This is a genomic window from Candidatus Polarisedimenticolia bacterium, assembly GCA_036001465.1.
In the GTDB taxonomy this organism is placed as follows: Bacteria; Acidobacteriota; Polarisedimenticolia; order Gp22-AA2; family Gp22-AA2; genus Gp22-AA3.
In genome coordinates, this window is the sequence record DASYUH010000084.1 from 1 (window position 1) to 57,671 (window position 57,671).

At 69.6% G+C, this 57,671-nt stretch carries 52 protein-coding genes (1 of these 52 running past the window's edge); 42 read left to right on the forward strand and 10 right to left on the reverse strand.

Features of this window, described 5'->3' with window-relative positions; all coding sequences use genetic code 11:
* Positions 1–1,016: zf-HC2 domain-containing protein (locus tag VGV60_14985; protein HEV8702576.1), on the reverse strand; the 1,016-nt coding region annotated here is incomplete at its 3' end.
* Positions 1,013–1,624: a sigma-70 family RNA polymerase sigma factor gene (locus tag VGV60_14990; GenBank protein ID HEV8702577.1), complete on the reverse strand. Its 612-nt coding sequence runs from the start codon at positions 1,622–1,624 to the stop codon at positions 1,013–1,015. The genes VGV60_14985 and VGV60_14990, both read right to left, overlap by 4 nt.
* Before the next feature lie 180 nt (positions 1,625–1,804).
* Between VGV60_14990 and VGV60_14995 the strand changes: the two genes are divergently transcribed.
* Both VGV60_14995 and VGV60_15000 read left to right on the forward strand, forming a co-directional pair.
* Positions 1,805–2,362: a DUF447 domain-containing protein gene (locus VGV60_14995; GenBank protein ID HEV8702578.1), complete on the forward strand. Its 558-nt coding sequence runs from the start codon at positions 1,805–1,807 to the stop codon at positions 2,360–2,362.
* Positions 2,352–3,299: a beta-ribofuranosylaminobenzene 5'-phosphate synthase family protein gene (locus VGV60_15000; protein ID HEV8702579.1), complete on the forward strand. Its 948-nt coding sequence runs from the start codon at positions 2,352–2,354 to the stop codon at positions 3,297–3,299. The genes VGV60_14995 and VGV60_15000 overlap by 11 nt, the downstream gene beginning before the upstream one ends.
* Here VGV60_15000 and VGV60_15005 read toward each other — a convergent pair.
* Genes VGV60_15005 through VGV60_15020 form a run of 4 tightly spaced genes read right to left on the reverse strand, consistent with a single transcriptional unit; the run spans position 3,253 to position 7,509 of the window.
* The gene (locus VGV60_15005) at positions 3,253–4,221 is read right to left on the reverse strand and encodes a triphosphoribosyl-dephospho-CoA synthase (GenBank protein HEV8702580.1); all 969 of its coding nucleotides are present in this window, start codon (positions 4,219–4,221) and stop codon (positions 3,253–3,255) included. The two genes, VGV60_15000 and VGV60_15005, sit on opposite strands and share 47 nt — an antisense overlap.
* On the reverse strand, positions 4,218–5,168 hold the full coding sequence (locus VGV60_15010) for a RimK family alpha-L-glutamate ligase (protein HEV8702581.1): 951 nt from the start codon (positions 5,166–5,168) through the stop codon (positions 4,218–4,220). The genes VGV60_15005 and VGV60_15010 overlap by 4 nt, the downstream gene beginning before the upstream one ends.
* Positions 5,165–6,142 carry a methenyltetrahydromethanopterin cyclohydrolase gene (gene mch / locus VGV60_15015; GenBank protein HEV8702582.1) on the reverse strand — a complete coding sequence of 326 codons (978 nt, stop codon included), beginning with the start codon at positions 6,140–6,142 and terminating at the stop codon, positions 5,165–5,167. The genes VGV60_15010 and mch overlap by 4 nt, the downstream gene beginning before the upstream one ends.
* Positions 6,139–7,509, reverse strand: a complete 1,371-nt coding sequence (locus VGV60_15020; protein HEV8702583.1) for an aspartate aminotransferase family protein — start codon at positions 7,507–7,509, stop codon at positions 6,139–6,141. Before VGV60_15020 ends, mch begins: the two co-directional genes overlap by 4 nt.
* Positions 7,510–7,654: 145 nt before the next feature.
* On the opposite strand from VGV60_15020, the gene VGV60_15025 reads away from it, so the two are divergent.
* The 3 genes from VGV60_15025 to VGV60_15035 are packed head-to-tail and all read left to right on the forward strand — an operon-like array spanning position 7,655 to position 10,014.
* Positions 7,655–8,407 carry a glucose 1-dehydrogenase gene (locus VGV60_15025; protein HEV8702584.1) on the forward strand — a complete coding sequence of 251 codons (753 nt, stop codon included), beginning with the start codon at positions 7,655–7,657 and terminating at the stop codon, positions 8,405–8,407.
* Between the two features lie 13 nt (positions 8,408–8,420).
* Complete coding sequence (locus tag VGV60_15030; protein HEV8702585.1) at positions 8,421–9,194, forward strand: glucose 1-dehydrogenase; 774 nt, start codon at positions 8,421–8,423, stop codon at positions 9,192–9,194.
* 58 nt (positions 9,195–9,252) lie between these two features.
* Positions 9,253–10,014 (forward strand): glucose 1-dehydrogenase, encoded by a 762-nt coding sequence (locus VGV60_15035; GenBank protein HEV8702586.1) that lies wholly within the window; start codon positions 9,253–9,255, stop codon positions 10,012–10,014.
* On the opposite strand, the gene VGV60_15040 is transcribed toward VGV60_15035, so the two are convergent.
* From VGV60_15040 to VGV60_15055, 4 genes are all read right to left on the reverse strand, one after another.
* Entirely contained in the window at positions 10,011–11,423 is a 1,413-nt protein-coding gene (locus tag VGV60_15040; GenBank protein HEV8702587.1) for an aminotransferase class V-fold PLP-dependent enzyme, read from the reverse strand. The two genes, VGV60_15035 and VGV60_15040, sit on opposite strands and share 4 nt — an antisense overlap.
* Positions 11,420–12,190: an SDR family oxidoreductase gene (locus VGV60_15045; GenBank protein HEV8702588.1), complete on the reverse strand. Its 771-nt coding sequence runs from the start codon at positions 12,188–12,190 to the stop codon at positions 11,420–11,422. The genes VGV60_15040 and VGV60_15045 overlap by 4 nt, the downstream gene beginning before the upstream one ends.
* 196 nt (positions 12,191–12,386) lie before the next feature.
* A complete protein-coding gene (locus VGV60_15050; protein HEV8702589.1) occupies positions 12,387–13,643 on the reverse strand; it encodes a thrombospondin type 3 repeat-containing protein in 1,257 nt (418 codons plus the stop codon).
* On the reverse strand, positions 13,589–14,107 hold the full coding sequence (locus tag VGV60_15055) for a hypothetical protein (GenBank protein HEV8702590.1): 519 nt from the start codon (positions 14,105–14,107) through the stop codon (positions 13,589–13,591). The genes VGV60_15050 and VGV60_15055 overlap by 55 nt, the downstream gene beginning before the upstream one ends.
* A 137-nt stretch (positions 14,108–14,244) precedes the next feature.
* On the opposite strand from VGV60_15055, the gene VGV60_15060 reads away from it, so the two are divergent.
* The 37 genes from VGV60_15060 to VGV60_15240 form a co-directional block, all read left to right on the forward strand.
* The gene (locus VGV60_15060) at positions 14,245–15,000 is read left to right on the forward strand and encodes a glutathione S-transferase family protein (GenBank protein HEV8702591.1); all 756 of its coding nucleotides are present in this window, start codon (positions 14,245–14,247) and stop codon (positions 14,998–15,000) included.
* Between the two features lie 140 nt (positions 15,001–15,140).
* Positions 15,141–17,381 carry a methyl-accepting chemotaxis protein gene (locus VGV60_15065; GenBank protein HEV8702592.1) on the forward strand — a complete coding sequence of 747 codons (2,241 nt, stop codon included), beginning with the start codon at positions 15,141–15,143 and terminating at the stop codon, positions 17,379–17,381.
* A gap of 270 nt (positions 17,382–17,651) precedes the next feature.
* Positions 17,652–18,695, forward strand: coding sequence for a lysylphosphatidylglycerol synthase transmembrane domain-containing protein (locus VGV60_15070; protein ID HEV8702593.1), 1,044 nt, complete (start codon positions 17,652–17,654; stop codon positions 18,693–18,695).
* Positions 18,696–18,698: 3 nt separating this feature from the next.
* Complete coding sequence (gene nrdR, locus VGV60_15075) at positions 18,699–19,157, forward strand: transcriptional regulator NrdR (protein ID HEV8702594.1); 459 nt, start codon at positions 18,699–18,701, stop codon at positions 19,155–19,157.
* Between the two features lie 62 nt (positions 19,158–19,219).
* Complete coding sequence (locus tag VGV60_15080; protein HEV8702595.1) at positions 19,220–19,672, forward strand: Hsp20/alpha crystallin family protein; 453 nt, start codon at positions 19,220–19,222, stop codon at positions 19,670–19,672.
* On the forward strand, positions 19,669–22,071 hold the full coding sequence (gene lon / locus VGV60_15085) for an endopeptidase La (GenBank protein ID HEV8702596.1): 2,403 nt from the start codon (positions 19,669–19,671) through the stop codon (positions 22,069–22,071). Before VGV60_15080 ends, lon begins: the two co-directional genes overlap by 4 nt.
* Positions 22,072–22,081: 10 nt before the next feature.
* Complete coding sequence (thiL, locus tag VGV60_15090; GenBank protein ID HEV8702597.1) at positions 22,082–23,125, forward strand: thiamine-phosphate kinase; 1,044 nt, start codon at positions 22,082–22,084, stop codon at positions 23,123–23,125.
* A 5-nt stretch (positions 23,126–23,130) separates the two neighbouring features.
* Positions 23,131–23,739 (forward strand): DUF2062 domain-containing protein, encoded by a 609-nt coding sequence (locus tag VGV60_15095; protein HEV8702598.1) that lies wholly within the window; start codon positions 23,131–23,133, stop codon positions 23,737–23,739.
* A gap of 34 nt (positions 23,740–23,773) precedes the next feature.
* Positions 23,774–24,367 carry a sigma-70 family RNA polymerase sigma factor gene (locus tag VGV60_15100; protein ID HEV8702599.1) on the forward strand — a complete coding sequence of 198 codons (594 nt, stop codon included), beginning with the start codon at positions 23,774–23,776 and terminating at the stop codon, positions 24,365–24,367.
* Positions 24,368–24,423: 56 nt separating this feature from the next.
* Entirely contained in the window at positions 24,424–24,981 is a 558-nt protein-coding gene (locus VGV60_15105) for a zf-HC2 domain-containing protein (GenBank protein ID HEV8702600.1), read from the forward strand.
* A 29-nt stretch (positions 24,982–25,010) separates the two neighbouring features.
* Positions 25,011–25,811, forward strand: a complete 801-nt coding sequence (locus VGV60_15110) for a hypothetical protein (protein HEV8702601.1) — start codon at positions 25,011–25,013, stop codon at positions 25,809–25,811.
* Positions 25,812–25,832: 21 nt separating this feature from the next.
* The gene (locus VGV60_15115) at positions 25,833–27,047 is read left to right on the forward strand and encodes a type II secretion system F family protein (protein ID HEV8702602.1); all 1,215 of its coding nucleotides are present in this window, start codon (positions 25,833–25,835) and stop codon (positions 27,045–27,047) included.
* Between the two features lie 10 nt (positions 27,048–27,057).
* Positions 27,058–28,701: a GspE/PulE family protein gene (locus VGV60_15120; GenBank protein ID HEV8702603.1), complete on the forward strand. Its 1,644-nt coding sequence runs from the start codon at positions 27,058–27,060 to the stop codon at positions 28,699–28,701.
* Positions 28,702–28,707: 6 nt separating this feature from the next.
* Positions 28,708–29,730 carry a pilus assembly protein PilM gene (gene pilM / locus VGV60_15125; protein HEV8702604.1) on the forward strand — a complete coding sequence of 341 codons (1,023 nt, stop codon included), beginning with the start codon at positions 28,708–28,710 and terminating at the stop codon, positions 29,728–29,730.
* On the forward strand, positions 29,727–31,169 hold the full coding sequence (locus tag VGV60_15130; GenBank protein ID HEV8702605.1) for a hypothetical protein: 1,443 nt from the start codon (positions 29,727–29,729) through the stop codon (positions 31,167–31,169). Before pilM ends, VGV60_15130 begins: the two co-directional genes overlap by 4 nt.
* Positions 31,166–31,771, forward strand: coding sequence for a hypothetical protein (locus tag VGV60_15135; protein HEV8702606.1), 606 nt, complete (start codon positions 31,166–31,168; stop codon positions 31,769–31,771). The genes VGV60_15130 and VGV60_15135 overlap by 4 nt, the downstream gene beginning before the upstream one ends.
* A 7-nt stretch (positions 31,772–31,778) precedes the next feature.
* Entirely contained in the window at positions 31,779–32,447 is a 669-nt protein-coding gene (locus VGV60_15140) for a hypothetical protein (protein HEV8702607.1), read from the forward strand.
* Between the two features lie 49 nt (positions 32,448–32,496).
* The gene (locus VGV60_15145) at positions 32,497–35,013 is read left to right on the forward strand and encodes a secretin N-terminal domain-containing protein (GenBank protein ID HEV8702608.1); all 2,517 of its coding nucleotides are present in this window, start codon (positions 32,497–32,499) and stop codon (positions 35,011–35,013) included.
* 19 nt (positions 35,014–35,032) lie between these two features.
* Positions 35,033–35,515: a type II secretion system protein gene (locus tag VGV60_15150; protein HEV8702609.1), complete on the forward strand. Its 483-nt coding sequence runs from the start codon at positions 35,033–35,035 to the stop codon at positions 35,513–35,515.
* A 19-nt stretch (positions 35,516–35,534) separates the two neighbouring features.
* Positions 35,535–35,936, forward strand: coding sequence for a prepilin-type N-terminal cleavage/methylation domain-containing protein (locus tag VGV60_15155; GenBank protein ID HEV8702610.1), 402 nt, complete (start codon positions 35,535–35,537; stop codon positions 35,934–35,936).
* A 67-nt stretch (positions 35,937–36,003) separates the two neighbouring features.
* On the forward strand, positions 36,004–36,747 hold the full coding sequence (locus tag VGV60_15160; protein ID HEV8702611.1) for a hypothetical protein: 744 nt from the start codon (positions 36,004–36,006) through the stop codon (positions 36,745–36,747).
* A 21-nt stretch (positions 36,748–36,768) separates the two neighbouring features.
* Positions 36,769–37,815, forward strand: coding sequence for a hypothetical protein (locus VGV60_15165; protein HEV8702612.1), 1,047 nt, complete (start codon positions 36,769–36,771; stop codon positions 37,813–37,815).
* A gap of 204 nt (positions 37,816–38,019) precedes the next feature.
* The gene (locus VGV60_15170; GenBank protein HEV8702613.1) at positions 38,020–39,477 is read left to right on the forward strand and encodes an aspartate kinase; all 1,458 of its coding nucleotides are present in this window, start codon (positions 38,020–38,022) and stop codon (positions 39,475–39,477) included.
* A complete protein-coding gene (locus VGV60_15175; protein ID HEV8702614.1) occupies positions 39,477–40,556 on the forward strand; it encodes a hypothetical protein in 1,080 nt (359 codons plus the stop codon). The genes VGV60_15170 and VGV60_15175 overlap by 1 nt, the downstream gene beginning before the upstream one ends.
* Before the next feature lie 31 nt (positions 40,557–40,587).
* Positions 40,588–41,631, forward strand: coding sequence for an aspartate-semialdehyde dehydrogenase (gene asd / locus VGV60_15180; GenBank protein ID HEV8702615.1), 1,044 nt, complete (start codon positions 40,588–40,590; stop codon positions 41,629–41,631).
* Complete coding sequence (locus VGV60_15185) at positions 41,628–42,584, forward strand: homoserine kinase (GenBank protein HEV8702616.1); 957 nt, start codon at positions 41,628–41,630, stop codon at positions 42,582–42,584. The genes asd and VGV60_15185 overlap by 4 nt, the downstream gene beginning before the upstream one ends.
* Before the next feature lie 3 nt (positions 42,585–42,587).
* Positions 42,588–43,916, forward strand: coding sequence for a threonine synthase (thrC, locus tag VGV60_15190; GenBank protein HEV8702617.1), 1,329 nt, complete (start codon positions 42,588–42,590; stop codon positions 43,914–43,916).
* Positions 43,913–44,572: a CBS domain-containing protein gene (locus VGV60_15195; GenBank protein HEV8702618.1), complete on the forward strand. Its 660-nt coding sequence runs from the start codon at positions 43,913–43,915 to the stop codon at positions 44,570–44,572. The genes thrC and VGV60_15195 overlap by 4 nt, the downstream gene beginning before the upstream one ends.
* Positions 44,573–44,602: 30 nt before the next feature.
* Positions 44,603–45,226 (forward strand): hypothetical protein, encoded by a 624-nt coding sequence (locus VGV60_15200; protein ID HEV8702619.1) that lies wholly within the window; start codon positions 44,603–44,605, stop codon positions 45,224–45,226.
* A gap of 31 nt (positions 45,227–45,257) precedes the next feature.
* A complete protein-coding gene (locus VGV60_15205) occupies positions 45,258–46,523 on the forward strand; it encodes a pitrilysin family protein (GenBank protein ID HEV8702620.1) in 1,266 nt (421 codons plus the stop codon).
* 8 nt (positions 46,524–46,531) lie between these two features.
* Complete coding sequence (locus VGV60_15210) at positions 46,532–47,389, forward strand: energy transducer TonB (GenBank protein HEV8702621.1); 858 nt, start codon at positions 46,532–46,534, stop codon at positions 47,387–47,389.
* Positions 47,386–47,850, forward strand: a complete 465-nt coding sequence (dut, locus tag VGV60_15215) for a dUTP diphosphatase (protein HEV8702622.1) — start codon at positions 47,386–47,388, stop codon at positions 47,848–47,850. The genes VGV60_15210 and dut overlap by 4 nt, the downstream gene beginning before the upstream one ends.
* A gap of 94 nt (positions 47,851–47,944) precedes the next feature.
* The gene (locus tag VGV60_15220) at positions 47,945–48,733 is read left to right on the forward strand and encodes an MBL fold metallo-hydrolase (GenBank protein ID HEV8702623.1); all 789 of its coding nucleotides are present in this window, start codon (positions 47,945–47,947) and stop codon (positions 48,731–48,733) included.
* Between the two features lies 1 nt (position 48,734).
* Complete coding sequence (gene purB / locus VGV60_15225) at positions 48,735–50,033, forward strand: adenylosuccinate lyase (protein ID HEV8702624.1); 1,299 nt, start codon at positions 48,735–48,737, stop codon at positions 50,031–50,033.
* Positions 50,034–50,044: 11 nt separating this feature from the next.
* On the forward strand, positions 50,045–50,749 hold the full coding sequence (locus tag VGV60_15230) for a hypothetical protein (protein HEV8702625.1): 705 nt from the start codon (positions 50,045–50,047) through the stop codon (positions 50,747–50,749).
* Positions 50,750–51,136: 387 nt separating this feature from the next.
* Positions 51,137–55,762 carry a hypothetical protein gene (locus tag VGV60_15235; protein HEV8702626.1) on the forward strand — a complete coding sequence of 1,542 codons (4,626 nt, stop codon included), beginning with the start codon at positions 51,137–51,139 and terminating at the stop codon, positions 55,760–55,762.
* Between the two features lie 871 nt (positions 55,763–56,633).
* Positions 56,634–57,671, forward strand: partial view of a hypothetical protein gene (locus VGV60_15240; GenBank protein ID HEV8702627.1) — the 5' portion only. Its footprint extends 69 nt past the window's final position; the window shows 1,038 of its 1,107 coding nt (coding positions 1–1,038); its start codon is at positions 56,634–56,636; its stop codon lies off the right edge, out of view.

A 57,671-nucleotide genomic window follows, 5' to 3' on the forward strand; every position in this document is an offset into this window, starting at 1 on the left:
TCCGCGCCGGCGCCGGTGCGACGTCTCTGCGCAGCGGCATAGGCGCGAAGCTCCGCGAGCGCCCGGACCTCTTCCTGCCCGCCGGGGGCCAGCGGGCAGATGTAGTCCCCCGAGGTCAGGACGACCCCGAGATCGGCGAGGACCGACACGCGTGCCTCGGGCAGGATGAAAACCAGGGTCGTGCCCGTGAGGTCCGACGGCTTCGCCGTGCCGGCCGCCATCGCCGCTGGGGCCGGGCCCTCGGCGCCTGTCGCCCCCAGCAATCCTTCCGTCGCTGCGTTGAGCCGATCGAGATTCTCCTCCGGGGCCGGAACCGCCTCGCGGGAGCGCGCCGCGCTCATCTTGTTGTCATTCTCCTGCTCCTGTCGTTCCGCAATCGCTCCGCCCAGGGCCGATCCGTCCTTCTTGATCTGGGGCCTGCCCGAGTCGGCGGGTTTAGGTGGCGGCGGAGAGGGAGCGAAGGCGGTCGTCTGACCGAAAAGGCCGGAGGCGTCGGGACGCCCCGCGATGCCGGGCTGGACAGGCCGGGGCGCGGTCTCTTTGGGGCTGGCTGGAGGCGCTGAGGCGGACTCCGGCTGAGACGACGGAGGCTGCTCTGTCGAGGGTCCCGAGGCCTGCGGTGTCGTGTCGGATCGCGATTCGGCCAGGCGTTCCCCGGGAATGCGGCCGCGCAAGACGACCCAGAGGGACGCCACGACCAGGACCGCGGCGGCGGTGGCGAGCGGCAGTCGGGCGCGGGGGAAGAAGCGCAACCGAGTGGCCGGACGAGGGGCCTCCGACTCCGTGTCGATCCTCCGGCCGATCTTCTCCAGGAGGTAGGTCGGAATCGGGGGCGCCGCCTCGCGCCGCGCGGCGACCGCGAGGGCCCGGAAGTCCGCCAGGATCGCCTGGCAGGCGGCGCAGCCGCTCAGGTGCTCGTGGACGGTCGCCCGATCCGCGGCCTCCAGCCTGCCGTCCATGTAGGCCGAGATCAACTCGAGTGGGTGCTCCACGGCTGCCGGTCGGTTCGGGCTCATGCGGTCCCTCCATTCAGGCACTGGCGCAGCGCCAGTCGCGCGCGGGCCAGGCGCGAGCGCACCGTGCCTAGGGCGATTCCGAGCGTGGCGGCGATCCCCTCGTACGGCGCGTCGTCGACGTCGCGCAGCGCCAGGATCGTCCGGAAGGCCGACGGCATCCGGCCCAGGCAGTCGGCCAGGCGGCGCTGCAGCTCGCCGGCCTGCAGCGCCTGAAGCGGCGAGTCACGGGACTCGGCCGCCGCCGGCAGCGTGTCGAGGACATCGTCCAGCTCGACCCGCGCCCGACTGGCCCGCTCTTCGGCACGCTGCAGATGATTGAGCGCCCGGCTGACCGCGATGCGGTGCAGCCAGGTCGACAGGCGCGCCTCCCCCCGGAAACCCGACAGCCCCCGGTAGGCCGTAAGGAACACCTCCTGGACGACGTCTTCCGTGTCCTCACGCTGCCGCAGCATCCGCCAGACGACCCCCCAGACGCGGGGAAGGTGGAGCCGCACCAGCCCGTCGAACGCGTCGCGATCCCCCCGGCGCGCCCGCGCGAGAAGATTGGCCTCGGCCGCCTCGGGGACGGTCTCCTCGCCTGCCGAAGTCGCGGCGTCGTTGCGCCTCATGCGTGACAGCATGCCACGCCGGGCGGCGAAAGTCTCATCGGCACACCTGATTGGACAGGAGCGGCGGGGGAAAGTTCCCGACCGGCCGCCGCACGCCGCCGCGCCGCCCAGGAGGGTGCTAGAATCCCCCCATAAACCGGAGGCGACCATGGCCGTGGCGCTCGCGCGCGAGCCCGTCCTGTGATCCTGGAGACGATCGTCTCGACGGTCGACTCGGAGGGGCGGCCGAACTTCGCCCCGATGGGGATCGAGCTCGAAGGTCCGGGCATCCTCCTGCGGCCCTTCAAGACGGCGATCACCTGGAAGAACCTCCAGGAGGTGCCGGAGGGCGTGGTCCACTTCACCGACAACGTCCTGCTGTTCGCGCGCTGCGTCGTCTCGGCGCACCTGCCGCCGCACCGGGACTCCGGCCGCGTGCGCGCGAAGGTGCTCGAGGACACCTGTCACTGGAAGGAGTTCGTCGTCGAGTCGCAGGACCTGAGCGAGGACCGCGGCCGATTCAGGGGCCGGGTGATCGCGGAGGGACGCGCGCGCGATTTTGCCGGTCTCAACCGGGCGAAGCATGCGGTGATCGAGGGGACGATCCTGGCGACCCGCCTGCACCTCCTCGGGCGCGACCGGGTCCTGGAAGAGATCTCGAGGCTGCGGCCGCTGGTCGACAAGACGGCCGGCCCCGAGGAGCGCGAGGCGTTCGAGCTTCTCGTGGACTACGCGCGGGGGTGGCACGATGCGCATTGAGATCAGGGCCCAGGCCAGGCTCCACTTCGGCTTTCTCGATCTGTCCGGGGAGCAGGGGCGCCGCTTCGGCGGCATGGGGGTGTCGGTCGACACGCCGCGTCTCCTGCTGCGGATGGAGCCGGCGAAAAAGCTCCTGGTGGAAGGGGAGCAGGCGGAGCGGGTGGAGATTCTCGTGACCCGCTTCTGCGACGCCGTCGAGATCCGGCCCGAGGCGCGTATCCGGCTCGTGGAGACAATCCCCGAGCACGTCGGCCTGGGATCGGGGACGCAGCTGGCGCTGGCCGTCGCGGCGGGGCTCACGCGCCTCAAGAACCTCGACCTCGGCCCTGAGGAGCAGTGCGCCCTGATGAACCGCGCGCGCCGGTCGGGCGTCGGCTACCACCTGTTCCAGGCCGGCGGCTTCGTGGTGGAGGGGGGACACACGGTCGAGGGGCAGAAGCTGGGGGAGGCGCCGCCCCTCCTGATGCGGCACGAGTTCCCGGAGGCCTGGCGGATCGTGGTGGCGGTCCCCGTCCCCTCCGAGACGATCAGCGGCGAGACGGAGGAGGCGGCGTTCGCGCGGCTCGGTCCGGCCTCCGACCAGATGGTCGATCAGATCGCGCGCATCGTTCTCATGCGCCTCGTGCCCGCGCTCGTCAAGCGGAACCTCGACACCTTCGGCGCGGCCCTCACCGAGGCGCAGGAGCTGGTCGGCTCCTGCTTCGCGGCCGTGCAGAACGGGCTGTTCCACGCCGACGCGGCGGCCCTCATCGCCCGGCTCAAGGAGGCCGGCGCGCGCGGAGTCGGCCAGTCCTCCTGGGGGCCGGCGGTGTACGCCTTCGCAGGCGACGAGGGGGAGGAACGCCGCCTCCAGGACGTGGCGCGGCGGGCCTGCCCCGGCGGATCGGTCTTCACCGCACGTGGCTGGAACCGCGGCGCCGTCGTCGAGGCGCTGTAGACATCGCTGTCCCCATCCGCCCCAGAAGCCCCTGGTCATCGAGCAGCCACAGGAACAGGGAGGCGACTGTCAGATCGGCGGTCGCCCCGGGGTTTCGGGGCGGCCGGGCGGCGCGCAGGTCGCGATCGAGCCTGGCCGCCAGGGCCCCGCCGCGCTCCGTCCGGACCCCCCCCGCCTCGACGACGCGGCGCGCCCCCTGCCGCAAGGCGCGGGCCTTCTCGACCCCGTGGCGCCGGACGACGAGCGTGTCGGGGGCCGCCGCCAGCAGGACGAGGTAGGTCTGGGCGATGGCGACCGGCAAGGGGACGTGGCGATCGCCGAGCCGCCTGAGCATCGGCAATCCGACCGTGAGGGACGTTTGGAAGCCGGTCGCGTACTCGCGCGCCACGGCGTCCCGTCCGGCCGCGAGGCGCATGCATTCGAGAAGGGAACGGGTCGGCGCCGCCCCGATGTCCTGCTCCTCGACCCTGCCGAGGCCGCCGGCCTCCGCCAGCCGGATGGCGCGGTAGGCGTCGCGCGCGTCCCGAAGGTCGAGCGAGAGCAGGACGCGCCGCAGGCGGTCCCGGAACGCCCCGCGCGATTCCAGGGAGGCGCGGGCGAGCGGAGCCAGCAGCAGGATGATTCCGAGGTTGGTGTTGGTGCGCACCTGGCGGCGCGTCCTTCGCACCGCCTCCAGGATCAGCCGGCCGACCCGCCCCCCCAGGTGCTCGCGGAAGGCCGGTCCGATGGCGTAGGCGCTGATGACGAAATCGCGATAGGTCAGCCCCGGCAGGTCGCGCCCGCGTCCGACGTTTCCCGGCTTCGGTGCCATCACCTCGAGAAGGCAGGCGGCCTGGGCGGCCGCGGCGATGAGGCCTGCCCGCCCGGAGGCCCCGCGGACCGCATCGCGCTTCGCGTCGGTGACGCGGCGCCGGGTCGTCACGCCATGGAGGCGGCCGCACGCCGGGCGGCGAGGCGCGACCTCGCCAGGGCCGCCACCTCCTGCGCCAGGTCGATCGAGGTCGTGCGCTGCAGGGCGCTCCAGCCGGGGATGCCGTTCACCTCGAGGACCAGGAGCCTCCCGTCCTCGGCTTCGATCAGGTCGACCCCGGCGTAGTCGGCGCCAACCGCGCGGGCCGATCGCAGCGCCAGGTCCTCCTGCAGCGGATCGGGCCGGTGCGGCTCCATCCCCGCCCCCGCCGCCACGTTCGTCTTCCAGCCGTTCCCGGTCCGACGCGCGGCGGCCACCACGCGGCCGCCGGCGACGAAGAAGCGCAGGTCGGAGCGCCCGTGCGGCACGAACTCCTGGATATAGAAGACGGCGCGCTGCATTTCGAGGGCCCGGAAGGTCCTGTACGCCAGGTCGGGATCGCTGAGGCGCACGATCCCGCGGCCCCCCGAGCCGAACAGGGGCTTCACGAGGACGTCCCCCAGCTCCTCGAACGCCGCCATGGCGTCCCCGAACGACTCGGAGGCGACCGTGCGCGGCGTCGGGATGCCGGCATCCTGGAGCAGCCGCGAGGTCCAGTGCTTGTCGACGGTCCGCTCGATCGCCCGGGGGGGATTCATCACCGGGAGGCCGGAATCGTGCAGGACGTGCAGAAGATCCATCCGGAAGATGATCTGATCGAGCGATCCGGGCGGTATGTATCGGACGAGCAGCGCGTCGAGCGATTCGAGCGCGCACGCGCCGGCGCGGATCGACGAACCGGAGGTCGCCCCGCGCCCGGCTGCTCCAGCGCCGAGGCCGCCCGTTCCCGCGCCGATCAGGCCGGACAGGCGCGTGGCCGGAAGCGGGACCGCCTCGCAGCCGAGCCGCTCCAGCGCCGCCCCGAGACTCTGCACGTGCCAGGTGTCCCCCTGGGCCAGGATACCGATTCGCTCCCTCATCCGTCGATACCGAACGACTTCCTGAGCAGCCCCTCGTCGGTCGCGCCGGCGCTCCACACCCGGCCGGTCGCCGCGTTCACCAGCGTGACCTGGGCCGGGCTGAACAGCATCGGATCGATCGCGTAGAAGTCGCCGTGCTCCTTGAAGAGGTCGTAGAACAGTCGCCCGTGCTCCTTCGAGGCCGACGAGGGGAGCCTTCCGATGACCGCCTCGATGGCGCGGTCGTCGGCGCGCACCCAGAGAGAGACGGCGGCGCCGTACAGGACGGCGTCGTTGGTCCGGCCGATGGCGCGGAGCGGATCGGGGATGCCCGGGGCGATCGGGCAGGTGCCGGCCCCCGCGACGATGGTGCCGAGGTCGAAGCCGAGCTCCATCAGCTTGTGCAGGGCGGTCTCGACGCTGCGCGCCGCGATCTGCGTGCAGCCGGCGAGGCTTCCGGTGGAGGCGGCGACCAGTGTCAGGCGGGCGGGCTCGATCCCGCAACGGCTCGCGACGTGGTCGGCGACCTCGGCGCCCGGCAGGACCGAGGTCTCGAGGAGCAGCACCGTGCGGTCCGATCGCGATCGAAGCGGATGACTCTGAAAGAGCGGCTCGACCGCCGCGAGGCTCCGCGCCGGCCCCGACCCCATGGCGAAGAACTTTCCGACCTGGATCTTCCAGCCGGCGTACTGCGATCCCATGCAGGCATCGAGCGGCGCGTCGACGGTGACCCGCGCCTCGGACAGAGTCGCGGCCCCGAGGCGCCGCACACCGACGGCGACCTGCCCGAGCCCTCCCAGGCACGCCTCGGCATAGAGCCGACCGGCCTCGTGCGACCCGGCCGCGGCGACCCCTGCGTCGATGAGCCGCGTGCCGTTCGGGAGCGCCTGGATCGCGACGCCAATCTCCCCGGCGCGCCGCGCCATCTCGTCGGCGAGGCGCAGGGCGGCGGCGTGCATCCCGTCCCCCACGGCGGAGCCGGGCGGGGGGCTCATCGGACCGCGTCCTCCCGTCCCAGCAGGTCGGCGATGCTCTCCTCGAACACGCGCGTGTGCAGGTCGATGTCCTCGGTCGTGGTGTCGGGGGCGACGAGCGCCATGTTGTGGAACGGAGTCATCAGGATGCCGCGGTTCATGGCGTGCAGGTGCAGGAAGGCGTCGAGATCGTAGTTCATGGCCGCCTCCGCCTCGGCGCCGTTTCGGGGCGGCGTGGCGCGAAACTGGTACTCGACCCGGTTCCCCAGCTGCACGACGTGCCACGGCAGGCCGGTCTTTCCGATGACGCCCCGGGCCCCCTCGGCGAACCGCGTGGCCAGAGGGATCATCCGCGCGTACGCCTCGGGGGTCATGACGCTCCTGAGCGTCGCCCGCATGGCCGCCATGGCCAGGGCGTTCCCCGAGAGGGTGCCGCCGATGCCGCTGACGTCCGAGTCCTGCACGTTGGTCTTGGCGTGGATCAAGTCCGCGACCCCCTGGCTGATGCCGTAGGCCGCCGCCGGCAGGCCGCTGGCGATCGGCTTCCCGATCGTGAGCATGTCCGGCTCGAGCCCGAAGGCGCCCGTGTACCCTCGGGGGCCGGTGCAGATGGTGTGCGTCTCGTCGATGACTAGCAGGGTGCCGGTGCGCCGTGTGAGGGCGCGCAGGGCCTCGTGGTAGCCGGGATCGGGCAGGATGATTCCGACGTTGGTCAGAGCCGGCTCGGCCAGGACGCAGGCGACATCCCGGGGCGCGAGCGCCGCCTCGAGCGCCGCGAGGTCGTTGAACTCGACGAGGCGCGTCGTCAAGGCCGGATCGACCGGCGGCCCGAGGCTGCTGCGCTTGGCCTGGGTCCGGCCGTCCACGAGCGTGACCATCGTCTCGTCGACGCTGCCGTGGTAGCAGCCGTTGAACGCCAGGATGAGCGGACGGCCGGTGACGGCGCGGCACAGGCGGATGGCGAACCGGTTGGCGTCGGTCGCGGTCATGGCGAACTGCCAGAAGGGGAGGCCGAAGCGGCGGGCCAGCTCCTCGCCGACGCCGATCGAGTCCTCGGTCGGCAGCATGAAGGTGATGCCGCGGCGCACCTGGCGGGCGATGGCGTCCGCCACGGGGGCGGGGGAATGCCCGAGCATCGAGCCGGTGTCCCCCAGGCAGAAGTCGACGTAGCGGTGGCCGTCCACGTCGACGAAATGCGCCCCCTGGGCCTCCTCGACGAAGATCGGAAAGGGGCCGGCCCACTTGACCATCCAGTTCATCGGCACGCCTTCGAGCAGGGACGATCGGGCGCGCTCGAAGAGGGCCTTCGACTTCGGGCGCTCGGCGGCGAAGCGCCGGCGCTCGCGGTCCATCAGGTCGGCGAGGCGTGTGGCGGAAACGGTGACCATGAAGCGGCTCCTGTCCGGCCTGAGATGCGCCCGGTGAAACGCGCCCCGGAGCGGCCGGGGCCGCCATGCTGCCACACTTGAAGAGAGGGCGGAAGCCGTCTCCGCGCTATCATACGGCCGAAGGCGACGACGGCGGAGCGGTGGAATGCGCGGACTGAAGGGGAAGGGGGTACTCGTCACCGGCGGCGCAAGCGGCATCGGCGCCGCCACGGCCGCCCGCTTTCTCGACGAGGCGGCGCAGGTCACGGTCCTCGACCTGGACTCGCGGGCCTGCGGGGCGATCAAGAAGACCCTGCCGGCCCTGTCGGGAACCCTCCAGGCTGACGTCACGAAGCTCGACCAGGTGCACAAGGCGTTCGCCGAGGCGGTGCGTCTCATGGGACGCGTGGACATCCTGGTCAACAACGCCGGCATCAGCATCAGGCACGCCTTCCTGGACATCACGCCCGAGGAGTGGGACCGGGTCCTGGCGGTCGACCTGACCGGCGTGTTCTACGTGGCCCAGACGGCCGCGCGCCACATGGTCGAGAAGGGGAGCGGAGTGATCCTGCAGACCGCCTCGACCAACGGCCTCATCGGGCACCGACTGTACGCCGACTACAACGCCGCCAAGGCCGGCGTGATCGAGCTGACCCGCTCGATGGCCCTGGAGCTGGCCCCCGCCGTGCGCGTGAACGCCGTGGCCCCCGGCTACGTCCTGACGCCGATGCAGCGCGCCGAGTACACCGACGCCATGCTCCAGGAGGTCAACCGAAAGATTCCCCTGGGGCGCCACGCCACGCCCGAGGAGATCGCGGGGCTCTTCGCCTACCTCGCCTCCGACGACGGGGCGTACCTGACCGGCCAGGTCTACATCATCGACGGCGGCGAGACCGCCGGCGGCCTGGCGAGCCGGTAGGGGCCCGGCGGCGATGGGGACCGGTGGAATCCTGCGCGGCAAGGCCGCCCTGGTCACCGGCGGGGCCTCGGGGATCGGCCGGGCGACGGCCACTCTGTTCGCGGCCGAAGGGGCGGCGGTGGCCGTCTTCGACCGCGACGAGGCAGCGGGCCGGGACGTCGTCCGGGCCGTCACGCAGAGCGGGGGCCGGGCCCACCTGGTCGCGGGGGACGTCACGCGGGACGCCGACTGCCGGCGCTCCGTCGACGAGACGCTCCGCGCCTTCGGCCGGCTGGACATCCTGTTCAACAACGCCGGCATCATCCGGCGCGCGGCGATCACCGGCACCAGCGAGGAGGACTGGGACCGCACGATGGCGGTGAACGTCAAGTCGATCTTCCTCCTGTCCCGTTGCGCCATCCCGGAGATGGAGAAGGCGGGGGGCGGCGTGATCATCAACACCGCTTCGAACTGGGGCCTGGTCGGCGGCCCGAGGGCGGCCGCCTACTGCGCCTCGAAAGGGGCGGTGGTCCTTCTCACCAAGGCGATGGCCATCGACCACGGGCCGCGGAACATCCGGGTCAACTGCATCTGTCCGGGGGACACCGACACGGCGATGCTGCGCGGCGAGGCGCGGCAGCTCGGCGAGCCGGTCGAAACGTTCCTGGCGCAGTCGGCCGATTGCCCGCTCGGCCGCGTGGCGCAGCCCGACGACATCGCCCGGGCGGCGCTCTACCTCGCCTCGGACGCGTCGTCGTTCGTGACCGGGGCGCCTTTGATCGTGGACGGGGGGTTCGTGGCGGGATAGCCTGTCCCATGCGATGACTCGGACGCACTCCCGAGCGTCCGGACCGGGGAGGACAGCAATGCGCCTGGCGGGGAAAGTGGCCTTGATCACGGGCGGGACGTCCGGCATGGGCCGGGCGACCGCCGCGCTGTTCGCGAAGGAAGGGGCGCGCGTGGCCATCACGGGCCGCGACGAGGTCCGCGGCCGCGTCGTGCTGCACGAGATCAAGGCGGCGGGATCGGAAGGGATCTTCGTCCGCGCCGACGTCCGATCGTCCGACGACTGCCGCCGGTCGGTCGAGGAGACGCTCAAGGCCTTCAAGCGTCTCGACGTCCTGTTCAACAACGCCGGGGTCTTCTTTCCGCGCACGGTGCCCGACTGCCCCGAGGAGGAATGGGACCTCACCGTGGACGTCAACCTGAAGGGCACCTTCCTGATGTCGAAGCACGCGCTGCCCGTGATGATCGCGCAGAAGAGCGGCGTCATCATCAACAACAGCTCGGGATGGGGCCTGGTCGGAGGGGACGCCGCGGCGGCCTACTGCGCGTCCAAGGGGGGCGTGGTGCTCCTCACCAAGGCGATGGCGATCGACCACGGGCCGCAGGGGATCCGCGTCAATTGCATCTGCCCCGGGGACGTCGACACGCCGATGCTCCCCGAGGACGCGCGGCAGCGCGGCCTGAGCTGGGAGGATTACCTGAAGGGGGCGGCCAACCGCCCGCTGGGCCGCATCGGACAGCCGGAGGAGATCGCCAAGGCGGCGCTGTTCCTCGCCACGGACGACTCGTCGTTCATGACCGGCTCGTCCCTGGTGGTCGACGGCGGCGGCAGCGCAGATTAGTCCTCCACGATCCGGGCCAGGGCGTCCAGGAAGTGCCGCACGGTGTCGAGGTCGTCGTAATGCGCGAACGAGGCGCGCACGGTGCGTCGACTCTTGAGGTGACGGTACACCGCCAGCGAGTAGTAGTGGCCGTCCGGCACCTCGATCCGCCCCTCCTCCCACAGCCGCCGCTTGATCTCCATCTGGGTCCTGCCCCGCACCTCGAACAGGAACGTGGGATCCCGCTCGGCGGCGCGCCCCTCCTCGGCGATGCCGTGCAGGCGGACGCCGCGCTTCGCGAGGGCGGAGAACCCGAGGAGCAGCCCCTTCGTCAGGGTCTGCTCGAAGTCCCGCACGGCGCACATCGCCCACTTGATCCGCCGGCGGTCCCGGTCCGGGTAGAGGCCCAGGAGCCGGGCCGCCGTCGCCTGCAGCTCGGGCCTCCCGGCGGCCGACGACTCGACCCGTCCCCCGAGCGCTTCGAGGTAGTCGAACGCCGCTGACAGCCCCGCCAGGACGGCGTGGTTCGGCGTGCCCTGCTCGAACTTCACGGGGGTGCGGTCCTCGTTCGCCTCGACGCGGTACGGACGCAGGGCGTCCAGCCACCGCTTCCGGCCCCACAGGACCCCGACGATCGGCCCGAAGACCTTGTAGCCCGAGAAGGCGAGGAAGTCGCAGTCCATGGCCCGGACGTCGAGGGGGCCGTGGCCCGCGTGATGCACGGCGTCCACGACCACCAGGGCGCCGCTCCAATGCCCCCGGGTCTGCCGGGCCGCGCCCGAAGGGGGCTCCGGCCGGCCGTGGCGGCGGGCGATGCGCACCACGTCCTCCACCGGCACGACGGTGCCCAGGCCGTTCGAGGCGCAGGTGACGGCGATGAGGCGCGTCCGGCGGTCGACCAGCCGCTCCAGTTCGTCGAGGTCGAGCGTACCGTCCCGGCGCACGCCGCACTCGCGCACGTCCAGGCCGCAGTCCTCTCCCCAGATCGACTCCCATGGCGTGACGTTGGCGGCGTGATCGAGACGCGTGACGATCAGGTTGTTGCCCCGGCCGAGCAGATCGCGAAAGGCGAAGGACAGGTTGAAGAGGGCGTGGGAGGTCGACTGGTGAAAGGAGATCTCGTCGGGGGACGGTGCATTGAGAAACGCGGCGGCGCCGCGGCGCGCCCGGGCATGGATCTCGGCGGTCGCCCGCTCGCCGCTCGAGACGCCGCCGTCCTGGGCGTTCGCCCGCAGCGCCGCCTCCTCCATGGCGCGCGCGCTTCGTTCGGCGACCAGGGTCCCCCCGGCGCTGTTCAGATAGACGCGTCTCTCGCCGGCGATGTCGCGCTCGCGCCCCGGGAACTGGCGGCGCACCTCCCCGTGCAAGGCGCGCAGGATCGGCGCCAGCGGCGCTCCGCCGCCGGGGCTTCCAGGGCCTTCCGGGTTCACCAGCGCATCTTCGGGGCCACGATCGTCTGGCCGCCGTCGACGAACAGCGTGGTGCCGGTCATGTAGTCGCAGGCGGTCGAGGCGAGAAAGACGATGGCCGCCGCCACCTCCTCGGGCTCTCCGGCCCGCGGAAGCACGCCCAGGTTCTCGATCGGCGTGCCGCGCGGGGGCAGGTCGGCGATGGTCATGTCGCTGTGGATCCACCCGGGCGCGACGCTGTTGACACGGATCCCCCAGTCGGCGAAGTCGATCGCCATCGAGCGGGTCAGGCCGACGATCCCGGCCTTGGCGGCGTTGTAGCTGCCCCCCAGCGGATCGCACTCGTACGCCGAGGTCGAGGAGATCGTCACGATGCGGCCGGGGATCTTCGCGGCGCGCATGGCGCGCGCCGCCTCCCGCCCGCAGAGAAACGTCCCGCGCAGGTGCACGGCGATCATCCGGTCCCAGTCCTCGACCGACGTCTCCGCCAGGTTCCTGTACGGATCGGCGATGCCCGCGTTCGCGACCAGGACGTCGAGCCGCCCGAAGCGCCGCACGGTCTCCGCGACCAGGCGCACGACGTCCGCCTCCACGGCGACGTCGCAGGGCGTCCCCTCGACCCGTCCCAGGGGCGCCAGCTCCTTCACGGCCGCCTCGACGGACTCCCTGCGCAGGGACGACACCATGACGGAAGCCCCCTCGCGGAGAAGCGCCTTCGCCGCGGCCCGCCCGATGCCGCGCGATCCGCCCGTCACGAGGGCGGCCTTGTCCTTCAGTCCGAGATCCATGGGTCCCTCCCGGCCCGACTTGTACCATCGCGGCGCGCGACCGGTCAACGCCGAAGCGCCGTGCTGCCGGCGGCGATCGTCGATCTCAAGTTCTGCGGGCTCAGCGTGATTCTCGCCGCCGGACTCGGCGCCCTTGCGGTGCTACGGTGCCGGACGCGGGCGACCGGGAGTCCAGCGTGAAAGGTCGTTCGCGTTGTCAGGGAGTGCAGTCCTTCACCGCCGGCCCGTGAACCTGCACCGGGCCGGGCACCCGGAGCATCTCGATGAACACGTCATGCCCGCTCTTGTGCTTGGGGATGATGGTCGCATAAGAATGTCCCAGGCCGGTGGAGCATTCCTCGCAGCGGATCAGGACGGGATTCAGCTGCGTCCGGTTCCCCTGATTGTCGTAAGACACCACGTGGAAACCGATGAGGTCGACCTCGGCAAGCGTCCGCCAGCTCACGATCCCTGAGCCCTTGCCGATCGGGCTGGAGAAGCTTATGCACACGCTGGGAATGCACTGGCAACAGACGGCCTCCGGATGCGGATCGAAAGGACACCGGTCGCAGTAGTCGCCCAGCGTGTCCCCGTCGCTGTCACGCTGGTCGGGGTTCGGCACATTCGGGCAGTTGTCGCACGCATCGCCGGGCGCATCGTGGTCGAAATCCTGCTGCGCGGTATTCGCGACGGTCAGGCAGTTGTCGCACACATCACCGGCGAAATCGGCGTCCTGGTCCTCCTGATTCGCATTCGCGACGTCCGGGCAGTTGTCGCAGGTATCGCCCCGACCGTCTCCATCCCGGTCGACCTGGCTCGGGTTGGGCGCGGAAGGACAGTTGTCGCAGGCGTCCCCCACGCCGTCTGCGTCGACGTCGCTCTGGCCGCGGTTCGGCACCAGCACGCAGTTGTCGCAGGCGTCCCCGACGCCGTCGCCGTCCGTGTCCTCCTGGGCGGGATTGTCGACGCAGGGGCAGTTGTCGATCGGATCCAGATACAGATCGGTGTCGCAATTGGGGCCGCCCACGATCGCCGGCGCGGACACGGCCCCGCCGGGAAATCCGCCGACGATCAGACCGATGGCCAGGTAGGTGCATTGCAGTCCCGCGGGATCGAACGGGACCGTCACGGTCGCCGAGGGTCCCGTCGTCCGGATGATCTCGCCGGGCGAGGCCAGAGGCGCGGTCCAGGCGGACAGCCGCCCGCTGGTGGGCGGCTCGTTGCAGGGTCCCGTGTGTCCGTAGATCGCGTAGGCGTCCACGACCGGCCGGACCCCCGCGGGATAGTCGGTGCAGGTCCCCGCCAGATTCTGCGCGCAGTCGTCGTGCGTCTGCGGGACAGGCCAGTCCAACAGGACGACCGTCGAGCCCCCCTGATTGAGGACCGACATGATGCGCGGAGTCGGCAGCGTGCTCGCCGTCAGCGGCAGGACGCGGTTCCCCGAATCGTCCAGCGGGTGTGCGAAATCCAGCACGAACGACCGTAGACATCGGCGCTGTACCCGACCGAGGCCAGGACGTAGACCCCTCTGAAGAAGCGGGTCCCTTCGTCCTTGATCGACGTGACGAATGCGACATTCGGCGAATCGCCGTTCGCAAGCGCCCGCGGGCAACCGTTGACCCCCGCGGCGCTCCAGTCGCCCAGAATCGTGACGACGCCGTCGTTGGATGTCCCCGCGCCTGCGGTACAGGTCCCGCCACCGGTGATCTGACCGGCCGCCCCGCAGACGAACAGCGCGCTGCCGCTGTCGATCCCCGGAGAGGCCCCAAAGATTGTGACGCGCCCCGCCAGCTCGCTTTCGGGGAGGCCTAGAAAGGTTCCATCCAGAAAGTGCTGGATTGGCAGCGTCGAACCGCAGGGCTCGGCGCCCGTCGGCCGGACCATCGAGCAAAAGACCAGCAGGAAGACCAGGCTCGAAAGGTCTCTCGCAGATCGCATCATCCGCATGGCAGGCGGCCCTCCCTGGACGGCAGGCACGGCAATAGAGGCGCACCGCTTCGTGTATGACCGAATGTACCTCGGGCCGGTCTGCAGTCAACCGGGAATGCTGCCGCGCTGTGGTAACGTGCGGCGGCATGGCGATCGTCCTGTACGAGATCTTCTGGTCGCACTTCTGCGAGAAGGCGCGCTTCTGCCTGGACTTCAAGCGCCTGCCGTACCGCATCGAGGCGGTCAACCCCTTCACCAGGCGCCAGGCGATCCGGGCGGGGGGCCGCGGGCACGTGCCGGTGCTTCGGGACGGCGGGCTGCTGGTGGAAGGGTCGAACGCCATCGCCGCCTACCTGGAGGAGGCCCGTCCCGACCCGCCCCTCCTGCCGCGGGACGCATCGGAGCGGTCCGAGGTCCTGGCCCTCGAACGACAATGCGATGAGGTGCTCGGGCCGGATGCGCGGCGGGTCGGCTACCAGGTGGCGTTCGAGAACCCCTCGCTGTTTCTGGGGACGCTGCTCTGGTCGAGGCCGCCCGGGCGCTGGCTCAACGGCCCGATGCTGCGGCTTCTCGAGCCGCGGTTGAGGCGCAAGTTCAAGGTCCATCCGATGGAGATCGCCGAGAGCCGTCAGCGCCTGCGCCTCGTCCTCGCCGAGCTCCAGTCCCGCGTGGCGGCGGGGCCGTACCTCGTGGGGCGCGCCCTGACCCTGGCCGATATCGCCGCGGTCTCCCTCCTCGATCCACTGGAGATCGTCCCGGAGTTCGTGCGCGACCGGGCGTACGCCCCGCTCTTCGCATGGAAGCGCGGCCTGGCGCGGGCGCACGGACGGCGCCAGAGGACACCGTGGCTCTCGGACGGCCCGCCCCCGGGCTACCCGCTCCCGGACGTCTCGCGCTCCTGACGCAGGTCGCCCGAACGTCGGCGTCCGCCCGGCATTGCCCCTCCGAGGTTGGGGACCCTATATTGAGCCCCCGTCGTGCCCTGCCTGGAGTGTGTCCGGCCGCCGGCGCCGGGCGGCAGGGTGGGCGATGGAGCCGCTGCATGGCCGGACGCAGGAACGGACGCGTCGTCAGGGTCCTCGAGGATCGGTGGAGCCCCGGCCTGGGCCACAAGCTGGTCCTGGGCGCGAGCATTCTGCTCGCCACCCTGGGCGCCACGCTGATCTGGGCCGGGGCGAGCCTCGTCGACCGCCGGGCGTTCGAGTCGATGCGACAGCGCGGGCTGTTCCTGGCCCGGCTCGTTGCCCTGTCCGGGGGGGAAAGCCTGGAGACATCCGGCTCCGCCGGCCTGGCCCGGCTCGTCGCGAGGCTGGCCGGGGAAGGCGATCTGGTCCACGTCGAAATCGTCGACGGCGAGGGGAGCCTCCTGGCCGAGGCGGGAGCTTCGGAAAGGCGGCCGATCTACGCGGCACGCGGCCTGCCCCAGGTCCCGGCCGGCCGGGGCGACCAGATCCAGAGCGTTTCGGGTGAGCCCCTGTACGTCTTCATTTATCCCATGCAGATTGCGGCCCCGGGTCCCGAGCCGGCGTCCGTGGCCCGAGGTGGCTCCGGGATCGGCCCGCGGCCGGCCGGGGCGGCGTCGCGGGGGCCGGGGATTGCGGCAGGCCGGGATGACGCCGGACCGCGCGGGGCGCGGCAAGTCGCGCGGACGGGAGAGGTGCGGGTCGCCTTCGCGGCGGCGACGCTCGACGACGCCCGCCGGGCCTTCGCCTGGGAGGCCTCCCTGCCGGCGCTCCTCGCCGTGTGCGCCGGGGCCCTCCTGACGCACGTGGCGGCGCGCCGCATGGTGGCCGAACCGGCCAGAATGGTGGCGCGGGCCGCCGAGGTCCTGACGGCAGGCGAGCTGGGACAGAGCACCGGCCTCGAGACCCGCGACGAGATCGGCCGGGCCGGAGGGGCGATCGACGCGCTGTCGGAGCGCCTGGAGGGGCTCTTCGCCAGGATGAGGTCCGACGCCCAGAGGATGGACGACGCCCTCAAGACCATCGAGGCCTCGGTGGAGGAGGTCCGCTCCGGCACGACCGGCCAGCAGGATTCTCTGCAGCGCACCGTCGCGGCGGCCGAATCGATGGCGAGGTCGATCAAGAGCGTCGGAGGAGGCGTGACCGGGCTGTCCGCCTCGTCCGAGGAGACGACCTCGTCGATCCTGGCGATGGTGGCCACCATCGAGGAGGTGGCGGGGCACGCCGACGGCCTGACCATGTCGGTGGAGGACACGGCCGCGACGACCGAGGAGCTGGTCGCTTCGATCAAGGAGATCGACCGCAACGTCGAGCTCCTGAACCGCTTCGTCGCCGAGACGTCCGAGGCGATGGCGCGCATGGGGCGGGTCATCGAGCAGGTGGAGCGCAGCGCCGCCGACAGCAAGGCGATCTCCGAGCTCGTGGCGGGGAACGCCGAGAAGGGGATGCGCGCCGTGCAGCTCACCATCGAAGGGATGGACGGCATCTACGGCAGCGTGTCGCAGACCCGCAAGGTGATCGAGTCCGTCGGGCTCAAGGGCCAGGAGATCGGCCTCATCCTGAACGTCATCCAGGAGGTGACCGAGCAGACCAACCTGCTGGCGCTCAACGCCGCGATCATCGCGGCCCAGGCGGGGGAGCACGGCCGCGGCTTCGCCGTGGTCGCCGAGGAGATCCGCCAGCTCGCCGAGCGGACCGCTCAGAGCGCCAAGGAGATCGGCAACCTGATCGGCTCGTTCCAGACCGAGACCGGCCGGGCGGTCGACGCGATGCAGGAGGGGATGCGCCGGGTCGAGGAGGGTTCCGAACGGTCGCGCGAGGCCGGGCGGGCGTTGCGGGAGATCCTGGAGTCGGCGCGGCAGTCGTCCGACCGGGTCCGCGAAATCGCCGGCGCGACGCGCGAGCAGGCGCGCGGGAGCCAGGCGGTGGCCGCCTCGGTCGGCAAGGTGCACGACATGGTGGCGCAGATCAAGAAGGCGACCAACGAGCAGACCCTCGGTTCGGAGCAGATCATGTCGGCGGTCGAGAACATGCGGGAGATGTCGGGACACGTCAAGCGCGCGACCGCCGAGCAGACCCGCGGCTCGCGCTCGGTCACGCATGCCATCGGCAACGTCGGCGGGATGGTCGCGTCCCTGCACCGCGCCACGTCCGAGCAAAGCGACGCCTCCGAGCAGGTCCTGAAAGGGCTCTCCGGCCTGGTGGCCATCGCCGCCTCGAACCTGGCCGCCGCGCGTCACCTGGGCGAGGCGCTCCAGTCCCTCCGCGCCCGCGCCCGCTCCCTCGAAGAACAGCTCTCCGGTTTCACCACGCGCCAGTAGGCCGCGCTGCGGACCCACGGAGCGGCGGCCGCACTCGCCGCGGGGCACCGCCTCCGGCCGCGCGGATGAGCCGGCTCCCCGGGTGCTCGTTCCCGCGGTTTTCTGGCTCACACGCGGCCTCGGCTCGTACTCGCCGCGCCTGCCCCCGCCTCATTGCCTGGACATTCCGGCACGGCTTCTTGTATATTCACGACGATTTTGCGCGGCGCGCAGCGACCGGCGTGCCCGCTTCGCGCGCGGTGTGCGACGCGCTCCGGATCCCCGACCGCGGTGAAGCCGGCCTTCAGAGTTGCCATCAGTCTTCTCCTGACCGGATCGTTCATCTACCTGTTCGCGCGCCGCTTCGACGTCGCAGCGGCGGGGCGGGCGCTCCGCGATGCCAGCCCCGGGCTCGTCGGGGCGAGCCTTCTGGTCAACCTGATCGCGTACCTGATCAGGGCCTGGCGCTGGCGCGTGCTGATGGTGCCCGTGAAGAAACGGCTGGGCATGTACAACCTGACGTCCACCATGTTCATCGGATTCATGGTCTCCTTCCTGGTGCCGTTCCGGCTCGGGGAGGTCGTGCGCCCCGTCCTCCTGGCGCGGCGCGAAAAGGTGAGCACGACGGCGACCATCGCCACGGTCGCGCTGGAGCGCCTGTTCGACGTGATGACGGTGATGGCGCTCCTCCTGGTGTACGTGCTGATGCCCCGCGGCGCGGCCGTGATGGCGGCGCGCGGCAATGGCGCGGAGGCGGACCAGGCCACGGTGTTCGTGCGTCACGCGGTGGTGGGGGTGGGAGCGCTGGTGGCGGTGGCCCTGCCCCTCGTCGTCGTCCTGGTCCTGTTCCCGAAAGTGTTCGCGAAGCCCCTGAAGGCGCTGCACGGCCGAGGGCACGGGGGGATCGCCGCCCGGGTGTCGGAGACCATCGAAAAGCTGGTCGCGGGGCTGGGGGTGATGCGGAGCAGAAAGCAGCTGGCCCAGACCATCGCCCTCTCCTTCCTCATGTGGCTGGTGATCGACTGGTCGATCCTCCTCGGCGTCCGGGCCTTCGATCTGCCGCTGCAGTTCGCCGACTCGCTCCTCCTCGTGGTGCCGCTGGGCGTGGGGATCGTCATGCCGACCCCGGGAGGAGTCGGGCCGTACGAGTACCTCTGCCAGGTCTCCCTGGCCGGGTTCTGGGGGGTGGCGCAGGCGAGCGCCGCCGCCGCGGCCATCACCCTGCATGCCGTCACACTCCTGCCGACCATCGCCCTGGGGCTCCTGTTCATGTGGATGGGGGGAGTGCGGATGGCGGATTTCCGCAAGATGGCGCGGATCCAAGGAGGGAGCTGAGCCATGAAATGTCCATTCTGCGCCCACCTCGAGGACAAGGTGGTCGACTCCCGGGAGGGGAAGGACGGACTGGTCATCCGGCGAAGGCGCGAATGCCTGGGATGCTCCCGCCGCTTCACCTCCTACGAGCGGATCGACGAGATCCCGTACATGGTGGTCAAGAAGGACGGCACCCGGGAGCCCTACGATCGCAACAAGGTCCTGAGCGGCCTGCGCAAGGCCTGCGAGAAGCGCCCGGTCTCGCCGGCCGCGCTCGAGGCGGTGGCCGACGAGGTCGAGCTGGTCCTGCAGGAGACCCCCGAGCGGGAGATCGCCACCGCCCGGGTCGGCGAGAAGGTCACCGAGAGGCTCCGGGACCTGGACAAGGTGGCCTATGTCCGATTCGCCAGCGTCTACAGGCAATTCGAGGACGTGGACCAGTTCATGAAGGTGTTGAACGACCTCCTGGAGCAGCGGAAGTAGGCCGCTCCTTGCAGGTCCTTCGGGCTGTCATTATATTGAGCCGCGAATCGGGAGGCGCCCCCATGGCCGACATCGGACCGTTCGTCGAGATCAGCCGCATCCAGAGCGAAATCAACCGTCTGTTCGACAATCTCCTGGAGCTCAAGTCCTCCGGGGCCGAAGGCACCGGCGAGTGGCTGCCGAACGCCGACGTCTTCGAGACCACGGAGGAGCTGGTCGTGAAGTTCGAGGTGCCGGGGGTCACCATCCGGGATCTCAACCTGACGATCAACGGCAACAACCTGGTGCTGCGGGGCGAGAAGAAGCGCTCCGACGTGTCGAAGGGGGCCAAGTATCATTCCATGGAGCGCCCGTTCGGCAAGTTCAAGCGGGTGGTGCACATCTCGTCGCCGGTCAACACGCACAAGGCGAAGACCGAGCTCGCGGACGGAGTCCTGCAGATCTCCTTCCCGAAGGTGCCGGACAAGCGCGGTGAGGCGGTGCCCATCAACATCAAGATTGCGGAGCGGTCATGACCTCCTCGCCTCTCGAGATCCCCGAGGATCAGCTCCGGATCCCGAAGGAGCTGCCGGTCCTTCCGCTCAGGGACATCGTCGTCTATCCGTTCATCATCGTCCCCCTCTCGGTCAGCCGCGAGCGCTCGATCAAGGCGGTCGACCAGGCGCTGGCCGAGAACCGGATGATCCTCCTGGTGTCGCAGAAGGACAGCCAGATCGAGGAGCCGACGGAGAAGGATCTGTTCAACACCGGCACGGTCGGGGTGATCATGCGGATGCTCAAGCTGCCGGACGGGCGCATCCGCGTGCTCGTCCAGGGCGTGTGCCGCGCCCGCGCCGACGAGTTCCTGCGCGGCGAGCTGTTCACCAGCGCCCGCCTGACGCGCATCGTCGAGCCCACGGTCAAGCCGACGATGGAGCAGGAAGCGATGATGCGCACGGTGAAGAAGTCCCTCGAGAAGAGCGCCTCGCTCGGCAAGGCGATCTCCTCCGAGGTGATGGTCATCGCCGGCAACCTCGAGGACCCCGGCCGGCTGGCCGATCTGGTGGCCAGCAACCTCGATCTCAAGATCGACGACGCCCAGCACGTCCTGAAGCTCACCGACCCGGTGGCGCGCCTGAAGAGGGTGCACGAGCTCCTGAACAAGGAGATCGAGCTGCTCAACATGCAGCAGGAGATCAACACCCACGCCCGCGAGGAGATCGACAAGTCGCAGCGCGAGTACTTCCTCAGGCAGCAGCTGAAGGCGATCCAGAACGAGCTGGGCGAGGGGAACGACCTGGCCGAGGAAGTGGAGCAGTTCCGCGACAAGGCGCGCAAGGCCAAGATGCCGCCGAAGGTCCTGGAGGAGGTCGAGCGCCAGGTCAACAAGCTCGAGCGCATGCATCCCGACTCGGCCGAGACCGCCACGGTCCGCAACTATCTCGACTGGATGGTGAACCTCCCCTGGTCGGCGCAGACCAAGGACACGCTCGATCTGAGGAAGGCGCAGCACATTCTCGACGAGGACCACTACGGCCTGGAGACCATCAAGGAGCGCATCATCGAGTACCTGGCCGTGCGCAAGCTGAAGAAGAAGATGCGCGGCCCGATCCTCTGCTTCGTCGGCCCGCCGGGGGTCGGCAAGACCTCCCTCGGCCGGTCGATCGCCAGGGCGCTGGGGCGCAAGTTCGTGCGCATCTCCCTGGGGGGCATTCGTGACGAGGCCGAAATCCGCGGCCACCGGCGCACCTACGTCGGATCGATGCCGGGGCGCATCATCCAGGGCATCAGCCAGGCGGCGTCGAACAACCCCGTCTTCATGCTGGACGAGGTGGACAAGATCGGCGCCGACTACCGCGGCGACCCGTCGTCGGCCCTCCTCGAGGTGCTGGATCCCGAGCAGAACTACTCGTTCCGCGACCACTACCTGAACGTGCCGTTCGACCTGTCGAACGTCATGTTCGTGGCCACCGCCAATCTCCTCGATCCGATCCAGCCGGCGTTCCGCGACCGGATGGAGGTGATCAGCCTGTCCGGCTACACCGAGGAGGAGAAGATCGAGATCGCCAAGCGGCACCTGATCCCGAAGCAGATCGACGAGAACGGGCTCGCGGACGCGCATGTCTCGTTCCCCGACAAGTCGATCCAGACGATGATCCAGAAGTACACCCGCGAGGCCGGCCTCAGGAACCTCGAGCGCGAGATCGCCAAGGTCTGCCGCAAGGTGGCGCGCCGCGTGGCCGATGGGGAGCGCGGGCCGTACCGCATCTCGCCCGGCCGGGCCGAAGAGCTGCTCGGCGTGCCGCGCGTGACACCCGAGATGGCCCTCGTGAACAACCAGGTCGGGGTGGCGACGGGGCTCGCGTGGACCGCGGCCGGCGGCGAGATCCTCTTCGTCGAGGCGACCACCATGCCGGGGAAGGGACGGCTGATCCTGACCGGCCACCTGGGCGCCGTCATGAAGGAATCGGCGCAGGCGGCTCTCTCCTACGCCCGCTCCCGGGCCTCCGACATCGGCATCGCCGTCAATGCGTTCGGGGAGATGGACGTGCACGTGCACGTGCCGGAAGGGGCCATCCCGAAGGACGGCCCGTCGGCCGGCATCACCATGGCGACCGCGATCATCTCCGTGCTCACCAACCGCCCCGTGAAGCGTTCGGTGGCGATGACCGGCGAGATCACCCTGCGGGGCAACGTCCTGCCGATCGGCGGCGTGAAGGAGAAGGTCCTGGCCGCGCGCCGGGCCAAGATCGACAGCGTCATCCTCCCCGAGGCGAACCGCAAGAACCTGGAGGACGTCCCGAAGCTGTTCCGGAAGGGGCTCAAGTTCTGCTTCGTGTCGGACGTCACCGAGGTGTTCGCGATCGCCCTGTGCGAGCCCGTGGCCCGGAGATCCGGACAGCGCCTGTCCGCGGAGCGGCCGATCGCGATCTGATCGGGGGCCCATGGGAAGGCTGGACCGTCTCACCGAGCAGGGGTTCATCGACCTCGTGGCGTCGCTTGCCGGGGCGGCGCGGCCCGCGCGGGGCGCCCGCTTCCGCCCGGTCCTGGGCATCGGCGACGACGCGGCGATTCTCCCCGCCGGCGGCCGCCTGCAGACCCTTTTCACCACCGATTGTCTCGCCGAGGGCGTCCATTTCCGGAGGGCCTGGTCGCCCGGCTTTCTCCTGGGGCGCAAGGCGCTCGCGGTGAACCTCAGTGACATCGCCGCCATGGGGGGCGTGCCGCGCGCCTGCGTGATCAGCGCCGGCTTCCCCGCGCGTACGCGGCCGGCGTATGCGCGCGAGGTGGCGCGGGGGCTCGCCGACCGGGCGCGCCGCCACGGCGTCGCCCTCGTCGGCGGGGACACGGCCCGAGCCCGCTCGCTCTTCCTGAACGTGGCTCTCCTGGGAGCCGTCGAGCCCGGACGCGCGGTGCGCCGGAGCGGCGCGCGCGCCGGGGACGGCCTCTACGTCACGGGAGCGCTCGGGGCCTCGGCCGCCGGGCTCGGTCTCCTGAGGCGGGGCGTCCGGGCGGGAAAGGGAAAGCGCGGGCGCCGCGCCGGCCAGGCGCTCCGCGCCCACCTGGATCCGGAGCCGCGGGTCACGGCGGGCCGGCTCCTGGGCCTGACCGGCCTCGCGGCGGCGATGATCGACCTGTCCGACGGCCTCTGGCTCGACCTGCCCCGCCTCTGCGACGCGAGCGGGACCGGGGCCGTCGTCGAGGAGGCCGCGGTGCCTCTCTCCGCGGCGGCCGCGGCGGTCCTGGGTCCCTCCGGCGCGAGGCGGGCGGCGATCGTCGGGGGGGAGGACTACGAGCTCCTGTTCGCGGCGCGGGCGGGGCTCGAGGCGCAGGTCGCGCACCTGGCGCGGCGCATCCGCCTGCCGATGTCGCGCATCGGGGAGATCGTTCCGCGCCGCCGGGGGGTGAGGCTCCTGACGCGCTCCGGCCGGTATGTGCCGTTCGCGGCGATCGCCGGCGGCTTCCGGCACTTCCCCGCGGACGCCTGAGCGGAATGGGCGCGCCGCTCCACGCCATTGACCTGCGCCGCTTCAGCCCGTATCATGCGGCGGCCGTCAGGAAGGCCAGGCGGCGAGTGCGCGAGGCCGTGGCGGGCGGCGCTGTCCGCATCGGCGTGTGGCTTCCGGAGGACGGGCCGGTGCGTGAGGGCGGGACCAGGCGCCTGAGGGAGTGGCTGCGCTTCGTCCTGCACACCGACGACACGCCACAACGGGCGGCCTTCGCCTTCGCCATCGGGGTCTTCATCGCCTGGACCCCCGTTCTCGGCTTCCATACTCTTCTGGGCCTGGCGATCGCCTTCCTCTTCGGGCTGAACCGCGTCGCGGTCATGGCGGGCACCTTCGTCAACAATCCGTGGACGTTCGTGCCGATCTACACCGTCTCCGCCTGGCTCGGATCGGCCCTGATCGGGGTCGAGATGAGCGCCCCGCGGCTGGAAGGGAAATCGTGGAGCCACTTCTTCGACTTCCTCGCGCAGTGCCGTCCCTGGATCGTGCCCATGACCATGGGCACGCTCATCCTGGGGTCGCTCAGCGCGCTCCTGTCGTTCCCGATCGTCCTCTACGGCATCCGCTGGTACCGCGGGTTGCGCCAGGCGAGCTGATCCTCCCCGAAGCGCGTCGCAGCCCGGCCTGCTCATGGACGAGCAGGACCTGATCCGGCTCGCCGCCGAGGGCGACCTCGAGGCGTTCGAGCGCCTCGTGGTGAGCAAGCGCGAGCGCGTCTTCTGGATCGCCTGCCATATCGTCGGGGACAGGGAGCTGGCCAGGGACGTGACGCAGGAGGTCTTCCTGCGCCTGTACCGCGTGATCCGCCGGTTCCGCAGCGGCGGCCACTTCGACGCCTGGCTGCACCGGATCGCCACCAACCTGAGCATCGACCTCCTGAGGCACGAGCGCCCGCACCGCGACACGGCAGCCCTCGAGGAGATGACGGAGGGGGCGGCGGGCCCGCAGCAGGCGGCCGCCGGCGACCGGGAGCCGCCGGCGGGCGAGGGGCTGCGCCGCCAGGAGATCCGGCGGATCTTCACGACCCTTTCCGCCCTGCTGTCCCGCAAGCAGCGGCTCGCCTTCATCCTGCGCGAGATCGAGGGCCTGTCGACGGGCGAGGTCGCCGCGATCATGAAGACCCGCGAATCGACCGTCCGCAACCACGTCCTGCAGGCCCGCCGCACGCTGCAGGAGGAGCTCCGCCGGCGCTACCCGGAGTACTGCCGGCCGAAATCTTCCTAGGAGCTACCCGGATTGGGGCCTAGACGTTTCCCGGGTCCCGTCCGTAAAAGGTATTGATGCGCCAGAAGGGCTGTCCGGACGGGGAGCCGCTCCTGTCGTCGTTCGCGGCGGGGGCGCTGGAGGAAGTCGCCGAGCGGCGGGTCCGCGATCATCTCGCGTCCTGCGCCGCCTGCCGCGATGCCGTGCTCGCGCGCGATCCGACCGTCCTGTTCCTCGGCCTGCGCCGCGAGCCCCTCCCCGGGGACTTCTGGACCGGCTTCAACGCCCGGCTGAGGGTCCGCCTCGAGGCGGAGGGGCGGCCGAGGGCCTCCTGGATCGCCTGGGCGTCCGATCCCGGCTTCCGGCGGCTGGCCTATGTCGCCGCTCCCCTGGCGATGGTCCTCCTGATCGGGACCCTGTTCCTCGTCCGCCCCGGCGGCCCCGGGACCGTAGCGGAGCGGGCGCCGGCCCCGCCGTTCGGGCTTCAGGAGCTGTCCGGTTCCGCGGGCCAGGACGGCCCGCCCGCTCTCGAAGAGGTGGGCTCGCCGAGCGCCCGTGTCTACCGGTTCCCGGTCGCTCCGGGCGGGAACGAGACCCCCATCTACTTCGTCGTCGACGAATCGATCGACATCTGACGGCACGAATGAACATGCGGAGGACCCCGGTGACGCGATCCATGGCTGTGGCAGTCCTCCTCGTCGGCGCGCTTCTCCTCGCGGCTCTGCACGGCGTCGTCCCCGCCCGCGCCGAGGGAGAGGCCGCCTCCACCCCGGCGCCGTCCCCGACTCCGACCCCGACCCCGGCGCAGGTGGCGCCTCCGCGGCGCCCGCCGACGGGCCCCGGCGGCATCGGGATGCGCGTCTACAACCTGCGCTACAAGAAGGTGGACGACGCCTACATCCTGATCAGCCCGTACGTCGGGCCTCGCGGCACCGTGAAGATGCAGCCGTCGAAGAAGATGCTGACCGTCCTCGACCTGCCGGAGAACCTCTCGCGCATCTCGGGGATCATCGGCACGTACGACGTCCCGCCGCGGAGCGTCGAAGTCCAGGTTCAGCTGATCATGGCCGCTTCCGCCCCGTCTCCCGCCTCGCCGCCTCCGCCGATCCGGGGCGTCATCGACAGGCTGACCGCCCTGTCGACCCGCTGGAACGACTACCGGCTGCTCGGCAACGCGCGCGTCCTGGGCACGGAGGGGGAGCACAGCAGCCTGAACGTCGGCGACGACTACCGCGTCGATTTCCGCATCGACCAGGTCTCCGAGGAGACCCGCGTCATCCGCTTCAAGCCGTTCGAGCTGCAGCGCAAGGAGCCGTCGGTGGAGGCGCCGGAGCGCTACACGCCGGTCATGAACACGGTCCTGAACCTGAGGGACTCGCAGCTGTTCATCGTCGGCGCCTCGAACGTCGAGGCCAGCAACCGGGCGCTGTTCATGACCATCACCGCGTCCCTGCAGAAACAATGACGGCGGGCGGAGCGACACACCATGCCTGAGTTCATCGCCAAGGTCGGCACCAGCGACGGGACGGTGATGGAGCGGTCCTTCACGGCCGAATCCGAGGAGGCGCTCCGGAGCGACCTGGAGGGGAAGGACTACCTGGTCTTCAAGGTCAGGAGGAAGGGAGGCGTGTCCGGCCTGCTGCCGGGCTTCGGCGCCGGCCGCAGCGTGAAGATGAAGGAGTTCCTCCTGTTCAACCAGGAGCTGGCCGCGCTCATCAAGGCCGGCCTGCCGATCATCGCCAGCCTCGAGATCCTGACCGAGCGCCGGAAGAACCAGGCGTTCCGCAAGGCGCTGATGGACGTGCGTGACAAGGTGCGCGGCGGCGCGTCGCTCTCGGAGGCGTTCCAGGAGCAAGGGGAGATGTTCCCGGCGATCTACTCCGCGACCCTGGCGTCGGGGGAGCGCTCGGGCGAGATCGCCAACGTCCTCCTGCGCTACATCGCCTACCAGAAGACCATCCTGGCGCTGAAGCGCAAGGTGACCACGGCGCTCATCTACCCGGCCATCCTGTTCGTGCTGATGATGGTGCTCATCGCCATCCTGATCGTCTGGGTGGTTCCGCAGTTCACCGAGTTCTACAAGGATTTCGGAGCCGACCTCCCGCTCCTGACCCGGGCGCTGATCGGGGTGTCGGGGTTCGTCACGCAGAAGGCGATCTTCATGGTGGCGCTCGTGGCGCTGGCCGCGGTCCTGTTCCGCGCCTGGATGCGCACGCCGGCGGGGCGCCTCGCGATCGATCGCTTCGTGGTGCGCGTGCCTGTGGTCGGCGGCGTGTTCCACCGCTTCGCCGTGTCGCGCTTCACGCGCACTCTCGGCACGCTGATCGCGGGCGGCATCCCGGCGGTCACCGCGCTCCTGATGTCGGCGAAGGCCGTCGGCAATCTGGCGTTCGAGGCGAAGCTGATCGACGTCGAACGCAAGGTCCGCGAGGGGTCGAGCCTGTGGGAGTCGCTGGAGGCGACCGGGCTGTTCAACGACATCGCCATCGAGATGACCCGGGTCGGCGAGTCGACCGGGTCGCTGCACGACATGCTGGCGAACATCAGCGACTTCTACGACGAGGAGATCGAGGCCCGCATCAACACCATCATGGTCTTCATCGAGCCGGTGATGCTGGTCGTCATGGGGGGGTTCGTGGTGCTGATCATGCTGGCGATCTACCTGCCGCTGCTGCGCTCGTATGCGCAGTCGACGTACTGAGGAGACGGCGATGGCCCCTGCCAAGCCCAAGGAGAAGGCCCCGGCGCCCGAGGCGGCCGACCGGTCCGTCGTGTCGGTCGAGGAGGCCCAGGCGCAGCGCATCGCGGCGCGCCTCGGCATCCCCTACGTCGACCTGGCGGAGTTCCCGATCGACCACGATCTGTTCCGGACGATCCCGGTCGAGCTGATGTTCCGCTACAACTTCATCCCCTGGAAGGAGGAGGACGGCCGGCTCGTGGTCGTGCTCTCCGACCCCTCCGACGTGCTGATGGTGGACGAGCTCGAGATCCTGCTCGCCCGTCCGCTCAAGGTCTGCGTCGGCGGGAAGACCGCCATCAACGACGTTCTCAAGAAGTCCGAGTCGAGCCAGCGCGTCCTCGAGGCGGCGACCGAGGAGTTCAAGATCCAGGTCATCCGCGACAGCGACGAGGAGGGCGAAGAGGCGCTGTCGATCGACAAGCTGACGCAGGCCGACTCGCCGATCATCAAGCTGGTCGACTCGACCGTGTTCAACGCGCTGCAGCGCCGCGCCTCGGACATCCACATCGAGACGCGCGAGCGCGAGGTCATCATCAAGTACCGCATCGACGGCGTCCTGTACAACGCCATGGATCCGATCGACAAGCGCTTCCACTCGTCGATCATCTCGCGCATCAAGGTCATGTCCGAGCTGGACATCGCCGAGAAGCGCGTCCCCCAGGACGGCCGCTTCAAGCTGAAGATCAAGGGGCGGGCGATCGACTTCCGCGTGTCGATCATGCCGTCGGTGCACGGCGAGGACGCCGTCATCCGCATCCTGGACAAGGAGTCGGTCAACGAGGACTTCGCCGAGCTGCGCCTGGACGTGCTCGGCTTCATGCCGGACGACTTGAAGAAGCTCCGCAAGTTCATCCGCGAGCCGTACGGCATGGTGCTCGTGACCGGGCCGACCGGATCGGGCAAGACGACCACGCTGTACGCCGCGCTCTCGGAGATCCGCTCCAGCGAGGACAAGATCATCACCATCGAGGACCCGGTCGAGTACCAGCTCCCCGGCATCACGCAGATCCCGGTGAACGAGAAGAAGGGGCTGACGTTCGCCCGGGGGCTGCGATCGATCCTGCGGCACGACCCCGACAAGATCATGGTCGGTGAGATCCGCGACGAGGAGACGGCCCAGATCGCCATCCAGTCGGCGCTCACCGGCCACCTGGTGTTCACCACCGTCCATGCCAACAACGTCGTGGACGTCCTCGGGCGCTTCCTGAACATGAAGGTCGAGCCGTACAACTTCGTGTCCGCCCTCAACTGCGTGGTGGCGCAGCGGCTGGTGCGGCTCATCTGCGGGCGCTGCCGGGTCGAGACGCGGCACGAGGCGAAGCTCCTGGAGGAATCCGGCATCAGCGCGAAGAAGCACGCCGACCATGTGTTCTACGAGGGGAAGGGGTGCGTCGATTGCAACGGCACCGGCTACATGGGCCGCATGGCGATCGCCGAGATCCTGGACATGAGCGACCGGATCCGGGAGCTGATCCTGGACCGCAAGTCGGCGGCGGAGATCAAGCGCGCCGCCAAGGACGAGGGGATGACGTTCATGCGCGAGGCGGCGGTGCAGCGCGTCCTCGAAGGCAAGACCACGCTGCGCGAGATCAACAAGGTGACCTTCGTCGAGTAGGGGATCGTGGACCTGAAACGGGAATTCTCGGACCTGTTCGACCGGCTAGGCGCCGCGCCGCGGCCGCCGCGCTACCCGCTCGTGGCGATCGAGGTGTCGGCCGACCGGGTCACCGCCATCCGCATGAGCCCCATCGGCAACAGCGGCAAGCTGCGGCTGGGCGCCGTGCAGACGCGCCCGATCCCGGACGGGGCGATCGAGGTGTCCCTGACGAAACCGAACATCCTCGACGTGAAGGCCGTCTCGGCGGCCGTGAAGGAGGTGCTGCACCAGCTCGATTCCAGGGACCACCGCATCTCGGTCCTGCTCCCGGACGACGTGGCGCGCGTGGCCCTGCTGGGGTTCGCCACGCTCCCGAAGACCCGCCGCGAGCTGGTGGAGCTGGTGCGTTTCCGCATGGCGAAATCGCTCCCCTTCAAGCCGGAGGAGGCGGAGATGGACCTGATGATCCTCGGCGGAGCCGCCAGCCGGCCGGGCGCGTCCGCGGCCACGGTCCTGGCGTCCTTCGTGCATTCCGACGTCGTCGACCAATACGAGGCGCTGCTCGCCGAGTGCGGCTACTGGCCCGGGCTGGTGAGCCTCAGCACCTTCGAGCTGTTCAATCTGTTCCGCCAGCGCTTCGCGGAGAGGAAGCTGGCGGACAAGGATTCGCTGGTCCTCAACGTGACGCGGCACTACCTGTCGGTCCTGATCCTGCGGGACACCGATGTGATCTTCTACCGCTGCAAGCCGCACGTGACCGGCTCCGGGGGCGGCGATCCGCTGGCCGACATCCGCCGCGAGGTCTACACGTCCCTGGCGTTCTACCAGGAGAAGCTGCTCGGGCGCGGCATCGGCCGGGTCTTCCTGCGCAGCGTCTCCCTGCCCCTCGAGGGGATCCGCGAGGCCGTGTCGGCCGAGGCGGGCGGCGAGCTCGAGGTCCTCGACCCCCTGCCGCTCCTGCCCCAGAACGGCGGGCCGTTCCTCGGTGTCGAGGACGCGGCGGCGGCCGCGCCCGCCATCGGCGCGGTCCTGGGGAGGCGCGCGTGAAGGCGATCACCCTGAACCTGGCGTCGCGCCCGTTCCGCAACAACCTCGTGGTCGGCTCGCTCCTGTGGGGCGTCGCGGCGGCCGCGGTCCTGGCGTCGGTGTACAACGGCTACGTCTACCTGAACTACGGAGGGCACTACGGCGAGCTGCAGCAGGAGGAACGGGTCCACCTGAGCAAGCTGGCGACTCTTCAGGCGGAGGAGCGGAAGTACGCGAAGGAGGTGCAGTCGCGTGACTTCCGGCGCCTCTATGGCCGCGGCCAGTTCGCCGGCGATCAGATCCTCAAGCGATCGTTCTCCTGGACGCTCCTGTTCAACAAGCTCGAGGATGTCATCCCCGCGGAGGTCATGATGACCGCCATCCACCCGCACATCGCCAGCGAGGGGATCGTCATCCGCGTGGACGGCGTCGCCAAGAACCACGGCGCCCTGATCGATCTCGAGGACTCGCTTCTGAAGAGCCCCGTGTTCGCGCGCGTCTATCCGGCCAGCGAACGGCGGCTGAATCCGAGCCGGCCCGAGATCTCGTTTGCGCTGAACTTCGATTACCTGCCGGCCAAGGCGGCCGATGGGGTCGCGGCCTCCGCCGTCGCCCAGGCGACGCCGGGCGCACCGCCGGCCCCGAAGCCGGAGAGCCGACCCGGGCCGGCGGCCACCCCGGCGCCGGTCCCCGCGGCCGGTGGAGCGGCGGCCGGCGCGCCCGTCGCGGACTCCAAGGTGATCGGCACGGTCGGCAGGGACGGCCTGCCGCGCACGCCCGAGCTGATGGCGCGCCGCGTGGTGGCGCCGGGGGGGATCTATCCCGACACGCCGCCGCCCGCGGAGAAGGAGAGGGACGAGGCGCCGAAGAAGCCGCCGGCCGGGCGGCGCGACCCGAAGGCGCCGGCAGCGGAGCATGCACCGGCGGCCGCGCCGCGCTCCGGCACGGCCCCCAGGGACGTCGGGGCCGGGTCCTCCGGGGGGGCGGCGGGGAACGGCATTCCGGGGGTCCTGTCTCCCGCCACCTGGCAGGACGGGTACCAGGCGATCCGGCCGCCGTTCATACCCGGCGTGCAGGCGCGCCGCGATCCGAATCTGGGCCCGGTGCTTTCGAGGACCCAGAGGGCGCGCTCGAATCCCGGGCCGGTGCCGGCCACGCGGCTCGACATGCAGCTGAAGTTCACCGCCCGGCCGCTTGAGGTCGTCTGCGAGGCCCTGGCCGCCGCCCACGGCGCGCAGTTCGAGATCGATCCGGCCATCGATCCGCACACCACGGTGACCGCCGACCTGTCGGGCAAGAACCTCAAGGACGCCCTCGCCACCGTGGCCAGGGCGACCGGCCTCAAGGTCCGTCGCAACGGCGACGGGCTGTACCTCGTCGTGCCGGTGGCCGGCGGCGAGCCCATGTCCGAGAAGCCGATCCGCGAAGAGCCGCTCGTCCCGCCGCAGGACACGCCATGAGGCCCAGGCGCCGCTTCGACCTGCGGGAGAATCTCGGTCGCGTGGGGGCCGTGCTCGGCGGCCTCCTGGCGCTGAACCTCGCCTTCTACCTGTTCTTCAACATGCCGAGGCTGCGCGCCCTGGAGAGCCTGGAGGACCGCCGCAACACCGCGGCGCGCGATCTGCGGTCCACGGCGACGCGCGTCGAGACCATCCAGAGGCTCCTGACGGAATACGACGAGCAGACCCGGAAGCTGGACGATTTCTACGAGAACCTTCTCGGCACCCAGATGGACCGCATGACGACGATCCAGAAGGAGGTCCGCGGCATCGCCACCGAGTTCCACATCGATCCCGAGGCGATCGACTACAACCCGGAGGAGATCGAGGGGGCGGGGTTGACGCTGTTCCAGATCACCATCCCCCTGATCGGCGGCTATCCCAACCTGAGGCAGTTCATCAATCGGATCGAGTCGTCGAAGCACCTGCTGATCGTGGACAGCGTCGAGCTGACCGGGGCGCGCGAAGGCGGGGCGATGCTCAGCCTGACGATCAAGATCTCGACGGTGTTCCATTCGCCGCGGCCCGCCACCGCGCCTCCGCCTCCGCCGGCCCCGGCATGAGCCACCGATGCTGACCATGCTGAAGGAACGGCAGAAAGAGATCATCCTGGGGGCGATCCTGGTCGCCATCGCCTTCGTCCTGTGGCAGAACCTGGGGGGGGGATCGGGGACGGCCGGAGGGGCCGCGCCCGCCGGCGCCGGGCCGCGCGTCGACCTGCCGGGCATCCAGAAGATGATGCCGAAAGTCGACTGGGCCGCCCTGTCGGCCCCGCGGCCGGCCTACGATCCGAGCGGACGGAACATCTTCCAGTTCGGCGCCATCCCGCCGCCCCCCCCGCCCGTGCTGACCGCGCAGGAGAAGGCGGCGATCGCCGCGGCCCAGGCCGCGGCGGAGGCGGAGCGCAAGCGCCAGGAGGAGCTCATGCGCCAGCAGCAGGAGGCGGCCGCCGCGGCGGCGCAGGCAGAGCAGACCCGGATCGCAAACCTGCCGCCCCCCCCGCCCCCCAAGCCGCAGCCTCCGGCGATCAACTACAAGTTCATCGGCTATGTCGGACCGTCGGAGAGCAAGATCGCGGTGCTCCACGACGGCACCGATTTGATCTTCGTGCGCCAGGGAGAGAAGATCGGCGGCCAGTTCAAGATCCTGGAGATCGGATACGAGTCGATCAAGTTCGGATACACCGATCCCCGCTTCAAGGGGGAAACGACGACGCTGCCGATGAGCAGCTCGTACTGAGCGTGGAATGATGGACGACGCGACCATGACGACGGGGGGAGGTGACGAGGTGGAAACCGCAGCGAACCCGCCTGGAATCCGCACATCGAAGCGCAGGGGCCGCCCGCCCGGCGGACGGAGCCCGGCCGCCCGGGCCCTGGCCGCGGCCCTCGCCTGGACGATCGCGCTCGGCGGGTGCGCCACCGGCCGAGGGGTCTACAAGAGCGGCACGAAGGAGATGGCAGCCCAGAACTACGACCGGGCGGTCCTGCTCTTCTCCAAGGCGGTCTCCTTCGATCCGGAGAGCACCCGCTACAAGGTGGCGCTGGCGCGCGCCAAGATGAAGGCGGCCCAGGAGCATTTCGCCAAGGGGCAGGCCTACCTGAAGGCCGGCCGCATCGAGGCGGCCATCTCCGAGTTCCAGCAGACGGTCTATCTCGATCCCTCGCACCAGTACGCCGCCAACGAGCTGTCCAAGGCGCTCTCCGAGTGGCAGAGGCAGCAGAAGGCGGACGAGTCCGAGATGGAGAAGCTGAAGCGCCAGGCCAAGGCGGCCGCGCCCGGGCGAGTCGCCCCCCGGCTGAACCCCGCCTCCAACATCCCGATCGTCCTGCGCTTCAAGGACGAGACGGTGAAGAAGATCTACGACGCGCTCAGCAAGGCCTCGGGGATCAACTTCATCTACGACGAGCGGGTCGACCTCAACAAGAAGATCTCGATCGACCTGGCCGACGTGACGTTCGAGCAGGCCCTCGGCACCCTGATGACGATGAACAAGCACTTCTTCAAGATCTGGGACGAGAACACCATCCTGATCTCCGACGACAACACGCAGAAGCACAAGGAGTACGACGACCTCGTCATCCAGACCTTCTACCTGTCGAACGCCGACGTGAAGGACGTGCAGGTCCTGCTCCGCACCCTCCTCGACGCGCGCCAGCTGGCGCAGAACGACCGCCTGAACGCCATCACCATCCGCGACACCCCCGATCGCGTCCAGGTGGCCGCGAAGATCATCGAGTCGAACGACAAGGCCAAGTCCGAGCTCATCGTGGACATCGAGCTCCTGGAGATCAACCGCACGCTCCTGCAGAACCTGGGGATCGACCTGTTCGGTCCGGGCGGCGGCAACGGCAAGTCGCTGAACCTGACCTATGGGGGCGGCACCAGCGTGCCGCTCAACAACCTGGACCTGCTCAAGCAGGCGGGCTCCTACCTGCTCGGCCCGATCCCGGGCGTGGTGGTGAACTTCCTCAAGACCGACGCCGATGCCCAGGTGATCGCCAAGCCGCAGCTGCGCGTCAGCGAAGGGGAGAAGGCGACCGTCCGCATCGGCGACCGGATCCCGATCCCGACCACGACGTTCAACGCCGCCTCCACGGGGGTCGGGACGGTGGGCGTGCCGATCACCTCGTTCACCTACCAGAACGTCGGGATCAACATCGACGTCGAGCCGCGCGTGCACCACAACAAGGAGATCACCCTGAAGCTCAAGGTGGAGGTCTCCTCGCTGGCCGGCCAGATCTCCGCCGGCGGGGGGCTGACGCAGCCGATCATCGGCACGCGCGAGATCGACACGACGATCCGGCTCAAGGACCAGGAGACCAACCTGCTGGCCGGCCTCATCCGCGAGGAGGAGCGCAAGTCGATGAGCGGCCTGCCGGGGCTCTCCGACGTCCCGGTCCTGAAGCGGATCTTCGGCAACACCGAGACCAACGTGCAGCAGACGGACATCGTCCTGACCCTGACGCCGCACATCATCCGCATCCCGGACGTGACGGAGGAGGACCTGCTGCCGCTCTGGATCGGCACGGAGAGCAACATCGGCCTGCGGGGCGCCAGCAAGACCAGCGCCTTCGGCAGCAACCCGTTCGAGGCGAAGGAGGAGGACGAGGAAGCGCCGATGATCCCGACCCTGCCGGATCTGCCGGTCGAAGAGGCGGAGCCGGAGGGCGGGGGGGCGCCGGCCGAAGAGCCGCCCCAGGCGCCTGGCGCCGTCCTGGTGCCCGTTCCGGTGCCGCCGGCCACCACGGCCCCCGCTCCCGAACCGGAGCCGACGCCGACCCCGGCCCCCCAAGGGGGCGGTACGGCCCCGACCACGGCGACCCCGCCGGCCCCGACGCCGGGCGGCGAGAGCAAGGCGGAGGCCACCGAGCCGGCTCTGGTCTTCCTGAGCCCCGCGTACGCGAATGTCGCGATGGGGGAGATGATCACCGTGGGCGTCATGATCCGGTCGAAGAGCGGGATCGGCAGCGTGCCGTTCCATCTGAATTTCGATCCGGAGTTTCTCGAGTTCATCCATTCCGGGACCGTGTCGCCGTTTCTGTCACAGGATGGTGCCAACGTGTTTGTCCTTGCGACGCTAGGGGCGGGGAAAAATGAACTGATCGTCGGACTGTCACGCGAGGGAAGTCGTCCAGGAGTGAGCGGTCAGGGAGAGCTAATCGGCCTGACATTTCTTGCTAACAACAAGAAAGGGGGCACGACAACGCTTAACTTCACAGACATCTCCGTCCTCGATCCGTCGGCCCAGAAACTGCCGTTCGATCGGCAGGGCATGACGATCAACGTCACGACCGGCCAGTAGGCGGGAAGGAGGCGGACCGATCTTTCTCACGCGCAGGACAGGCCGGAGGGGTGACGCCGGCGTGTCGCTCGTCGAGCTCGTGGTGACGGTCGCGATCCTGGCGATCCTGGCCGGGGCGCTCGTGCCGATCACCAAGTTCACGGTGAAGCGCCGGAATGAGCTCGAGCTGCGCCGGTCGCTCCGGATGATGCGGCAGGCGATCGACCAGTACAAGAAGTTCTGCGACACCGGGGTCATCCAGAAGAGCGGGGTCGATTCGGAGTGCTACCCGCCCGACCTCGAGACGCTGGTGGACGGGGTCGAGAAGACGGGGGCCCTGGGGCAGAAGATCAAGTTCCTGAGGCGGATTCCCTACGATCCGATGATCAAGAAGCAGGAATGGGGGATGCGCTCCTTCCAGGACGACGCCGACTCGTCGTCCTGGGGCCACGAGAACGTCTATGACGTGTACAGCACCTCGTCCGGCAAGGCGCTGGACGGCACCGAATACAAGGACTGGTGAGATGCGGACGGGCGGGGAATTGAAAGAGGGACCGCGGGGCGAAGGCGGCTTCACGCTCATCGAGTTGCTCATCGTCATCGCGATCATCGGCATCATCGCCGGAATTGCCGCGGCGCAGATGCGCACCGCCCCCCAAAGGGCCAAGGAGGCGGTGCTGAAAGAGGACCTGTTCGCCATCCGCGACGTCATCGACCAGTACTTCGCGGACAAGGGAAAGTATCCGGAGTCTCTCGACACGCTGATCGAGGAGGGCTACCTGCGCAAGATCCCGGTCGACCCGATCACCGGATCGGAGGAGACCTGGCAGACGGTGCAGGCCGAGGCGACCGACGAGGACACGGAGGGGGGCGGCGGCATCATCGACGTGAAGAGCGGTGCCGACGGCACCGCCCTCGACGGCACCCGCTACCAGGACTGGTAAGACAGGGCGAGTTCGGCGTTGTCGTGGCCCCCGCGGGGGCGTATATTTCGAATAAGGAGTCGTTTCGATGATCAGGATGACGAGGGGTTATTCAGGATGGGCGATGGCCGTTTTATTGGCCGTGGCGCTATTGGCGTGTCAGGAGACGGACGTAATCGCTCCGGACGGGTCGACCATCAGCTTGACGGCGAACCCGGCGACCATCGTGCTGGCCGGAGGGGTTCAGGACCCGAACAAGCCGGTCACGATCATCGCGACGGTGAGCAACGCTCTCGGTGTTCCGCTGTCGGGGCAGGACGTCCGCTTCACGACCACGGCCGGGACCTTGACGCCGCAGCCGGGAACGCCCATCGAGACGGACTCCTTCGGCAACGCAATAACGGTCTTGACCGCTGCGCAGCAACCGCCGACCATCACGGCAAAATCTGGAAAGGCGGAGAAATCATTGCAGCTCCAGACCTCGACCTGCGCGCTCGCGGACATCTCCCTGAGCCTGTCCAACGTACAGATAGACACCTGCAACGACACGTTCAATATTACGGCAGTCGCCACGGACACTGCCGGGGATCCGTGCATCGGTACCCTGATCAACTTCACGATGACCGGGTCGAACACCGCGACGGACGTCACCGGAACGTTCACTCCCGGCTCCGACACGACCGATCAGAATGGTGAGGCAAACTCGACTCTGAGCATCAACTCGACCACCTGCAACTCGAAATGCGTCGCCAACACCTGCACCGGTTTCATCAAGGCGAGCTCGGGAAGCGTTTCGAGCAGCAACGTGCTGATCGTCGACAACGTGGACTGACTCCGGAACGGGAGGCGGCGTATGCCCGATCGGAAACGGCCCAGGAGTGAATCCGGCGCCATCCTGATCATCTTCATGGTGGTGATCGCGGTGGGGGCGATCGCGCTGACCGCCGCGGCGCAGGCCTGGTCGACCACCTGGAGGCGTGACAGCGAGGAGGAGCTGATCTTCCGCGCCAACCAGTACGTGCTCGGGATCATCGCCTACCGCAAGGAGCACGCCGGCCAGTTCCCGCTGAGGCTCGAAGACCTCAAGAAGCCGGGCCCGCGGCGCCTGCGCTACATCCGCAAGCTGTACAAGGATCCGATCGCCAAGGACGGCAAGTGGGGGCTGCTCTACCTGATGCCGGGGGGGCAGGGGGTCTACGATCCGAAGGCGGCGCAGGTGGCGCAGGAGAAGGCCAAGAAGGAGTGGGGCCAGGACTGGGAGAGCGCCGGGACCGGGACGACGGCGCAGGCGCAGATGCCGGGGGTCACACCGATCAACCAGAACCCGCTCGGGGCCGGCGTGCCGGGAACCGGCGGGGCGCCGCCCGGATCGCCACCGATCGCCCTGTCGGGAGCCATGCCGACGATACCGGCCGCGGGTTCCGGCATCGAACTGTCGGGCGATGAGGAGAGCATAAGCGAGCCGGCAATCGGCTGGCCGATCGTCGGCGTGATCAGCCGCGCCACCGGCAAGGCCGCCACGGACACGTACAAGATCTACAAAGGGCACGAGCAGGTGGACGAATGGCAGTTCCACGTCTTCGACCTGGGGGAGGTGATGCAACAGCCCGGCAACCCGACGGCCCTCCCGAGAGCCACCGGCTGCGTCGGCCCCGGCTTCGGCGGCAGTGGGATGGGGTGCCTCCCCACCGCCCCCCAGCCCAACAACAGGTGGAACAACAGAAGCGACACTCGATTCCCAGGATTCAAGCAGGGGAATCGCGACAAAGGAGGAGGAGGGTGGGATCCCGGGAATCCCTACGGCAACCTTCCGCCCAGCACCTACTACCCTCCTGGGACCCAGCCCCCGAAGGGGAAAGGCCAGCCGGATCAGGGGGGCGATGATCAGGGGAATCCCTGATCGGCGCCTGTGGAGGGCCGGAATTCGCGCCTGAGGAATCGGCTCTAATTGTTTCATATGTAGGGATATAGCGGCACGGGACGTTGACATCGGAGGGGGTTCGCTGGTCTAATCTCTGAAACCTGAGTGCTCCGATCCACGAACGTCTGAAGAGGGGAGGGAGCGGACCTCCCCTTTGTTATTTTTGGCGGGCAAGGAAGCGCCATGGTCGTGATGAAATTCGGGGGGACGTCGCTGGCCGGCGCCCTCCAGATCCGGCAGGTCGGATCGATCGTCAAGCGGTTCGCGCGCTCCCGGCCCGTCGTCGTGGTCTCCGCCATGGCGGGGGTCACGGACGAGCTGATCGCCCTGGCCGGGGGATCGGTCGACGGCCTGCCGCGCGAGGTCGGCCGCCGTCTCGATCGCCTGCACCGTCGGCACAGGCGGGAGGCGCGTCTCCTCGGGCTGAGCGACGGATCCCATAGCCGCCTGGAGCGCGAGATCGACGCGCTGTTCACGGAGCTCGAGGGGGTCTGCCACGGCGTCCTGCTCCTGCGCGAGCTGAGCCGGCGCTCCCTCGATCTGATCTCCTCGTTCGGCGAGAGGCTGTCGGCGCTCATCGTCACCGACCATCTGAAGCGGCTCGGCCTGCGAGCCCAGTTCGTCGACGCGCGCGAGCAGATTGTGACGGACGAGAGCCACGGCGCCGCCGTCGTCGACTTCGAGGTCACCAACCGGAGGATCCGGAAGGGCCTGCTGCCGGGGATCCGCGCCGGGGTGGTGCCGGTGGTCACCGGATACATCGGCCGGACGCGCAGCGGGGCGACCACCACCCTGGGCCGCAGCGGCTCGGATTACACCGCGGCGATACTCGGGGGCGGTCTCAGGGCGAAGGAGGTCTGGATCTGGAAGGAGGTGGACGGCGTCTGCACCGCCGATCCGAAGGTCGTGAAGAACGCCCGCGTCGTGGAGCGCATCTCCTACCAGGAGGCCGCCGAGATGGCGCACTACGGCGCCGAGGTGATCCATCCGAAGACGATGCTCCCGGTGCGCAGGGCCGGGATCCCGATCCGGATCAAGAACACCTTCAAGCCGGACGCTCCGGGGACGCTCATCACCAGCCGCCCGGCCGGGCGCGGCACGGCGCCCCTTCTCGTCAGCAGCATCGACGGCATGGCTCTGGTCACCGTCGAGGGGACCGGGATCTTCGGCCAGCCGGGGATGATCCTGCGGCTCCTGACCCCGGTCGCCCTGGCCGGAACGAACATCTACATGATCTCGATGTCGTCCTCGGAGTACAACATCTCGTTCGCCATCATGCAGGGCGATCTCGAGAAGACCATGAAGGCGCTGGAAAAAGATTTCCGCGACCGCGGGCTTCTGGGGGAGCAGGTGGCGCGCATCACGGTGGAGCGCGACATGTGCTCGATTGCCGTGGTCGGCGCCGGCATGAAGGGCCAGCAGGGGATCGCCGGGCGCGTCTTCAGCTCCCTGGGGGACGCCCACGTCAACGTGGTGGCGATCGCCCAGGGATCGTCCGAGTACAACATCACGGTGGTGATCAAGGGGCGCGACATGAAGCGGGGCGTGCGCGCCATCCACGATCGCCTCAACGTCGGTCGCGCCGCGCTCCGGCGCGGCCGCAGGACGGCGCTGCGGCTGGTCGGGACCCGGGGCCGCTGATGGCGGCGGTCCCCGCCCCTGTGCGGGTCTCCCTGCTGCAGATCGGCAAGGGGACGGTCGGCGCGACGCTCATCGAGCAGGTGCGCGAGCAGCGGCCGTCGGTCCTGAAGCGGCTGGGGGTCGACCTGGTGTACGCCGGCGTCGCCGGCCGGCGGTCGGGCGCGTTCGAGCCGGGGGGGATCGACCTGGCTCGCTGGCGGGACAGGGTCGAGGCGGGTCCAGGTGGGACGGCGATCCTCGGGCAGGCGCTCGGGGCTCTCGCGGGACCCACGATCCTGGTCGACGCCACGGCGGAAGAAGGGATGGCTGGCGTCTACTGCGACGCCTTCGCGGCCGGGCTGCACGTCGTGACGTGCAACAAGAAACCCCTGGCCGGTCCGCTCGCCGACTACCGGCGCATCGATGAGGCCGCGCGCGGCCATCGCCGGCTCTGGCTGTACGAGGTCACCGTGGGGGCCGGGTTGCCGGTGATTTCGACGCTGCGCGACCTTCTCGACAGCGGCGACCGCCTCGAGTCGGTCGAGGGATGCTTCTCGGGGACGCTGAACTACCTGTGCGCCTCCCTGGACGGGGGCGAAAAGTTCTCGGAAGTCCTTGCGCGCGCCAGGAAATTGGGGTACACGGAGCCCGACCCGCGCGACGATCTCGGGGGGCAGGACGTGGCGCGCAAGGCCCTCATCCTGGCCCGCGAGGCGGGGCTCGACCTCGAGCCCGCCGACGTGCGGCTGGAGCCGTTCTGTCCCATCGACCGGCGGGGGGACGTGGAGAGGTTCCTGGCGAAGACGCCGGCCATGGACTCCGGGATGGCGGAGACGTGGCAGGGCGCGGCCGCCCGCGCCAAGCGTCTCCGGTACGTCGCGTCGGTCGGCGGCGGCTGCGGCGCGGCCCTGAAGGAGGTGCCGTCGGACGGCCCTCTCGGCGGGCTGTCCGGGCCGGACAATATCTTCGTGTTCAGGACCCGGCGGTACGCCGAGCGGCCGCTGGTCGTCACGGGGCCCGGGGCCGGCCCTGCGGTGACCGCGGCGGGCGCATTTGGAGACATCCTGAAGGTGGCCCGGGCCATCGCCAGGACTTCGTGAGGCGGTCGGCCGGCGGAGGCGGAGACACAAGGTGAGCGCGGACAGGCGGATTCCGGTGGCGATCCTGGGAGCGACGGGGGCGGTCGGGCAGAGGTTCGTCCAGCTGCTCGACGGGCACCCCTGGTTCCGCGTGTCGGCCCTGGCCGCTTCGGAACGTTCGGCCGGGCAGCGTTACGCGCAGGCGGCCCGCTGGTTCCTGCCGCACCCGATTCCGGACTGGGCGCGCGACATGGAGGTCGTCCCGTGCCTTCCCGGGCTCGACGCGAGGGTGGCGTTCTCGGGGCTCGACGCGTCGGTCGCCGGCCCGATCGAGGAGGAGTTCGCGCGCGCCGGCTGCGCGGTGGTGAGCAACTCGCGCAACCACAGGATGGACCCGGACGTGCCGCTCCTCATCCCCGAGGTCAACGCCGAACACCTCGAGCTGATCGAGGCGCAGAAGGCCAAGTGGCGCGGCGGCGGGTTCATCGTCACCAACCCGAACTGCTCGACCGTCGGCCTGGCGCTCTCGGTGGCGCCGCTCCACCGGGCCTTCGGGATCCGGCGCCTGGTGGTGGCGACCCTGCAGGCCATCTCCGGCGCCGGATATCCCGGCGTGTCCTCGGTGGACATCCTCGACAACGTCATCCCGTACATCGGCGGCGAGGAAGAGAAGATGGAATCGGAGACCGCCAAGATCCTCGGGACGTCCCGGGCCGCCGCGACCTTCGCGGTCAGCGCGCATTGCCACCGCGTGCAGGTCTCGGACGGGCACACGCTGGCGGTCTCGGTCGAGACGGAGCGGCGGGCGACCCCGGACGAGGCGGCGCGCGTGCTGCGCGAGTTCCGCTCGCCGCTCCAGTCCCTGGATCTCCCGAGCCTGCCGGAGCGGCCGATCCTCGTGCGCGACGAGCCGGACCGCCCCCAGCCGCGCTTCGACCGGATGGCGGGAAGCGGGATGAGCGTGACGGTCGGGCGGGTGCGGGCCTGCCCGGTGTTCGGTCTCAAGTACGAAGCCCTGGTCCACAACACCATCCGGGGGGCGGCGGGGGTTGCGATCCTGAACGCCGAGCTCCTGAAAGCGAAGGGGTACCTGTGAACGGGCATCCCGAGGAGGGCTGGGTCAAGGTCTTCGCCCCGGCGTCGATCGCGAACCTCGGGCCCGGGTTCGATTCGCTCGGCGTGGCGCTCGAGGGTCTCGGCGACGTGGTGCAGGCGCGCAGGACCGACCGGCCGGGGGTCGCCCTCGTCGAAATGACCGGCGAGAAGGAGAGCATTCCGACCGACCCGGCGAAGAACTGCGCCGGGCGCGCCGCCGAATCGGTCCTCAAGCAGCTCAAGGGGAAGGCGGCGAAGGAGGCCGGCCTGGAGATGAAGCTGCACAAGGGGCTGCCGCAGGGGAGCGGCCTGGGCTCGTCGGCTGCCAGCGCCGTCGGCGGCGCCGTCGCCGCGCACCTCCTGTTCGGCTCGGCGCTCGGCAGCAACACGCTCCTGGAGGCGGCCCTCGAAGGGGAGGTCCTGGCGAGCGGCGGCCGGCACGCCGACAATCTGGCGGCGTCGCTTCTCGGCGGGTTCACCATCGTGAGGAGCCACGCGCCGATCGACGTCATCCGCCTGGAGCTCCCCTCGGCGATGCGCTTCGTCGTCGTCCTGCCGGGCATGGAGATCGAGACGCGCTTCGCCCGATCGGTCCTGCCGGAGATGATTCCGCTCAAGGACGCCAAGAGCAACTGGGCCAACGTCGCCGCCCTGGTCGCGGCGGTGGCGCGCGGCAACCTGCCCGATTTCGGCCGCGCCGTCGACGACCAGGTGGTGGAGCCGGTCCGTTCGAAGCTGATCCCCGGGTTCGCCGACGTGAAACGGGCGGCCCTCGAGGCCGGAGCGTTCGGCTGCTCGATCTCGGGCGCCGGCCCGTCCCTGTTCGCCGTGGCGACCGCAGAGACCGCCGAGAAGGTGGCGGTCGCGATGCACGCCGCCTTCCAGCGCCACGGCCTTCCCAGCCGCCATTTCGTCTGCCCCCCGGACAACCGGGGCGCGCGACGGCTCGACTGAGACATGGCGTCGCTGCGCTGCATCGGCTGCGGGCGAGACTATCCTCTCGGCGAGATCCGCTACGAGTGCGAAGCCTGCTCGGGCCTGCTCGAGGTGGCGCACGACCTCGACCGCCTCAAGCGGGAGCGCGACGGGGCCGCGTGGCGGCGCCTGTTCGACTCCCGCCTGGGGGCGACGGCGGGGATCCACCGGAGCGGCGTCTGGCGCTACCACGAGCTGGTCCTCCCCGAGCTGCGGGCGAATCAGATCGTGACCAGGCCGGAAGGGAACACCAACCTCTACCGCTCGACCCGGCTGGAGCGGGAGTCCGGGACCGCCTCGGTGCACATCAAGCACGAGGGGGAGAACCCGACCCTGTCGTTCAAGGACCGGGGGATGAGCGCCGGCGTGTCGTTCGCGCGCTCGATCGGGGTCGACCTCGTGGCCTGCGCGTCGACCGGCGACACCTCCGCCGCGATGGCGGCGTACGCCGCCCAGGCGGAAGGGATGCGCGGCGTCGTGGTCCTGCCCCGGGGAAAGATCAGCGTCGAACAGCTGTCCCAGCCGATCGCCTCCGGCGCCCTCACCGTCTCGCTGCCGGCCGACTTCGACACCTGCATCCGCCTGCTGCGGGAGGTCTGCCGGAGACGCCCGGTCTATCTTCTCAACTCGGTCAACCCGGTGCGCATCGAGGGGCAGAAGTCGATCGCCTACGAGACGGCGCAGCAGCTCGGCTGGGAGCCGCCCGACTGGGTCGTCGTCCCGGTGGGCAACGCCGGGAACATCTCGGCCATCGGCAAGGGGTTCTTCGACCTGCACGAGCTCGGCGTCATCGACCGGGTGCCGCGTCTCCTGGGGGCGCAGCCCGAGGCGGCCGCCCCCCTGGCGAGGGCGCACCGGGAAGGATACCGGGAGCGGGTGAGGGTGAAGGCGGGCGAGACGGCGGCGAGCGCCATCCGCATCGGCGATCCGGTGTCCTACGACAAGGCGGTCGCCGCGGTGCGCCGATCGCGCGGGGCGTTCCTGTCCGCCTCCGAGACGGAGATCATGGACGCCAAGGCGCTGGTCGATGCGACCGGCGTCTACATCTGCCCCAACTCCGCGACCGCCGTCGCCGGCTTCCTGAAGGCGCGCCGGGACGGCACCATCGCGGCGGGCGACAGGGTGGTGATCATCGCCACGGCCCACGGCTGCAAGTTCAGCCAGGCCACGATCGATTACCATGGAGGGCGCCTGGACGGCGTCGTGCCGGCCCGGGCGAACCGGATCATCGAGATGGAGGCGGACGCGGGGGCCCTCGAGCGCTTCCTGGCCTCGTCGGCCGGCGCCGCTTCCGGGAAGGTCGGCCCATGACCACGCGCAAGAACAGCAGGAAGAGAGCGGGGCGGACCGTCCGCCGCTCGGCGTCCCGGCGCCGGCCGGTGCGAAGCGCCGGCCCGAGGTTCCTGGCCCGCGACCTGATGACGCGCTCGCCGATCACCGTGCGCGCGGACATGAGGGTCGGGGCGCTCTGCGACCTCCTCCAGGAAAAGAACATCAACGGCGCCCCGGTGGTCGACGCGGACGGGCGGCTCGTCGGCGTGGTCACCCAGGAGGACATCATCTACGGCTCGATGGGGAGTCCGGCCCCCGACGGCAGCGCCGGCCCGGTCCGCTCCGGCGACGAGGCGATGGACCCCCAGTCCGGGAAGGGGCGCCCGTCCCGGCGCGTCGTGTCCGTGCTGCGGGGCAGGATCCTGCAGGCCGCCCCGCCGGCCCCGCTGCGAAGCGGCGAGAAGCCGTTCTGGGCGGAGCACCGATCGCCCGACCCGATGGAGCAGCCGGTGCGCAGCATCATGACGAGCCCCGCGATCTCCGCCGAGGAGGACACGCCGGTGACCGACGTCTGCCGGATCATGTGGAGCCTCAGGATTCACCGCGTGCCGGTCCTCCGGAAGGGGAAGGTCACCGGCCTCGTCTCGTCCATGGATCTCTGCCGCGCCGTCCTCGAGGGGAAGATCAAGATCTGAACCCGAGGAGCCTGTCCGAGGAGGCCGCACATGCCCCCTGACCGACCGACTCATGCCCGCCCGTTCCGATCCCGTCCCGCCGGCTGGCGGCGGCTCCCCGTCGCGGTGGCCGCCGCGGTGGCTCTCGCCGCCTGGCTTCCCGCCTGTCGCGCCCGGCCGGAGGATCAGGCGCTCCGTGCCATCGCGGGCGTCCTGCGCAAGGGGGACCGGCTGATCGCCCTGCGGGCGATCGATCCGGCGGCGACACGGATCGCGGCCGTGATCGGCACCGCGGCCGGGAAGCCGGAGCTCCGGATCTTCGAGGGCGGAGGCGGCAAGAAGCTCGTCCTGGCGCACACGGCCTCGCAGGGGGACGGTTTCAAGAACCTGGCGCTCCAGGACGTGGATCTCGACGGCCGGGAGGAGATCGTCGTCACCTGGGAGGGGGGCCATCTCGAGATGATCGAGGTCATCGCCCGCGATCCGAGCGGCGCCTACCGCACGATCTTCCAGAACGCCGGCCGGCAGATCGAGGCGCGCTACGACGCGGCCGGGAGGATCGAGTTCTGGATCACCAGCCGCACCTACCAGGAAGGGCCGCGCCAGGCGCCCGATTACGAGACCACCGTCTACCGGTGGGACAAGGGCGGCTACGTCGAGGCCCCGCACCCGTAGCCTCCCCCGGAAGTGCTACCATGGGCCCCGCATGAGCGACATCCGCAAGGAGACTTTCGAGAACGGCCTGGTGATGATCACCGAGCCGATGCGCACGCTGCGCTCGGTCGCGGTCGGGGTGTGGATGAAGCGCGGCTCGCGGCACGAGACCGTGGACCAGAACGGCATCTCGCACTTCATCGAGCACCTCCTGTTCAAGGGGACCGAGACCAAGACCGCCCAGGACATCGCGCTCATCGTCGATTCGGTGGGCGGCCAGATGGACGCCTTCACGACCAAGGAGTACACCTGCTTCTACTTCAAGGTCCTGGACGACCACCTCGATATCGCGGTCGACCTGCTGTCGGACATCGTGCGGCACCCGAAGTTCGTGCCGGCCGAGATCGAGAAGGAGCGCAAGGTCATCTTCGAAGAGATCAAGATGGTGGACGACACGCCCGACGAGCTGGTGTACGACATCTTCAGCGCGTCGTTCTGGCGCGGGCACCCTCTCGGCCGGCCAATCCAGGGGACCATCGCGTCGGTGTCCGGGATGCAGCTCGACATGCTGACGCGCTTCTTCCGGGAGTCCTACCAGCCGGCGAACCTGCTGGTGACGGCGGCCGGCAACCTGGATCACGAGCGCCTGGCCGGCGCCATCCGCCGCGCCTTCGAGCCGATCAAGAACACCGCGGCCCCGGTCGCGGTCAGCGCCCCCTCGCCGACCGCCACCGTCGTGATACGCGAGAAGAAGGAGCTGGGCCAGCTGCACCTCTGCCTCGGCGTGCCGTGCTTCGGGGCCGCGCCGGGGCGGCGCTACCAGGAATACGTCCTGAACACGCTCCTGGGGGGGACCATGTCCTCGCGACTGTTCCAGCACATCCGCGAGGAGCGCGGCCTGGCCTACTCCGTCTTCTCGTCGGTCAACTCGTTTCTCGACAGCGGGAACCTCCTGGTGTACGCGGCGACCTCCCCGGAGTCCGGGCGCGAGGTCGTGCAGCTCATCGTCGACGAGTTCCGGATCCTGAAGGACAAGCCGGTCGGCGACGGCGAGCTGAAGATGGCCAAGGATCATCTCAAGGGAAGCCTGATGCTGTCGCTCGAGAGCAGCAGCAGCCGGATGTCGAACCTGGCGCGCCAGGAGTTCTACTACGGCCGCCAGTTCACGGTGAGCGAGATCCTCGAGGGGGTCGACTCGGTCACGCGGGACGACGTCCTCGACCTGTCGCGCGAGATCTTCGACGCCTCGCGCTGCACCCTCGCCGTCCTCGGCCAGACGAAGGACCTCGAGATGGAGAAGGTCGGCCTGAGTTTCTGAGGAGCGGCGTGCGCTCACGACGGATTGGCCTTGCCATCCTTCCCCTGATGATCCTCGCCCCTCCGGCCGAAGCGTGGTCCGACGCGAGCCCACAGAGCCTTCCTAAGGGTCTCTCCGTCCATGAGGACCGGCGAGCCAGGGAGACCACGTTCCGGCCGGCCCACGACTCGTGGACACTGTACGACTTCAGGATCTACCCGGTCCTGCGCCTCGACGCGAAAGGCACTCGGTCATTGCTCCTGCATGTCAGCCGGCAGGGAGACAAGCGGATCGGGATCAAGTCACTCCAAGTCCGGGTGGATGGGGTCAGCCGTGCGTTGGCTCCGAAACGTTCCGAGATCAAAGTCGACGCCTACGGCTGCCGCGTCACCGAGACAGCGCTTCTCGAAGGCCAGGACGATCTCATCCGGGCGATCGCGGTGGGGCGGGAGGTCGACGTCGACGTTGTGGGGGTCGACGGTCCGCAGTCCTTTCGGCTGACTCCCGAGGAGATCGGGAGCTTCGTCCGCATCGTCGCGCTCCGCGACGCCGACTCCTTGCCGGAGCCTGAGAAGCCACCGGCCGACCCGGTGCGCGGGAGGGAGGGACTGACCAACCCCCGGATCATCCGCGAGTCGAAGGTGATGCCCGAGTTTCCGGTCCTGGCGCGCGGCAGGATGGCCACGGGGAAGGTGACCCTGCACGCCGTCGTGCATCCGGATGGTACGGCCGAGGTGCTGGACGTATTCAAGTCGTCGGCACGATACTGCGGCTTCGAGCAGGCCGCGATCGACGCCGTCAGGCAGTGGCGGTATGTCCCGGGCAGGGAGGACGGCAAGCCCACGGACTTCTATTTCACCGTCGACATCGATTTTCAGTGGAAATGACTCGCACGGAGGACGAATCACTGGTCCGGATCGCCCGCACGGCGGAGAACCCGGACCTGCCGCTGCCGGCCCCCGCCACGGCGGGAAGCGCCGGGCTGGATCTGCGCGCCTGCGTCCGGGAGCCGGTGGTGCTGCAGCCGGGGCGGCGGGCCCTCATCCCGACCGGGTTCTCCATCGCCCTGCCGCCCGGGCTCGAGGGGCAAGTGCGGCCGCGCAGCGGACTGGCGCTGCGACAGGGGCTGACCATGCTGAACTCCCCCGGAACGATCGATGCGGACTACCGGGGGGAGATCGCGGTCGTCGCCGTGAACCTCGGACAGGAGCCGGTCACCATCTGCCGCGGGGACCGGATCGCCCAGCTGGTCATCGCGCCGGTGTCCCGGGCGAGGCTGGTCGAGGCGGACGAGCTGCCCCCGACCGGGCGCGCCGGCGGCGGCTTCGGGCACACGGGCAGGACCTGACCCAAAAGCCGGCCCCCTGCTCGGACCGGCTCCCGACGATCGGGTACAATCCGGACGCGCTTCCTGAAGCGCCACGAGTCACGAGGGGACCGGGATGCGGGTGGCGGTTCTGGGGAGCGGCAGCGCCGGGAACGCGACCTGCATCGAGGCGGACGGGACGCGGCTCCTGCTCGATGCCGGGTTCTCGTGCCGCGAGCTGGGGGCGCGGCTGCGTGCGGTCGGCGTCGAGCCGCACCGGCTGGACGGCCTCCTGGTCACCCACGAGCACGCCGATCACGTCCGCGGGGCGGCGCTGTTCTCGAAGACCTACCGGGTGCCGCTGTACTGCACGCCGGCCACGTTCCGCGCCGCGGGGCTCCAGAAGGCCGGGCCGTACGGGCACGGTGCCCACGCCCATCACGCGGTCGAGCCCGGCGCCTCGTTCGTCGTGGGGGGGATGACGGTGGAGGCGTTTCCCGTGCCGCACGACGCGGTCGAGACGGTCGGCTACACGGTGTCGTGCGACGGGGTGCGCTTCGGCTACGCGACCGATCTGGGACACGACCCGGAGCCGGTGCGCCGGGGCCTCGATGACTGCGATCTGCTGATGCTGGAATCGAACCACGACGTCGGCATGCTCAGGGAGGGGCCGTACCCCATGGTGGTCAAGGAGCGCGTCCTCGGACGGCACGGCCACCTCGACAACGAGACGGCGGCCGCCCTCCTGTGCGACGTGGCGACCGGCCGGACCGGCCGGGTGATCCTGGCGCACCTGAGCCGCACCAACAACCGTCCCGAGCTGGCGCTCAAGGCGGCGCGCCGCGAGTTCGATCGCCGCGGGCGGCGATCGCCGGACCTGCACCCGGCCGGCCAGGCCGGGCCGTCCCCCTGGTTCGAGGTCTGAGATGATCCCGCGCTACTCCCGCCCCGAGATGACCCGCATCTGGGAGGACGAGCGCAAGTTCCAGCGCTGGCTCGACGTCGAGCTGGCGGTCTGCGACGCCCTCGCCGACCGCGGCCTGATCCCCAAGCAGGCGGCGGCCAACATCCGCGCCCGGGCGCGCTTCGACGTGAAGCGCGTCAAGGAGATCGAGGCGGCCGTCCAGCACGACGTCATCGCCTTCATCAACAACGTCGCGGAGAACGTCGGCCCGGACGCCTGGTACATCCATCTCGGCCTCACCAGCAGCGACGTGGTCGATTCCGCCCAGGCCCTGCAGATGATCGAGGCGGCCGAGCTCCTGGTCAAGGGGCTGGAGGGGCTGGCGGCCGCCATCAAGAAGCGCGCCTTCGAGCACAAGGACTCTGTCATGGTCGGCCGGACGCACGGGGTGCACGCCGAGCCGATGACCTTCGGCCTGAAGCTGGCGCTCTGGCACAGCGAGGTGCGCCGCAGCATCGACCGCCTGGCGGCCGCCCGGCGGCGGGTGGCGGTCGGCAAGCTGTCGGGGGCCGTCGGCACCTTCGCGCACATCGACCCCGACGTCGAGGCTGCGGCGCTCGGGTCCCTGGGGCTCGAGCCGGTGCCGATCGCCTCGCAGGTCGTGCAGCGCGACCGGCACGCCGAGTACCTGAGCGCGCTGGCGATCGCCGCGACGTCGATCGAGAAGTTCGCCACCGAGATACGCCACCTGCAGCGCACCGAAGTGGGGGAGGTCGAGGAGCCGTTCGGCGCCGGACAGAAGGGCTCCTCCGCCATGCCGCACAAGCGGAACCCGATCGCCTGCGAGCAGATGAGCGGACTGGCGCGCATGGTGCGCGGCTACCTGCACGTGGCGCTGGAGAACATCCCGCTGTGGCACGAGCGGGACATCTCGCACTCGTCCGCCGAGCGGATCATCCTGCCGGACGCCACCATCCTGCTCGACTACATGATCCACCGCTTCACGCGCGTGGTCTCCGGCATGGTGGTCCACCCCGAGGCGATGCGACGCAACCTCGATCAATCGGGCGGTCTCATCTTCTCGGGCACGGTGCTGCTCGAGCTGGCCCGCAAGGGCGTGACGCGCGACGATGCCTACGGCTGGATCCAGCGGGCGGCGATGGCCGCCCGGGACGGCAAGGGGGACTTCAGGACGCTCCTCGGGAAGGACCCCGACATCGCCGCCCGGCTCAAGGCGGAGGACCTCGATCGGTGCTTCGATCTCAGGCACCACCTGCGCCACGTGGACACTCTGTTCAAGCGGGCGTTCGGGCAGGCGTAGCGCTTCTCCTGGTGCTCGCCGCCCCCGGCGGGAGCGCGGCATCGGGCGCCCAGTCGGGCGCTGCCGCGAGCCCCGCGACCGACCTGCGCGCCTTGGCCGGCGAGACCCTGTACGTCCTCAACCCCACCACGGTCCGCACCCGAGGCAGCGGCAACCTGAGCGTCGATCTTTCTCGAGGCCAGTCGGTCGTCCTGGTCAGCCTGGGAGGTGACCGGGCGATCCTGGCGCCGGGCCCGGCCGACGCCACACTGCTGCGGTCCTACGGCGTCCGCAAACTGCCCCGCTACACGGCCACGACGGCGCAACTGGCGGCCGACTTCGTCACCACTCCGGCGTGGGGAAGGGCGCTCGAGGAAGGGGTGCGCCGGCTGCGCGACCGCTGGCCCGATCTCTCTGCCGACGTCGCCGGGAAGGTCTTCCTGGGCGAGCCGTTCGTCGGCATGACCGAAGAGCAGGCGGAGGAGGCGGTGGGGCGCCTGGTCCTGGTCCGGGGGCCGGCAGCCGGACAGGACGGTGCGGTCGCATGGACGGTCGGACGGCGCCCGCGCCCGGCGGAGCTGCGCGTCTATACGGAGGCGCGGGAGCGCGGCGCCCGCGCCCGCAGCTTCGAGGAGTTCCTCGCCTCCCGCACGCGGGCGGTCCTGACTTTCAGGGGCGGGGTCCTCGTGGCGATCCAGTCCCCTCCCGGCCAGTCCCCGGGACTGAACTGGCCGTGATGGAAGAGGCTGACCACGGAGGCGAACGCCCGGCGCCTGTCTTCACCGGACGCGGGTTCGACTCCCGCCGCCTCCACCAATGCAAAGAATTCGAACCCGCTTGAAGCGTCGAGACCGCAGCTTCACCCAGCGTTTTGCTACCCCGCCCGTCCGCGATGAACTCGATGAAGTTGGAGACCGGTCTTCAGTCTCGAGCTCCGCTTCCTTCAGGCGGACCGCTTCCGGTGCCCGGGAAGAGGTCTTCGCGACCTCTTCTTCTTGCATTGACATCGCATCCAACTTCGGATAAAAGCGGGTTCACCTGAACAGTCGCACCAACGTGCGGGATCGATCGCGCCCGACCGCTCCCGCCACGACGCCGCGTTCCGCCACGGCACGAGGTGACCCATGCGCAAATCGCCCAGCGCGGTCAGGACTTCCGCCCTGATCGCTGCCCTGGTCCTTGTTTGCTCCGCTTCCGGCCACCTCGCTCTCGGAGACGTCATCGAAGGGACCGACTGGTTGCCGATCGGCCCGGCGCCGCTCGCGAGCCCGGGACAGTTCTTCACCGGAGGGTGGGCCGGGCGTGCCTCGGCGATCGCAGCGAATCCCTTCGACTCTTCCGACGTCTGGGTCGGTACGGCGAACGGCGGCGTCTGGCACACGACCGATCTCGGCACGACGTGGCGCGCGATGTCGGACCATGAGCGGTTCATGGCGATCGGCGCCCTGGCGCTGGCCGGCTGCGACGTGAACGGCTGCGACACCATCTACGCCGGGACGGGCGAGAACGCGATCCGCCGCAACACCTACTACGGCGGCGGGCTGATGGTCGGCACGCTCGCGTCGGGGACGGTCCCGGGCGTCGACTGGGACCTGCGTGACGGCGGCCCGCTCTACGACTTCACGCACGGCTCGATCTTCAACGTCGTGCTCGACGAGGACACGTCGGGACAGAGCCAGGTGATCTACATCACGCTGTCGAGCGGCGTGACCGCCTCCGCCTCGGAGTCAACCGTCACCGCGCCCGAGCCCGCGCCCGGCGGCTACGGCATCTACAAGTCGAGCGACAACGGCCAGACCTGGGCGAAGCTGACCGTCCCCGGCGCCGTGGGGGCGAAGCCCACGGATCTCGAGCTCGACCAGCAGAACGACATCCTGTACGCCGGCTTCGCCGAGCGCGGTGTTTTCAAGAGCAGCGACGGCGGCGCCAGCTGGTGTCCCTTCAGCGACGGCACCGGCGAGACGGTGTGCGCCGGCACGACCGGCGACATGCCGAGCGTCAACGGCGCCGGCTTCGATCACGTGGAGATCGCGCTCTACCGCGGCGACCCGCAGACGATCTACGTCACGCTCGGTCACTGTCCCGAGCCGCTCTTCGACGCCTGCACGCCGACGGTGATGCGCTCGACGAACGGCGGCCAGCTGTGGGATCTGAAGAGCGACGGCGCGGCCAACCCCGACGACACCATCGGCTGCCCCGCCGTGTACTCGCGCTACACGCACGGCCTGGCCGTGCACCCGTCCGATCCCGACACCGTCTTCTTGGGCGGCCTGCACCTGTGCGCCTCGGACAACGGCGGGATCACGTTCAGCGACAGCGACACCAACACGATCGTCGGCACGACGCATCTTGATCACCGGCAGATCCTCTTCCACGCCACCGACGCCAACGTCGCCTATGAGGTCTCGGACGGCGGATTCTCCTACTCGACCGACTCCGGATCGTCCTGGACACCGGCGAACGACGATCTGCAGATCACGCAGTTCCAGGGGATCGGCTCGTCCGCTCTCAGCGATCGCCTCCTCGGCGGGGCGCAGGACAACGGCGGCTCGCTATGGACCGGCACGAGGCAGTGGGACCAGCTCAACTGCTGCGGCGACGGCGGCTACTCGATCATGGACGCCGACGACGCCATGTGGATGTACATCACCTCGAACACGAGCCACGAGCAGGGGAACAACGTCATCAAGACCTTCGAGCCGCTGCGCTCGACGGACGGCGGCACCGTCTGGGAGAACATCGCCGGGACAATCGCGCCGACGGAGCCGCGCGCCTTCTATCCGCCGTTCGTGCAGGGGCCCGGGCCGGACCATCGTCTCTATTTCGGCACCAACCGGCTCTACATGAGCGACAACGACGGCGACACCTGGACGGCGATCAGCCCCGTGCTGAGCAACTCGGCGCAGCCGGAGATCTACGGCGGCCAGGACGTGATCACGGCGATCGGCGTGGCGCCGGGCAACCAGGAGCGGATCTATCTCGGCTACTACGGCGGCGATGTCTTCGTCACCGACAGCGCCTGCACCCAGCAGTCGTGCTGGCCGGAGAAGACGACCGGCCTCTCCGGCGAGCCGGTCACCTGGATCGCCGTCCACCCGACGCAGCAGGACACTGCCTACCTGACGCTCTCCGGCTTCTCATCGGGGATGCATACGTACAAGACGACGACCGGCGGCGGATCGTGGTCGAAGACGGCGTCCACCTCGGCCCTGAACGGCATTCCGGCGAACACCATCGCCATCGAGCCGGACGATCCGGGACGTCTGTGGCTGGGCACCGACCGCGGCGTGTTCAAGAGCGAGAACTCCGGCGGGAGCTGGTTCCGCGTCAACGCCGGCATGCCGAAGGAAGTGCCTGTCTTCCAGTTCTCGATCGATGACGATCGCGGCCGGATCTATGCCGCGACGCACGGCCGCTCCGCCTTCGTCCTCAGCCGCCCGTTCCTGAGCAACTACGAGGGGTGGGTGAACGGCATGATCTGGGACGTGCCGATGTACGGCCACAACTTCCTCGTCCCCGACGGGACGCCGTGCACCATGTACGTCATCCGGCACGACGGCTCGGTGTGCGCCTCCGGCACGGTCGACGCGAACGGCGGCAACATCTCCGTGGAGGACGGCGTCCTCGTCACCGACAAGAATTCGTGGTGGGAGGACCACGAGGTCGCCTGGGCCTGCCTGAACACGCCGCAGGGGGACAGCTGCGTCGGAGGCGCGGACATCTCCGAGTGCAACCAGGCGGGGAACCCGCTCAGCGCCGTGCTGGTGAACTGCGCAGGACAGGTGGGCTTCCACAACATCAACGGCTGCCCGACGCTCGCCGAGCCCCCCTCCGCGCTCCTGTCGCTGCTCGGCCTCGACGGTGACGCCGGCGCCCTGGCGTCACTTCCGCCGGGTGGCGCGCCCGCGTCCGAGTCGGCGACGACGCCGGCATCCGGCACCTCGCCGGCGGCCGGACTCGGCAAGTTCGCCGGAGGGACCGAGGCGGCGCCGGTTCTCGGATCGTTCGACGTGATCGCCAGCGTGCAGGTGGGAAACGGCAGCACCCGCTCGCTCTGCCGCATCAACGTGCCGTTCCAGGGAGCGAGCACGGCCGGCAAGGTGCTGAGCGACGCGCGCGACGCGCTGAACGCCGATGCGACGTGCGCCGGCGCCACGGTGAGCGCCTTCGTCGACACGGGAAAGGACGTGGCGAAGGTGGAGGACGAGTTCCCGCTCCCCGCCACGCTCGGCCTGAACGTGCCGGGCGTCACCGGCAGCCAGGTCTTCCCCGCCGTGCACGCCGCGCCGGGGCAGACGACCGGCCTCTGCTTCCGCCTCGATCACCTCGGCACGGCGATCAACGGACAGGTGTCGATCGGCAAGATCCGCTTCGAGACCGTCGCCGGAGGCGCCGCCGGGGGCGACGTGACGATCGTCGAGGGATCGAGCCTCGGCGCCTGCGCCGTGCGGGTGCCGACCGCCGCGGGCGACACCGCGGGCATCATCGCGCAGAAGACGCAGAACGTCTTCCAGACGCAGGGGATCCCGGGACCGCACCCGCAATGCCCGGCGGCGCGCAATCCGCGCGACGTCGTGCGCCACGGCGACGCGGTGGTCACCGTCCTCCCCTCCACGGTCCAGGTGTGCGTCAACGATCCGCGCGTCGGCTTCTACCTCGGGCCGGAGGAGATGTGCTTCTCCGATGCCGACTGCGCCAGCGTCAATCCGTGCGCGCGCAACTTCTGCGATCTGACGCGCAATCAGTGCCTCACGGTGTTCGAGCCGGACGGCACGATCTGCGAGGACAACAACCCCTGCACGGAAGGGCGCACCTGCCAGGCGGGAACGTGCGGCAAGCCGATCGTGTGCAACGACAACGACCTGTGCACCGCCGATCGCTGCGAGCCCTCGACGGGGGTGTGCCTGTTCAAGCCGATCGTCTGCCTCGACGCCAATCCGTGCACGCGCGACACCTGCGATCCGCGCAACGGCGCCTGCCTCTTCACGCCGACGCCGGGAGCGACCTGCAACGACGGGAACCTGTGCACCCAGAGCGAGACCTGTGTCTCCGACACCGCCACGGGCGGGATCGTCTGCCGCGGCCAGCCGAAGTGCGCCGACGGGAACCTGTGCACCGTCGATCGCTGCGACGCGCGCACCGGCGTCTGCCTGAACGAGCCGCTCGACTGCGACGACGGCAACGCCTGCACGCGCGACTCGTGCAACGGCAACAATGGCGCCTGCCTCTACGCGCCGCTGACCGGCGCGACCTGCGACGACCGCAATGCCTGCACCGTGAACGACCACTGCGTGCTCGACCCGGCGGGGCTGCCGGTTTGCGCCGGGGGCGGCGCCCGCGTTTGCGACGACGGCGTCGCCTGCACCATCGACTCGTGCAATCCGCTATCGGGCTGCGTCGCCACGCCGGTGCAGCCGCAGGAAGTCGGCGACGCCCTGTTCTCCGACGCGCTCACCCTGAGATGGCTGGCGACGCCGGACGCCGCGCTCTGGAACACGTACCGCGGCACGATCCCGCGCACCCTGCTCGGCAGCCGCCTTCCCGCCTCGCCGTACGATCAGGCCTGCTTCGAGAGCGACAACGTCTTCGGCGACGGGCCCCTGGTGTGCACCGACCGCGGCATCCCGCCTCTCGGCACGGCGTGGTACTACCTGGTGACAGGAGAGAACTTCTGCGGCGAGAGCATCCTGCACCGCGCCTCGTCGGGATTCGTCGTGCCGAACACGCTCGCCTGTCCGACGCCGCCGTAAAGGCGCGGGGGCTCCGTCCGTCTCCAACAGGAAGGCGCGGGACTCGCGCTACGATCTCGTTCGCGCTCTGACTCCACACAAGGGCAGCTGGGGGTAGGGACTCGAGCGGCAACGAGCAGACCGGCGGCTGTCTGCCTGGATGAATTCGAACGTTCCCTGATTGGGAGGATCGCAGGACGAGCCGCCAGCGACGTCCTGGCCGTTGGGCATCAGGACTGTCAGGACGAAACGGCCGGGCTTGAGGTCGTCCGTTCTCAGGTTGAGGGTGCCTGTGCCTTCGAATTCGGCTTCGATTTCGCCTTGTCCGGGTGATCGGCCGACGGAACATGGGCGGGTCCCCGCGCCCGCGAGGCTACGAAGCCATCCAACTCGACTTCCTCGGCAAAAAGTCCTCGTGTACCAGCTTCCTCCGCCGGTGATAATGCCGGTTCCCTCGGCCCACACGATTTGGTTGTTGCCGAATGCGTCCACGGCCAGCCGTCGAATCCGCTCCACAGAGTTTCCGTGTCAAAGCCGGGAGGCGGCGCGGCGGAGGAAGCGGTGAAAGCGAGGGCGCAGAAAATGATCCCCTCACGGAGTGGATGGACTCCGCCGCTGTCATCTATGGCGGACGACAGGCGTACTGTGAAGCCGACACTCGCTTCGCGGCGCCCGTCGGGCGGCAATCGCAGGGCGGGCGTGCGGGGATCCAGTCGCGGCGCGCCGGACTCCTTTGCATGCAACCGCTTGCGCAGCGGTACGTTGCGCGTGAGAGTGCTCACAGGTCGACGCCGGCTGTGGCCTCAGCGTCCGGCGGCGACGAGTGGCACAAATCCTGCTATCTGGCTCATACAAAACGATCTATTGCGGGACGTGAACCGCTGGAGGCGTCATGAACCACAGAAGAACCATCCTGACCGACGGTGGGAAGTGTCCGGCCGGCATGGCGCGCGCGGGCCTCGTGGCCGTGGCGATCGTCGCCACGATCGGTTTCGGAGCGCTCGGTTGCGCGAGACCGGGGCCGGGCTCGGCAAAGACCACCGATGAGCTGCTGAGTCAGCTCCAGGAAGATCGAACCGAGATCGACAAGACCTCGGGCACCATGATGAAACGGATCGAAGTCTTCAACGCCTCTCGCAAGCCGGGGGAGCGGACGCTCCAGTTCAGCGAAATCTTCACCCAGGATCTGAACCCCGAGCAGCGGGATGTCCTCAACGCGCTCGTCGAGCAGGAGAAGGACATCTCGTACAAGGCGCTCCTGCAGAAAATCATCGCGGACCGGGACAGCATCCGGGAGCTGCAGGAGAAGGTGGCGCACCTCGAGCAGAGCCTGCCCGACAAGTTCGTCGTGGCGAAGCGCGGCGACAGGCACGAGCTGCTTGCGATGGCCTACCTGACCGGCGAGGCCAGCCTGGACGAGGCCAAGGCCAAGTCGCTGCTGAGCCAGGTCGATCAGACCGACGAGCTGCTGGCGGGCAACAAGGTCTGGTTCTTCTATGATCCCCAGCAGGACACCTTCCGCACCTACGTGACGCAGGGGGATGCCGGCCAGACGCCGATCCGGGTCCGTCGGGCCAACCAGCGCAAGCTCATCAGGGAGCGGGACACGGCCCAGGCGGAAGCCGCGAACCTCGAGCGCGTCAAGACTGAGCTCGAGAGCGATCTCGCCACCCGGCAGAACAGCCTCTTCTACCACGCCGCCAGCGATGTGAGTCTGAGGGGCCAGGGGGTGTTGAGCCCGGTGCTGAAGCGCCTGCAGGACGTGCAGGGGGTTCAATTCGACGAGTCGCTGGATCTGAGGGCGGGGAACAACATCGACCTCATCCCGCAGAGCTACGGCCTCGACCAGATTCGCTCGGTGCGATTGCTGCCGCCGGTCTTTCAGGAAGGCCGGGACTTCTCCATCGAAACCGCCGAGGACTTCAGCAGC

Excerpts from the sequence above, each read along its gene's own strand:
- VGV60_14990 (HEV8702577.1), bottom strand. The coding sequence starts at position 1,624 with ATGAGGCGCAACGACGCCGCGACTTCGGCAGGCGAGGAGACCGTCCCC.
- VGV60_15030 (HEV8702585.1), top strand. The coding sequence starts at position 8,421 with ATGGGGACCGGTGGAATCCTGCGCGGCAAGGCCGCCCTGGTCACCGGC.
- purB (HEV8702624.1), top strand. The coding sequence starts at position 48,735 with ATGATCCCGCGCTACTCCCGCCCCGAGATGACCCGCATCTGGGAGGAC.
- VGV60_15025 (HEV8702584.1), top strand. The coding sequence starts at position 7,655 with ATGCGCGGACTGAAGGGGAAGGGGGTACTCGTCACCGGCGGCGCAAGC.
- VGV60_15060 (HEV8702591.1), top strand. The coding sequence starts at position 14,245 with ATGGCGATCGTCCTGTACGAGATCTTCTGGTCGCACTTCTGCGAGAAG.
- VGV60_15160 (HEV8702611.1), top strand. The coding sequence starts at position 36,004 with ATGATCAGGATGACGAGGGGTTATTCAGGATGGGCGATGGCCGTTTTA.
- VGV60_15200 (HEV8702619.1), top strand. The coding sequence starts at position 44,603 with ATGCCCCCTGACCGACCGACTCATGCCCGCCCGTTCCGATCCCGTCCC.
- VGV60_15080 (HEV8702595.1), top strand. The coding sequence starts at position 19,220 with ATGGCCGACATCGGACCGTTCGTCGAGATCAGCCGCATCCAGAGCGAA.
- lon (HEV8702596.1), top strand. The coding sequence starts at position 19,669 with ATGACCTCCTCGCCTCTCGAGATCCCCGAGGATCAGCTCCGGATCCCG.
- VGV60_15010 (HEV8702581.1), bottom strand. The coding sequence starts at position 5,168 with ATGAGGGAGCGAATCGGTATCCTGGCCCAGGGGGACACCTGGCACGTG.
- thrC (HEV8702617.1), top strand. The coding sequence starts at position 42,588 with ATGGCGTCGCTGCGCTGCATCGGCTGCGGGCGAGACTATCCTCTCGGC.
- VGV60_15195 (HEV8702618.1), top strand. The coding sequence starts at position 43,913 with ATGACCACGCGCAAGAACAGCAGGAAGAGAGCGGGGCGGACCGTCCGC.
- thiL (HEV8702597.1), top strand. The coding sequence starts at position 22,082 with ATGGGAAGGCTGGACCGTCTCACCGAGCAGGGGTTCATCGACCTCGTG.
- VGV60_15095 (HEV8702598.1), top strand. The coding sequence starts at position 23,131 with ATGGGCGCGCCGCTCCACGCCATTGACCTGCGCCGCTTCAGCCCGTAT.
- VGV60_15000 (HEV8702579.1), top strand. The coding sequence starts at position 2,352 with ATGCGCATTGAGATCAGGGCCCAGGCCAGGCTCCACTTCGGCTTTCTC.
- VGV60_15220 (HEV8702623.1), top strand. The coding sequence starts at position 47,945 with ATGCGGGTGGCGGTTCTGGGGAGCGGCAGCGCCGGGAACGCGACCTGC.
- VGV60_15115 (HEV8702602.1), top strand. The coding sequence starts at position 25,833 with ATGCCTGAGTTCATCGCCAAGGTCGGCACCAGCGACGGGACGGTGATG.
- nrdR (HEV8702594.1), top strand. The coding sequence starts at position 18,699 with ATGAAATGTCCATTCTGCGCCCACCTCGAGGACAAGGTGGTCGACTCC.
- VGV60_15235 (HEV8702626.1), top strand. The coding sequence starts at position 51,137 with ATGCGCAAATCGCCCAGCGCGGTCAGGACTTCCGCCCTGATCGCTGCC.
- VGV60_15100 (HEV8702599.1), top strand. The coding sequence starts at position 23,774 with ATGGACGAGCAGGACCTGATCCGGCTCGCCGCCGAGGGCGACCTCGAG.
- dut (HEV8702622.1), top strand. The coding sequence starts at position 47,386 with ATGACTCGCACGGAGGACGAATCACTGGTCCGGATCGCCCGCACGGCG.
- VGV60_15205 (HEV8702620.1), top strand. The coding sequence starts at position 45,258 with ATGAGCGACATCCGCAAGGAGACTTTCGAGAACGGCCTGGTGATGATC.
- VGV60_15065 (HEV8702592.1), top strand. The coding sequence starts at position 15,141 with ATGGCCGGACGCAGGAACGGACGCGTCGTCAGGGTCCTCGAGGATCGG.
- VGV60_15175 (HEV8702614.1), top strand. The coding sequence starts at position 39,477 with ATGGCGGCGGTCCCCGCCCCTGTGCGGGTCTCCCTGCTGCAGATCGGC.
- VGV60_15105 (HEV8702600.1), top strand. The coding sequence starts at position 24,424 with ATGCGCCAGAAGGGCTGTCCGGACGGGGAGCCGCTCCTGTCGTCGTTC.
- VGV60_15120 (HEV8702603.1), top strand. The coding sequence starts at position 27,058 with ATGGCCCCTGCCAAGCCCAAGGAGAAGGCCCCGGCGCCCGAGGCGGCC.
- VGV60_15140 (HEV8702607.1), top strand. The coding sequence starts at position 31,779 with ATGCTGACCATGCTGAAGGAACGGCAGAAAGAGATCATCCTGGGGGCG.
- mch (HEV8702582.1), bottom strand. The coding sequence starts at position 6,142 with ATGAGCCCCCCGCCCGGCTCCGCCGTGGGGGACGGGATGCACGCCGCC.
- VGV60_15165 (HEV8702612.1), top strand. The coding sequence starts at position 36,769 with ATGCCCGATCGGAAACGGCCCAGGAGTGAATCCGGCGCCATCCTGATC.
- VGV60_15035 (HEV8702586.1), top strand. The coding sequence starts at position 9,253 with ATGCGCCTGGCGGGGAAAGTGGCCTTGATCACGGGCGGGACGTCCGGC.
- VGV60_15020 (HEV8702583.1), bottom strand. The coding sequence starts at position 7,509 with ATGGTCACCGTTTCCGCCACACGCCTCGCCGACCTGATGGACCGCGAG.
- VGV60_15055 (HEV8702590.1), bottom strand. The coding sequence starts at position 14,107 with ATGCGATCTGCGAGAGACCTTTCGAGCCTGGTCTTCCTGCTGGTCTTT.
- VGV60_15170 (HEV8702613.1), top strand. The coding sequence starts at position 38,020 with ATGGTCGTGATGAAATTCGGGGGGACGTCGCTGGCCGGCGCCCTCCAG.
- VGV60_15135 (HEV8702606.1), top strand. The coding sequence starts at position 31,166 with ATGAGGCCCAGGCGCCGCTTCGACCTGCGGGAGAATCTCGGTCGCGTG.
- VGV60_15045 (HEV8702588.1), bottom strand. The coding sequence starts at position 12,190 with ATGGATCTCGGACTGAAGGACAAGGCCGCCCTCGTGACGGGCGGATCG.